Source organism: Undibacterium paludis (assembly GCF_022568815.1).
GTDB lineage: Bacteria > Pseudomonadota > Gammaproteobacteria > Burkholderiales > Burkholderiaceae_D > Undibacterium.
On the sequence record NZ_JAKZHX010000011.1, the window covers coordinates 226,943 to 270,683 of the forward strand.

The 43,741-nt window shown below is 52.3% G+C and carries 47 protein-coding genes (1 of these 47 only partly in view); 33 read left to right on the top strand and 14 right to left on the bottom strand.

From position 1 onward, the window contains the following. On the bottom strand, window positions 1–23 hold the start of the coding sequence (locus tag LZ463_RS19785) for a glutathione peroxidase (RefSeq protein WP_241457719.1). 505 nt of this gene lie to the left of the window's left edge; the window shows 23 of its 528 coding nt (coding positions 1–23); its start codon is at window positions 21–23; the stop codon falls past the left edge of the window. A gap of 374 nt (window positions 24–397) precedes the next feature. Here LZ463_RS19785 and LZ463_RS19790 point away from each other — a divergent pair, with 374 nt between their 5' ends. From LZ463_RS19790 to rfaE2, 15 genes are all read left to right on the top strand, one after another. After that, window positions 398–1,411 (top strand): sulfate ABC transporter substrate-binding protein, encoded by a 1,014-nt coding sequence (locus tag LZ463_RS19790; protein ID WP_277624110.1) that lies wholly within the window; start codon window positions 398–400, stop codon window positions 1,409–1,411. 53 nt (window positions 1,412–1,464) lie between these two features. Next, window positions 1,465–2,037: an NADPH-dependent FMN reductase gene (gene ssuE, locus LZ463_RS19795; RefSeq protein ID WP_241457613.1), complete on the top strand. Its 573-nt coding sequence runs from the start codon at window positions 1,465–1,467 to the stop codon at window positions 2,035–2,037. 94 nt (window positions 2,038–2,131) lie between these two features. Continuing rightward, window positions 2,132–3,133: a sulfonate ABC transporter substrate-binding protein gene (locus LZ463_RS19800; protein ID WP_241457615.1), complete on the top strand. Its 1,002-nt coding sequence runs from the start codon at window positions 2,132–2,134 to the stop codon at window positions 3,131–3,133. A 19-nt stretch (window positions 3,134–3,152) separates the two neighbouring features. Next, entirely contained in the window at window positions 3,153–4,127 is a 975-nt protein-coding gene (locus LZ463_RS19805; protein ID WP_241457617.1) for a sulfonate ABC transporter substrate-binding protein, read from the top strand. 36 nt (window positions 4,128–4,163) lie between these two features. Beyond that, on the top strand, window positions 4,164–5,309 hold the full coding sequence (gene ssuD, locus LZ463_RS19810) for an FMNH2-dependent alkanesulfonate monooxygenase (protein ID WP_241457723.1): 1,146 nt from the start codon (window positions 4,164–4,166) through the stop codon (window positions 5,307–5,309). Window positions 5,310–5,431: 122 nt separating this feature from the next. Continuing rightward, the gene (gene ssuC / locus LZ463_RS19815) at window positions 5,432–6,193 is read left to right on the top strand and encodes an aliphatic sulfonate ABC transporter permease SsuC (RefSeq protein ID WP_241457725.1); all 762 of its coding nucleotides are present in this window, start codon (window positions 5,432–5,434) and stop codon (window positions 6,191–6,193) included. Window positions 6,194–6,216: 23 nt separating this feature from the next. Next, the gene (locus tag LZ463_RS19820; RefSeq protein ID WP_489686135.1) at window positions 6,217–7,101 is read left to right on the top strand and encodes an ATP-binding cassette domain-containing protein; all 885 of its coding nucleotides are present in this window, start codon (window positions 6,217–6,219) and stop codon (window positions 7,099–7,101) included. Window positions 7,102–7,131: 30 nt separating this feature from the next. Continuing rightward, on the top strand, window positions 7,132–7,347 hold the full coding sequence (locus LZ463_RS19825) for a TOBE domain-containing protein (protein WP_110256421.1): 216 nt from the start codon (window positions 7,132–7,134) through the stop codon (window positions 7,345–7,347). Between the two features lie 51 nt (window positions 7,348–7,398). After that, window positions 7,399–8,280: an EAL domain-containing protein gene (locus tag LZ463_RS19830; protein ID WP_241457620.1), complete on the top strand. Its 882-nt coding sequence runs from the start codon at window positions 7,399–7,401 to the stop codon at window positions 8,278–8,280. 226 nt (window positions 8,281–8,506) lie between these two features. Next, window positions 8,507–9,361: a sulfate ABC transporter permease subunit CysT gene (gene cysT, locus LZ463_RS19835; RefSeq protein ID WP_241457622.1), complete on the top strand. Its 855-nt coding sequence runs from the start codon at window positions 8,507–8,509 to the stop codon at window positions 9,359–9,361. After that, window positions 9,361–10,254, top strand: coding sequence for a sulfate ABC transporter permease subunit CysW (gene cysW / locus LZ463_RS19840; RefSeq protein ID WP_241457624.1), 894 nt, complete (start codon window positions 9,361–9,363; stop codon window positions 10,252–10,254). The genes cysT and cysW overlap by 1 nt, the downstream gene beginning before the upstream one ends. A gap of 27 nt (window positions 10,255–10,281) precedes the next feature. After that, entirely contained in the window at window positions 10,282–11,346 is a 1,065-nt protein-coding gene (locus tag LZ463_RS19845; protein WP_241457626.1) for a sulfate/molybdate ABC transporter ATP-binding protein, read from the top strand. A gap of 18 nt (window positions 11,347–11,364) precedes the next feature. Beyond that, a complete protein-coding gene (locus LZ463_RS19850; protein WP_241457628.1) occupies window positions 11,365–12,297 on the top strand; it encodes a CysB family HTH-type transcriptional regulator in 933 nt (310 codons plus the stop codon). Between the two features lie 126 nt (window positions 12,298–12,423). Then, window positions 12,424–13,287 (top strand): ferritin-like domain-containing protein, encoded by an 864-nt coding sequence (locus LZ463_RS19855; protein ID WP_241457630.1) that lies wholly within the window; start codon window positions 12,424–12,426, stop codon window positions 13,285–13,287. Window positions 13,288–13,370: 83 nt separating this feature from the next. Further along, entirely contained in the window at window positions 13,371–13,850 is a 480-nt protein-coding gene (rfaE2, locus tag LZ463_RS19860; RefSeq protein WP_241457632.1) for a D-glycero-beta-D-manno-heptose 1-phosphate adenylyltransferase, read from the top strand. Here the strand turns inward: rfaE2 and LZ463_RS19865 are convergent. The 3 genes from LZ463_RS19865 to LZ463_RS19875 all read right to left on the bottom strand — a co-directional run bounded on the left by LZ463_RS19865 (window position 13,839) and on the right by LZ463_RS19875 (window position 17,717). Next, window positions 13,839–16,334: a sensor domain-containing protein gene (locus LZ463_RS19865; RefSeq protein WP_241457634.1), complete on the bottom strand. Its 2,496-nt coding sequence runs from the start codon at window positions 16,332–16,334 to the stop codon at window positions 13,839–13,841. The genes rfaE2 and LZ463_RS19865 overlap by 12 nt on opposite strands. A 163-nt stretch (window positions 16,335–16,497) precedes the next feature. Beyond that, window positions 16,498–16,968 carry a tRNA (uridine(34)/cytosine(34)/5-carboxymethylaminomethyluridine(34)-2'-O)-methyltransferase TrmL gene (gene trmL, locus LZ463_RS19870; RefSeq protein ID WP_241457635.1) on the bottom strand — a complete coding sequence of 157 codons (471 nt, stop codon included), beginning with the start codon at window positions 16,966–16,968 and terminating at the stop codon, window positions 16,498–16,500. Between the two features lie 8 nt (window positions 16,969–16,976). Beyond that, window positions 16,977–17,717 (bottom strand): ComF family protein, encoded by a 741-nt coding sequence (locus LZ463_RS19875; RefSeq protein ID WP_241457637.1) that lies wholly within the window; start codon window positions 17,715–17,717, stop codon window positions 16,977–16,979. 59 nt (window positions 17,718–17,776) lie between these two features. Here LZ463_RS19875 and LZ463_RS19880 point away from each other — a divergent pair, with 59 nt between their 5' ends. From LZ463_RS19880 to LZ463_RS19910, 7 genes are all read left to right on the top strand, one after another. Further along, complete coding sequence (locus LZ463_RS19880; protein ID WP_241457640.1) at window positions 17,777–18,691, top strand: methyltransferase domain-containing protein; 915 nt, start codon at window positions 17,777–17,779, stop codon at window positions 18,689–18,691. 211 nt (window positions 18,692–18,902) lie between these two features. After that, window positions 18,903–20,090, top strand: coding sequence for a cytochrome c oxidase subunit II (gene coxB, locus LZ463_RS19885; RefSeq protein ID WP_241457642.1), 1,188 nt, complete (start codon window positions 18,903–18,905; stop codon window positions 20,088–20,090). A gap of 24 nt (window positions 20,091–20,114) precedes the next feature. Beyond that, a complete protein-coding gene (gene ctaD, locus LZ463_RS19890; protein ID WP_241457644.1) occupies window positions 20,115–21,710 on the top strand; it encodes a cytochrome c oxidase subunit I in 1,596 nt (531 codons plus the stop codon). A gap of 64 nt (window positions 21,711–21,774) precedes the next feature. Then, window positions 21,775–21,882 carry a cytochrome oxidase small assembly protein gene (locus LZ463_RS19895; protein ID WP_241457646.1) on the top strand — a complete coding sequence of 36 codons (108 nt, stop codon included), beginning with the start codon at window positions 21,775–21,777 and terminating at the stop codon, window positions 21,880–21,882. Between the two features lie 2 nt (window positions 21,883–21,884). Continuing rightward, window positions 21,885–22,475, top strand: a complete 591-nt coding sequence (locus tag LZ463_RS19900) for a cytochrome c oxidase assembly protein (RefSeq protein ID WP_241457648.1) — start codon at window positions 21,885–21,887, stop codon at window positions 22,473–22,475. Then, window positions 22,472–22,687 carry a DUF2970 domain-containing protein gene (locus LZ463_RS19905; RefSeq protein ID WP_241457649.1) on the top strand — a complete coding sequence of 72 codons (216 nt, stop codon included), beginning with the start codon at window positions 22,472–22,474 and terminating at the stop codon, window positions 22,685–22,687. The genes LZ463_RS19900 and LZ463_RS19905 overlap by 4 nt, the downstream gene beginning before the upstream one ends. Before the next feature lie 39 nt (window positions 22,688–22,726). Then, a complete protein-coding gene (locus tag LZ463_RS19910) occupies window positions 22,727–23,587 on the top strand; it encodes a cytochrome c oxidase subunit 3 (RefSeq protein WP_241457651.1) in 861 nt (286 codons plus the stop codon). Between the two features lie 103 nt (window positions 23,588–23,690). Here LZ463_RS19910 and LZ463_RS19915 read toward each other — a convergent pair whose 3' ends face one another. Continuing rightward, entirely contained in the window at window positions 23,691–23,891 is a 201-nt protein-coding gene (locus LZ463_RS19915) for a twin transmembrane helix small protein (RefSeq protein WP_241457653.1), read from the bottom strand. Between the two features lie 60 nt (window positions 23,892–23,951). Between LZ463_RS19915 and LZ463_RS19920 the strand changes: the two genes are divergently transcribed. The 5 genes from LZ463_RS19920 to LZ463_RS19940 are packed head-to-tail and all read left to right on the top strand — an operon-like array spanning window position 23,952 to window position 27,834. Beyond that, window positions 23,952–24,665, top strand: coding sequence for an SURF1 family protein (locus LZ463_RS19920; protein ID WP_241457655.1), 714 nt, complete (start codon window positions 23,952–23,954; stop codon window positions 24,663–24,665). After that, window positions 24,652–25,263 (top strand): SCO family protein, encoded by a 612-nt coding sequence (locus LZ463_RS19925; RefSeq protein ID WP_489686134.1) that lies wholly within the window; start codon window positions 24,652–24,654, stop codon window positions 25,261–25,263. The genes LZ463_RS19920 and LZ463_RS19925 overlap by 14 nt, the downstream gene beginning before the upstream one ends. A 14-nt stretch (window positions 25,264–25,277) precedes the next feature. Continuing rightward, window positions 25,278–26,363, top strand: coding sequence for a COX15/CtaA family protein (locus LZ463_RS19930; RefSeq protein ID WP_241457657.1), 1,086 nt, complete (start codon window positions 25,278–25,280; stop codon window positions 26,361–26,363). Between the two features lie 2 nt (window positions 26,364–26,365). Then, complete coding sequence (gene cyoE / locus LZ463_RS19935) at window positions 26,366–27,256, top strand: heme o synthase (protein ID WP_241457659.1); 891 nt, start codon at window positions 26,366–26,368, stop codon at window positions 27,254–27,256. 29 nt (window positions 27,257–27,285) lie between these two features. Next, window positions 27,286–27,834: an SCO family protein gene (locus LZ463_RS19940; protein WP_489686136.1), complete on the top strand. Its 549-nt coding sequence runs from the start codon at window positions 27,286–27,288 to the stop codon at window positions 27,832–27,834. 103 nt (window positions 27,835–27,937) lie between these two features. On the opposite strand, the gene rpoH is transcribed toward LZ463_RS19940, so the two are convergent. The 4 genes from rpoH to ftsY all read right to left on the bottom strand — a co-directional run bounded on the left by rpoH (window position 27,938) and on the right by ftsY (window position 31,846). Then, the gene (gene rpoH, locus LZ463_RS19945) at window positions 27,938–28,834 is read right to left on the bottom strand and encodes an RNA polymerase sigma factor RpoH (RefSeq protein WP_241457663.1); all 897 of its coding nucleotides are present in this window, start codon (window positions 28,832–28,834) and stop codon (window positions 27,938–27,940) included. A gap of 265 nt (window positions 28,835–29,099) precedes the next feature. Continuing rightward, window positions 29,100–30,014 carry a cell division protein FtsX gene (locus tag LZ463_RS19950; protein ID WP_241457665.1) on the bottom strand — a complete coding sequence of 305 codons (915 nt, stop codon included), beginning with the start codon at window positions 30,012–30,014 and terminating at the stop codon, window positions 29,100–29,102. 50 nt (window positions 30,015–30,064) lie between these two features. Then, entirely contained in the window at window positions 30,065–30,739 is a 675-nt protein-coding gene (locus LZ463_RS19955; protein WP_241457667.1) for a cell division ATP-binding protein FtsE, read from the bottom strand. 33 nt (window positions 30,740–30,772) lie between these two features. After that, on the bottom strand, window positions 30,773–31,846 hold the full coding sequence (gene ftsY / locus LZ463_RS19960; RefSeq protein WP_241457669.1) for a signal recognition particle-docking protein FtsY: 1,074 nt from the start codon (window positions 31,844–31,846) through the stop codon (window positions 30,773–30,775). 109 nt (window positions 31,847–31,955) lie between these two features. Here ftsY and rsmD point away from each other — a divergent pair, with 109 nt between their 5' ends. The 3 genes from rsmD to LZ463_RS19975 all read left to right on the top strand — a co-directional run bounded on the left by rsmD (window position 31,956) and on the right by LZ463_RS19975 (window position 33,498). Further along, a complete protein-coding gene (rsmD, locus tag LZ463_RS19965) occupies window positions 31,956–32,621 on the top strand; it encodes a 16S rRNA (guanine(966)-N(2))-methyltransferase RsmD (protein WP_241457671.1) in 666 nt (221 codons plus the stop codon). Window positions 32,622–32,688: 67 nt separating this feature from the next. Then, window positions 32,689–33,183 (top strand): pantetheine-phosphate adenylyltransferase, encoded by a 495-nt coding sequence (gene coaD / locus LZ463_RS19970; RefSeq protein WP_241457673.1) that lies wholly within the window; start codon window positions 32,689–32,691, stop codon window positions 33,181–33,183. 51 nt (window positions 33,184–33,234) lie between these two features. Continuing rightward, window positions 33,235–33,498 carry a YfhL family 4Fe-4S dicluster ferredoxin gene (locus LZ463_RS19975; protein WP_241457675.1) on the top strand — a complete coding sequence of 88 codons (264 nt, stop codon included), beginning with the start codon at window positions 33,235–33,237 and terminating at the stop codon, window positions 33,496–33,498. 17 nt (window positions 33,499–33,515) lie between these two features. Here the strand turns inward: LZ463_RS19975 and LZ463_RS19980 are convergent, their stop codons facing one another. The 3 genes from LZ463_RS19980 to LZ463_RS19990 all read right to left on the bottom strand — a co-directional run bounded on the left by LZ463_RS19980 (window position 33,516) and on the right by LZ463_RS19990 (window position 36,646). Beyond that, window positions 33,516–34,661: a GGDEF domain-containing protein gene (locus LZ463_RS19980; RefSeq protein ID WP_241457677.1), complete on the bottom strand. Its 1,146-nt coding sequence runs from the start codon at window positions 34,659–34,661 to the stop codon at window positions 33,516–33,518. Window positions 34,662–34,678: 17 nt separating this feature from the next. Further along, complete coding sequence (locus LZ463_RS19985) at window positions 34,679–35,521, bottom strand: MOSC domain-containing protein (protein ID WP_241457679.1); 843 nt, start codon at window positions 35,519–35,521, stop codon at window positions 34,679–34,681. 123 nt (window positions 35,522–35,644) lie between these two features. Beyond that, window positions 35,645–36,646, bottom strand: coding sequence for a GlxA family transcriptional regulator (locus tag LZ463_RS19990; protein ID WP_241457681.1), 1,002 nt, complete (start codon window positions 36,644–36,646; stop codon window positions 35,645–35,647). 118 nt (window positions 36,647–36,764) lie between these two features. Here LZ463_RS19990 and LZ463_RS19995 point away from each other — a divergent pair, with 118 nt between their 5' ends. Next, a complete protein-coding gene (locus LZ463_RS19995) occupies window positions 36,765–37,409 on the top strand; it encodes a cysteine hydrolase family protein (RefSeq protein WP_241457683.1) in 645 nt (214 codons plus the stop codon). Window positions 37,410–37,493: 84 nt separating this feature from the next. On the opposite strand, the gene LZ463_RS20000 is transcribed toward LZ463_RS19995, so the two are convergent. Continuing rightward, on the bottom strand, window positions 37,494–38,081 hold the full coding sequence (locus LZ463_RS20000; RefSeq protein WP_241457685.1) for a Crp/Fnr family transcriptional regulator: 588 nt from the start codon (window positions 38,079–38,081) through the stop codon (window positions 37,494–37,496). A gap of 89 nt (window positions 38,082–38,170) precedes the next feature. Between LZ463_RS20000 and LZ463_RS20005 the strand changes: the two genes are divergently transcribed. After that, a complete protein-coding gene (locus LZ463_RS20005) occupies window positions 38,171–38,932 on the top strand; it encodes an SDR family NAD(P)-dependent oxidoreductase (protein WP_241457687.1) in 762 nt (253 codons plus the stop codon). A 46-nt stretch (window positions 38,933–38,978) separates the two neighbouring features. Here the strand turns inward: LZ463_RS20005 and tmpT are convergent, their stop codons facing one another. Further along, window positions 38,979–39,617 (bottom strand): thiopurine S-methyltransferase, encoded by a 639-nt coding sequence (gene tmpT, locus LZ463_RS20010; protein ID WP_241457689.1) that lies wholly within the window; start codon window positions 39,615–39,617, stop codon window positions 38,979–38,981. 383 nt (window positions 39,618–40,000) lie between these two features. Between tmpT and LZ463_RS20015 the strand changes: the two genes are divergently transcribed. Then, a complete protein-coding gene (locus LZ463_RS20015; protein WP_241457691.1) occupies window positions 40,001–43,687 on the top strand; it encodes an ATP-binding protein in 3,687 nt (1,228 codons plus the stop codon). The last annotated feature ends 54 nt before the right edge of the window (window positions 43,688–43,741 follow it).

Sequence of the window (43,741 nt, forward strand, 5' to 3'; positions counted from 1 at the left end):
GCGCCCATGGAACAACTGATCATACCCAGAAAAACAGCAACTTGAATTGGTGTGCGTCGCAACATGGTGAACTCCTGAAGAAGAGGATGTCATCTTAGCGCAGACTGCGGAAAATATATAGATTATGGATCAGCTTATTGCAGTTTAAAAAAATCCCCAGTACAGAGGCAAGGTAAAACGAAGACGCGCAATCCTTGTCAAGATTTGCAAGCCTGCGGTCTTTCACCTGCCTTTCTCCGGACTTCCGTAGCCCTGTAGTGAATCTTCAAGTCCTGTTTTGCTCCAAAAACGTTTATGCAAAAAACATATATAAAACGGTGAAAGACTTCGTTTTAATTTATAAGACCCCGATTTATTCTGTATTCCTCAGAAAAAATATGACTTTCAGGACCTACAGATGACGATCAAAAAATTCTTACTTGGCACTATCCTTGCTGCGACAGGCAGTATTGGCAGCGTTGCACTGGCAGCTGATGTCAGCTTGCTTAATGTATCTTACGACCCGACCCGCGAGCTGTATCAGGAGGTCAACCAGGCTTTCGCCAAGCAATGGAAGACCAAGACAGGTGACAATGTCACTATCAAGCAGTCACATGGTGGTTCTGGCAAGCAGGCGCGCGCCGTGATTGATGGACTTGATGCTGATGTGGTCACTCTGGCCCTGGCTTATGATACCGATGCCCTGGCAGAAAAAGGCCTCCTGGAGAAAGCCTGGCAAAAACGTTTGCCGCACAATGCGTCGCCTTATTCTTCGACCATCGTCTTCTTGGTGCGCAAGGGTAATCCCAAAGGTATCAAGGATTGGGGTGACATCATCAAACCCGGCGTGTCCGTGATAACACCTAATCCAAAAACTTCAGGCGGTGCACGCTGGAATCACCTGGCAGCCTGGGGTTATGCCCTGAAATTGCCCGGCGGCAGCGAAGCAACAGCCAAGGACTTTTTGGCCAAACTGTACAAGAACGTACCTGTGCTGGATTCTGGCGCGCGAGGCGCCACCACGACTTTTGTCGAACGTGGCATAGGGGATGTCTTGCTGGCCTGGGAAAACGAAGCCTTGCTGGCGATCAAGGAACTCGGTCCGGACAAGGTAGAAATTGTTGCGCCGTCCACCAGCATACTGGCCGAACCTTCCATCGCTGTGGTCGATAAGGTCGTGGACCGTCGCGGCACGCGCAAAGTGGCTGAGGCTTATCTCAACTACCTGTACACCGATGAAGGACAGGATACGATAGCCAAGCATTACTATCGCCCGACCACGGAAAAAGCGTCGAAAAAATATGCGGCGCAATTCCCCAAAGTGAAGCTGTTCACCATCGACGACACTTTTGGCGGCTGGACCAAGGCGCAAAAAGATCACTTTGCCGACGGCGGGATTTTTGACCAGATTTACCAGCCAGGTAAAAAATAGTTTTGCACTGACAACAGGATCGAAGACCGCACATCAGTCAAGGAGGATAATTCATGAGTATCTTGCTGCTATCGGGAAGTCCGTCTTTCCCTTCGCGCTCGGCTCGTCTGCTGCAATTCGTTGGTGAAAAACTCAACGAACTGGGGCAACGCACCAGCAGTCTGCATGTCAGGGATCTGCCGGCACAAGCTCTGCTCCACGCTGATTTCAGCTGTCCTGAACTGGCAACGGCCAAAGCTTCGCTGGCCAAGGCAGATGCGATCGTTATCGCAACCCCTATCTACAAGGCTGCGTATAGTGGTTTGCTGAAAAGTTTTCTCGATATCCTGCCGCAAGAGGGATTGGAGGGCAAGCTGGTCTTGCCCCTGGCAACCGGTGGCAGCCAGTCCCATATGCTGGCCCTTGATTATGGTTTGCGGCCGGTGCTGGCTGCTCTGGCAGCCCGTCATATCCTGCCCAGCATTTATGCCACCGATGCACAGGTGAGCTGGTCAGAACTGCACGGGCTGGAGCTTGACGCTGCAATCCAGAAGCGGGTACAGGACGGTGTGCGCATGCTGCTGGAAAGTCTGTTGATTTCGCATCGCTATGCGCCAGCTTCACAGGTAGTCAGTCTGCCTTGCTGACGCTGCCTGCCAGGTAAGCCAAATATTTACGTCATCTCTGACATGCCGGCACGCCTGGCAGGGGGAAGTCTTGTCCTAAATTTGAAAGTGGAATATGAGTCGCGATAACAACAAGCACACCGTAACGATAAAAAATGAGCTCAAGCGCCGTAGCCTGGCCAGGTTGTCTGCCCTGACGGCAACTGCATTGAGCGTGGTTTTGCCCAAGGCATTTGCCCAGAATAAGCCAGCCAGCAGCCTGCGCATAGGCTTCCAGAAGTACGGCACGCTGACTTTGCTGAAGGGTACCGGTGCGTTGGAGAAACGTCTGGCGCCACTGGGAGTCGAGGTCAGATGGACAGAATTCCCTGCTGGTCCGCAGTTGCTGGAAGGTTTGAATGTAGGCAGCATCGATTTTGGTACGACAGGCGAAGCGCCCCCCATCTTTGCCCAGGCCGCTGGTGCTGACTTGCTGTATGTTGGTAACGAGCCGCCCGCGCCAACGGCTGAAGCCATCATTGTTCCCAAAAATTCAATCCTGAAAACTGCGGCTGATCTCAAGGGTAAAAAAATTGTCCTCAACAAGGGATCGAATGTCCATTACTTGCTGGTTAAGGTACTGGAGAAAGCCGGACTCAACTACAAGGATGTTGAAGTCGTCTTCTTGCCGCCGGCAGATGCTCGCGCCGCCTTCGAGCGCGGTAGTGTTGATGCCTGGGCGATCTGGGATCCTTTTCTTGCCGCCGCAGAAAAGCAGCTTGGCGCCAGGGTACTGGTGGATGGCAAAGGCGCAGTCAGCAATCACCAGTTTTATCTGGCGGCGCGGTCTTATGCTCAAAAACATGCAGACATCTTGCGCATCACGCTGGAAGAACTGGCCAAGGTGGATGAATGGGGCGCAAAGAACCTGAAAGAGGTGACAACGATTCTGGCAGCACAGATCGGGCTGGACAACAGCATAGTCGAACTTTCTACGACGCGCTTTGGCTTTGGCGTGAAACCCCTGACTGAGCAGGTCATCAAGGAACAACAAAGCATTGCTGACACCTTTGCTGAACTGAAATTGATACCCAGGCGTATCAATATCAGGGATGCGGTCCTGTCCATCAAGTCTTGAATTTAGCCACGATTTCATCATGATGACCTACATTGATCTGCGCCGTGCCTTGCTTGTCTTGATCGTGGCAGTCTTGTTGCCTGCGAGCAGTTTTGCTGCACTTGCTGTGACTGATGCACCCAGGGAATTGCGCATAGGTTTCCAGAAAAGTTCAGTCAATCTGAGCCTGCTTAAACACAGGCAGGCATTAGAGCAGCAATTGAAGGGTGTCAAGGTCAGCTGGTTTGAATTTACTGCTGGTCCGCAAATGCTGGAAGCGCTGTCTGTTGGCAGCATCGATTTTGCCACGACTGGTGAACCACCTCCGATCTTTGCCCAGGCGGCTGGCAGCAATCTGGTGTATGTCGGCGCTGAACCGGCCAAGCCCGGCGTCAGTGCCATCCTGGTCAAACCGGACTCAGTCATTCGCACACTGGCAGATTTGAAGGGCAAGAAGATCGCTTTTCAAAAAGGATCAAGCGCCCACTACCATGTCTTGCGTGCCATCCAGCAAGCGGGCTTGCAATGGTCGGATATAACACCTGTCTACCTGGCGCCTGCCGATGCGCGTGCCGCTTTTGAACGTGGCAGTGTCGACGTCTGGGCAATCTGGGACCCGTATTGGGCGGCTATAGAACAAAGTACACAGGTCAGGATATTGGCGACAGGCAAGGGACTGGTCAATAACCTTTCGCACTACCTGTCTGCCCGCAGCTTTGCCGACAAATATCCCAAGGTAATACAACTGCTATTTGAAGAACTGACTCGCAGCGACAGTCTTGTGCAAACCAACCGCAAAGAAGCTGTCGCCATCATCGCTGCCAGTACAGGGCTGGACAAACCGACCATAGCCAGTTTTCTGGAACGCAGGCCACGTTCGCCAGTGGTGTATCTGACCCAGAACATCATTGATGAGCAGCAAAAAGTGGCAGACAACTTTTATCAGCAGAAACTGATACCCAAGGCAGTCAATGTCAGGGATGCGGCCTGGTTGCCGCCGGGCGCAAAACTGTAAGCATGACAGCCAACACAGCAAGGAGCAAAGATGAGTTTGAACATATTCTGGTTTATACCCACCCATGGTGATAGCCGTTATCTTGGCACCACACACGGTGCACGTCAGATCAATCATGATTATCTGCGTCAGATTGCCGTCGCTGCAGATACTCAGGGTTATGATGGTGTCCTGTTACCGACCGGACGCTCTTGCGAAGATGCATGGGTTGTTGCATCCAGCCTGATCAGTGCAACCACGCGTTTGAAATTTCTGGTGGCGATACGTCCCGGCATGAGCAGCCTTGGTCTGTCTGTGCGCATGGCGTCCACCTTTGACCGTCTGTCAAATGGGCGTTTGCTGATCAATATCGTAACCGGTGGCGACCAGGGCGAACTGGAGGCTGATGGCCTGTTTGCCGACCATGAAAAGCGCTACGAAATCACGGAAGAATTCTTGCGTATCTGGCGCGCTTCTTTGGCTGGCGAAGGGGGCGATGCCGGTTATGATTTTGCAGGCCGGCACCTGACCGTCAAGGGTGCCAAAACCCTGTTCCCGTCAGTGCAAAAACCTTATCCGCCCTTGTATTTTGGCGGCTCATCCGAGCCTGCCCATGAACTGGCTGCCGAGCAGGTTGATGTCTACCTGACCTGGGGTGAGCCGCCAGCTGCCGTAGCCGCCAAGATCGCCGACATGCGTGCCCGTGCCGCCAGACACGGGCGGACGTTACGCTTTGGCATACGCCTGCACGTGATCGTCCGAGAAACCAGTGAAGAAGCCTGGCAGGCGGCGGAAGACCTGATACGTTATGTCGATGATGAAGTCATTGCACGTGCCCAAAAAGCATTTGCAAAAATGGATTCAGTTGGCCAGCAACGCATGGTTGCCCTGCACGGCGGCAAGCGCGACAAGCTGGAAGTCTCGCCCAATCTGTGGGCCGGTGTTGGCCTGGTGCGCGGCGGCGCCGGTACTGCCCTGGTAGGGGACCCTGAAACTGTGGCAGCACGCATCAGGGAATATGCTGATCTTGGGATTGATACCTTCATCTTCTCGGGTTATCCGCACCTGGAAGAATCTTACCGTTTTGCCGAACTGGTGTTTCCGCTGATAGGCAAATCTGTTCCTGGTGTCACCAGCAGCCTGACCGGGCCATTTGGTGAAGTCATGGCAAATGGCATCGTGCCCAAGGTGTCACAAAGTTAGGAGACAATATGGGACCGCTCATCACGGAAGTAGCAGAATTTTCTGGTGAATACAGATATGGTTTCTTTCACTACGGCGGTGCAACAGACAGCGTGCAACTTCGTCGCCTGGCGGTTCGCTGGATGAAAAAACTGTTGCCATGGCTGGTGCCTGCCGCACTGATCATTTTTTGGGAAGTAGCCGCACGCGCCGGCTGGTTATCCAGCCGTATTCTGCCAGAGCCCTGGGCTGTCGTGCAGGCATTCTGGCAACTGACGGTGTCAGGCGAAATCTGGACGCATGCAAGGACCAGCCTGTGGCGTGCCACCAGCGGCTTTGCCATCGGTGGTGGTCTTGGTTTGTTACTGGGCTTGCTGACCGGTAGTTTCCGCTTTGCAGAAACCCTGCTCGATACCACTTTGCAGATGGTCAGAAATATTCCGGCCCTGGCTCTGATCCCGCTGGTGATCCTGTGGTTTGGTATTGATGAGTCGGCAAAATTGTTTCTGGTTTCGGTGGGTGTATTTTTCCCGGTCTATCTGAACACCTTCCATGGCATACGCACTGTGGACAAGAGCTTGATAGAGATGGCGCAAAGCTATGGCCTGTCTGGCTGGTCCCTGTATCGCAATGTGATCTTGCCCGGTGCCTTGCCATCGATACTGGTCGGCGTACGTTTTTCACTGGGTCTGGTCTGGGTCTTGCTGATCGTGGCTGAGACCATTTCTGCCCAGGCGGGTATCGGTTATATGACCATGAACGCACGTGAATTCCTGCAAACCGATGTGGTGCTGGTCGGCATATTGTTATATGCCTTGTTGGGGAAACTCGCAGATGTTCTGTCGCGCGGGCTTGAACATTATTGCCTGCGCTGGCATCCGTCTTATCAGAGGAGGGCTGGGTGATGCGTCAATTTCCGGAATTCAACATGGGCACCATTGCAGAAATTGTTGCCTTGCGTGAAGAACTTGATGGTGGCTGGGCGCAGGAGGAGGGGGAAAATGCATCTGCAGGAACAGTGAGGCCTGACCATGGCGTTGCACTTGATCTGCTCAGCATCAAAAAATCCTACCAGGGGCGTCAGGTATTGCAGTCGCTCGATTTGCAGATTGAGGCTGGCGAATTTGTTGCAGTCATCGGTCGTAGTGGTTGCGGTAAAAGTACCTTGCTTCGCCTGATTGCAGGCCTGGAGCAATCCGACGGTGGTCGTCTGGAGTTTTCCGGCAGCCAGTCCGGATTAAAACCCGACATACGGGTGATGTTTCAGGATTCGCGTCTGTTGCCGTGGAAAACGGTACTTGACAATGTAGCCCTGGGCCTGGGGCGCAAACGTGACAAGGCGCTTCATGCACTGTATCAGGTTGCTCTGACGGAGCGTGCTGACGAGTGGCCATCTGTTCTTTCAGGTGGCCAGCGTCAACGCGTTGCGCTGGCAAGGGCGCTGGTGCACGAGCCGCAGCTGTTATTGCTTGACGAGCCCTTGGGTGCGCTTGATGCATTGACACGCATAGAAATGCAAGCCCTGATCGAAGACCTCTGGCAGCGACGGGGTTTTACCGCTGTCTTGGTCACGCATGACGTGCAAGAGGCTATTGCCCTGGCCGACAGGGTGATACTGATAGAGGAGGGCCAGGTCACACTGGATGTCAGGGTAGATTTGCCGCGACCACGTGCGCGTGGCAATCCCAGATTTGCAGAGCTGGAAGAGCAGATTTTACACAGAGTATTACAAAAGCCATCGCCCGTCCCTGATACCGAATTTGGTGATCTGTCACTGCTGCGTACTGTGCATCAGGTGACATGGGCGATATAAATTTTTACTACCCAGTTTTAAGGAAGCATCATGAGCATACAAGCAATCAATGTCCGTAATCAATTTCGCGGAAAAATCAAAGCCATCATCGAAGGTTCTGTTGTTTCAGAAGTCGATGTTGAAACGCCGGCAGGCATCGTTACATCGGTGATTACCACGCGCTCCATCAAGGACCTGAATCTGGTGATAGGTTCGGAAGTCGTTGCACTGGTGAAGGCGACAGAAGTCTCGATTGCCAAGCTGTGAGAACAAGCTGTAAGCACCCGAATTTCAAATCAGGAACAAAGCGAGGCAGACATGCACTCTAACGCATTGCAAAATTACCTGAGTCGCTTGCAAAGTGCGCTGGCCACCACCAACCTGTGGCTCGATGAACAGGGGCGCGCCCGTGGGCGTTACTTCAATTCGACGCTGACCAGTGCCTTCCAGGCGATACGTTCGGGCGACGAAGGTCGCGTCGTTGCCTATGAAGCCTATGCACGCAGCTATGCCAGCGATGACCAGGGCCTGAATATCTGGAAGTTGCTGGAAAACGCCGCCAACGACGATGAGTCAGTGGAGCTGGATCGCCTGTGCCGGCTCTTGCATACCCTGAATTTTTACCGCCAGCCTGAGAGTGCAAATCTCGATTTGTACCTCAGCGTGCACAGCCGCTTGCTGGCCGCGGTGGAGGGCAATCATGGCATGGCATTCCGGCGTATCCTGGATGTGCTGAAGCTGCCTCACGCACATGTGGTATTGCAACTGCCCCTGATTACACCGAGCCAGCGCTGGGTACTGACACATGTGGCAGAAAATTACCGGCGCAACGGCTTCCGTATAGGCTTGCATGCGGCCAGCCTGGAGCAGGCTGGTGATTTGCTCGATCGCATAAGGCCCGATTCGATCAAGGTCGATATCAGCCTGGCCAACGATGCACAGGCACAGACACACGTACTGGAACAGGCGGACCGTGGCAACTGCAACATCATTTTCCGTCGTATAGAAAACCGGAAGCGCTTGCAGGCTTTACAAGACGCGAACCAGACGGCCAGCCCCTATCTGGTGCAGGGATTTTTATTTGATTTACCCAAGTCTACCCTGCTGACGCAGGATGAAAGCCGCCTGGTATTCAATTACACCGATGACCAGGTGCCAGAGCCTGTGGCGCCTTTACAGCTGGGGTCGTATGCCATTTGAAGCCTGAAGACTGTTTCAGGCATCTCCATCGGGGCTTTCATGCCTCACCCGCAAGGCCATTCATCATTTGATGTCTGGTCTTGTTGTCCTTTATATGATTAAAGACAGACTAACGTCGCACTATATACGGAAAACGCATTTAGGAATAAGAAAAAATTCGTTTTCCATATAACCAAATACTGCCAAGATTACTCGTCAATAGTCGAATACGTAATAAAGGCATAGTATGGTATGGTTTTTTGATAATAATGCGCGAGCTAAACGGGTCATCCCAGGGTTCCACCTGTCATTGGGCTTTACCCTGTTCTATCTGGGGCTGATCGTCTTGATACCCTTGTCGGCGGTATTTCTGAAGACCTTCACCATGACCTGGGAAGCGTTCTGGAATACCGTGACCTCGGACAGGGTGCTTGCTTCCTACAAACTCAGCTTTGGTGCTTCTTTGCTGGGCGCTTTGATCAATGTGGTGTTTGGCGGTATCGTCGCCTGGGTGCTGGTGCGCTACAAATTTCCAGGCAAAAAGCTGATCGACGCGCTGGTGGATCTGCCGTTTGCCTTGCCAACGGCGGTTGCCGGTATCACGCTGGCGACGTTGTATGCGCCCAATGGCTGGATAGGCAAATTGCTGGAGCCACTCGGTATCAAGGTGGCCTATACCCCGCTTGGCGTGCTGGTTGCCCTGACCTTTATCGGCCTGCCTTTTGTCGTCCGCACCGTGCAACCGGTGCTGGAAGAAGCTGAAAAAGAACTCGAAGAGGCCGCTGCAAGCCTGGGTGCCAGTCACTGGCAGACATTCACCCGTGTCATCCTGCCCAATATCTTCCCTGCTCTGCTGACTGGTTTCGCCTTGGCTTTTGCCCGTGCCACTGGTGAATATGGTTCAGTCATTTTCATCGCCGGCAATATGCCCATGGTGTCTGAAATTACACCGCTGTTCATGATTACCAAGCTGGAACAATATGACTATGCCGGTGCGACGGCCATTGCTGTCGTGATGTTATTGCTGTCCTTTAGCTTGCTGCTGGCGATCAATGCCCTGCAAGCCTGGACACGCAGCAAGCAAAATGCGGGGAGAGAATAATGACCACGGCAACCCTGGATTTACCTGTCAATTCACGCAGGCATGAGCCGGCAATCACGCCGGCCGCAACAGTCGAACCTTTATGGGTGCGCATTGTCCTGGGCTTGATTGCATTGACTTTCCTGACGCTGTTTTTATTTGTGCCGCTGGCAGCTGTTTTTGCCGAGGCCTTGAAAAAAGGCTGGGAAGTTTATCTGTCTGCCATCACCGAACCAGATGCCTGGTCAGCCATCAAGCTGACCCTGATTGCTGCCGGCATAGCCGTGCCGCTGAACCTGGTATTTGGTGTGGCTGCTGCGTGGACCATCGCCAAATTTGAATTCCGTGGCAAAAATGTCTTGCTGACACTGATCGATTTGCCGTTTTCAGTGTCGCCGGTAATTTCTGGCCTGATCTATGTCTTGCTGTTTGGAGCACAGGGCTGGTTTGGTGAATGGCTGCGCGCACACGACATCAAGATTTTGTTTGCCGTACCAGGCATTGTACTGGCAACGATTTTTGTCACCTTCCCATTCGTTGCACGTGAACTGATACCGCTGATGCAGGCACAGGGCAGTGAAGAAGAAGAGGCTGCCCTGGTACTTGGCGCATCGGGCTGGAAAACCTTCTGGCACGTAACCCTGCCCAATATCAAATGGGGTTTGTTGTATGGCGTGATTTTGTGTAATGCGCGTGCCATGGGCGAGTTTGGTGCAGTGTCAGTTGTGTCCGGTCATATCCGTGGCGAGACCAACACCATGCCCTTGCAGGTCGAGATTTTGTACAACGAATACAACTTTACCGCGGCCTTTGCGGTGGCCTCCCTGTTGACCTTGCTGGCTTTGCTGACACTGGCACTGAAGACCCTGGTTGAATGGCGCACGCGTGAAACCCGTCAGCCAGTAGAAGAATAAAAGTCAGAAGAAATAAAGGAATACATCATGAGTATCGCCGTCAATCAATTACAAAAGAAGTTTGGTAGTTTCACTGCACTCGACAATGTCTCGCTCGATTTTCCGAATGGCGAACTGACTGCCCTGCTGGGACCATCCGGCTGTGGCAAGACAACCTTGCTGCGCATTATTGCCGGCCTGGAATATGCTGACAGCGGTCAGGTATTGCTGGACGGGCAGGACGCCTCGGCCCAGCATGTGCGTGAACGCCAGGTCGGCTTCGTGTTCCAGCACTATGCCTTGTTCAAGCATATGACCATATTTGAAAACATCGCTTTTGGCTTGCGCGTCAAACCGCGTCATCTGCGGCCGTCAGAGAATGAGATCAAAGAGAAAGTCACCAAATTGCTGGAACTGGTGCAACTCGACTGGCTGGCTGATCGTTATCCGCCACAGCTGTCGGGTGGCCAGCGCCAGCGTATCGCCCTGGCGCGTGCCCTGGCAGTGGAGCCGCGTGTGCTTTTGCTTGATGAACCATTTGGCGCGCTCGATGCCAAGGTCCGCAAGGAGCTGCGCCGCTGGTTGCGTCGTCTGCACGATGAACTGCATGTGACCAGTATTTTTGTTACCCACGACCAGGAAGAAGCGCTTGAAGTCGCAGACAAGATCGTTTTGATGAACCATGGCAAGGTTGAACAGGTCGGGGCACCGGCCGAGGTTTACCATCATCCGAAAACCCCCTTTGTGTATGGCTTTCTCGGCAACGTCAATCTGTTCCGTGGCCGTGTCCATGAAGGTGTGCTCGATGCAGATGGTGTGCGTTTTGATGCCCCCGGTCATGCAGAAACCCGCGACGCTGTTGGTACCGGTTATGTCAGGCCGCATGAACTGGAAATTGATCGTTATTCACCAGGCGCCAGCGGCTTGAATGTGCAACTGCGTCGTGTCCACAGCATAGGCCCGCTGGCGCAACTGGAGCTGGAACGTGATGACAATGGTGAACTGGTGGAAGCCATGATCTCTACCGAACGCTATGAATACTTAAAACTCAAAATTGGTGAAACCCTGGTAGTACGCCCCAAGCGTCTGCATGTGTTTGTCGACAATCAATAAACAAGAATAAGGTGCCCTATGAATTTCCAACAATTACGCTCTATCCGTGAAGCTTCGCGCCGTGGTTACAACCTCACCGAAGTAGCCAATGTCTTGTTTACTTCCCAGCCTGGCGTCAGTCGCCAGATCCGTGAACTGGAAGAAGAACTCGGTGTCGATATTTTCGAGCGCAACGGCAAACGCCTGACCGGCCTGACTGAGCCAGGCAAGGATATCCTGCCCATCATAGAACGCCTGCTGCTGGAAGCAGAAAACCTGCGTCAGGCTGGTGAAGACTATTCTGACCAGTCCAAAGGCACACTGACGATAGCCACCACCCATACCCAGGCGCGTTATGTCCTGCCCAAGGTGGTACAAGGTTTCCGTCAGGCTTTTCCTGAAGTGCGTATTGCCCTGCAACAGAGTTCGCCTGAGCATATAGCGGAGTGGGTCCTGTCCGGCAAGGCAGATATCGGCATCGCGACCGAAGGCTTGTCGCAATTCAAGGACCTGGCGTCGTTCGCCTGCTATGAATGGAATCACGTTGTTGTCGTGCCGGAAGGGCATCCTTTGCTCAACAAGCCGGAGCTGACACTGGAAGACTTGTCGAATTACCCGCTGATTACTTATGACGTTGGTTTTACTGGTCGGGGCCATATTGATGACGCCTTCCGCCTGGCGGGTTTGCGTACCGATATTGTACTGACGGCCATGGACTCTGATGTGATCCAGCAATATGTTGCATTGGGGCTGGGTGTCGGTCTGGTAGCTTCAATGGCGATAGAAGTACAACGTGCACATGGCTTGCGGACAATTTCCGCCGGCCACCTGTTTGCTCCCAACGTCACCCGTCTGGCAGTACGTCGCGGTGCTTACCTGCGTGCCTATACTTACGAGTTCATACAACAGTTTGCCCCTAACCTGGACAGGGAAGAAGTCAGGCAGGCGATCAGTGAAGGTGAAAATAGCTGAAAAGAAACATGTTGCGCAAATGCCTGATTTTTAAGCAAATCAGGCGGTGTCGTGAAGACGTCATATCTCTCTGGTAAAATTAGGCAAACTATTCTAATTTAGGCAAATTTTTATCAGAGGTTGATCATGCTTTACCCTGAGTTATTCAAGTCCCTGGAGCAAGTGCGCTGGAATATGGAGTCAGATATCCCCTGGGATAAGTATGACGCCAGCAAACTGACACCAGAACAGGCGCAAACCATCAAGATGAATGCCATCACCGAATGGTCTGCTCTGCCTGCGACAGAAATGTTCTTGCGTGACAACCGTGGCGACAGTGATTTTTCTGCTTTCATGTCCATCTGGTTTTTTGAAGAGCAAAAGCACTCGCTGGTCCTGATGGAATACCTGCGCCGTTTTCATCCTGAACTGGTGCCGACCGAAAAAGAATTGGACAATGTACGTTTCGAGTTCGACCCTGCACCACCACTGGAAACCCTGATGCTGCATTTTTGCGGCGAGATACGCCTGAATCACTGGTATCGTTGTGCTTCTGACTGGCATACCGAGCCTGTTATCAAACATATTTACAAGATCATCAGCCAGGATGAAGCGCGTCATGGTGGCGCCTATCTGCGTTACATGAAAAAATCGCTGGCTGAAGTTGGTGATGTGGCGCGCGCTGCATTTTCAAAAATTGGCGTATTGATGGCGTCAGCCCGTCGCACCGAAAAGCCCCTGCATCCGACCAATCTGCATGTGAACCAGGCGCTGTTCCCGAACGACACCATACAGTCACGTCTGCCTGATCCGGACTGGCTGGAACGCTGGCTCGACGGCCAGATCAAGTTTGATGGCGTATGGGAAAAGAAAGTCGTTGACCGCATCCTGCACAATATGTCCCTGTTGTTTGAACGTACTTTCGAGACGGTGCAAGACTTGAATCGCTACCGCAAGGAAGTGGCGCAAAGACTGGTCATCCTGCCCGGCAGTTTGCCAAGTGCAGCATGAACATGGTCTGAAACTGTACAATCGCCGCTATTAATTAGCGGCTTTTTTATTTATACAATCAAAACCACTCACAAAGTTTCCCCATGCCAGAATTCGAAAAAAAACTCACAACCCGCGAACAATTGGCGGAACGTGCACGTGCTTTACCAAAACCCGTTGTCATGACCAATGGTGTATTCGACATCCTGCATCGTGGCCACGTCAGTTACCTGGCTGATGCGCGGGCGCTTGGCGCTTCGCTGGTTGTGGCGGTGAATACGGATGCATCAGTCAAACGCCTGGGTAAGGGGGATGACAGGCCCATCAATATCTGTGCTGACCGCATGGCGGTGCTGGCTGCGCTGGAATCCGTCAGCCTGGTGGTTGAATTCGATGAAGATACCGCCTTGCAGGCCGTGCTGGTCGCTCACCCTGACCTGTATGTCAAAGGCGGGGACTATGATATGACAACAATACCTGAGGGCCAGGCCGTGCTGGCCTATGGTGGTAGTGTGGCGGCGATAGATTTTGAACATGACCGTTCCACCAGCAAGCTGCTGGCCAAGGTCAGGTCAGCCGGGTAAGCTTGCCTGCTGTTGCAGCAGCAATTCAAAATCCTGGGGTGGCAACGGTTTGGAGAATAGATAGCCCTGTGCAAAGTCGCAGCCAGCCTGTTGCAACAACTCATTTTGCCTTACGGTTTCCACACCTTCTGCCACGACTTTCAGATCGAGTTTATGCGCCATCATGATAATGGCTTCGGACAAGGCGATGTCACTGGCATCGGATGCCAGGTTGCGGATGAACGACTGGTCTATCTTCAGGTAATCAATGTCGAATTTTTTCAAATAGGATAAAGAAGAATAACCTGTGCCAAAATCATCAAGCGCCACCTGTATGCCGGCATCGCGGAATTGCAGTAGCTTGCTGCTTATTTTCTGGCTGGCGTCAAGCAGCAGACCCTCGGTAATTTCCACCGTGATGGCCTGGCCCGGCAGGTTTCGCAGGGACAGTTCACGTATCCAGTTCAGGTAACGTTCCTGGTCGCCCTGGAATTCCATCGGTGACTGGTTGACTGTGATCTGGAAATCCGCATGATATGCGTCGCGCCACTTTTTCACCCAATATAAGGCCTGGCGAAATACCAGATCTCCAATGGCGACAATCAAGCCACTGGTTTCTGCAATTGGGATGAATTCCATGGGGCTGATGAAGCCCAGCTGTGCATGTGGCCAGCGTACCAGTGCTTCGGCCTTTTGAATCTTGCCTGTCCGCATGTCGACAATAGGCTGGAAATAGACTTGCAACTGATTTTCACTGAGGGCGGAACGCAGGTCATTGGTCATGCGCATGCGCGCCAGGGCCGCTGTCTGCAAGTCCGGGGTAAAGTAGCTGAAACGGTTCCTGCCTTGGCCCTTGGCTGCATACATGGCCTGGTCGGCGTGTTTGATCAGGTCGTCGAGATTATCTGCATCGCGAGGGTAAAGCGTAATGCCGACACTGGCTGACAGATAGATTTCTTCATCAGCGATCAGAAAGGGCGTGGACATACTGCGTATGATGTTTTGCGCGATGGTCTCAGTGCGGTTTTCATCATGCATTTCTGGTAATGAGACGGTGAATTCATCACCGCCCAGACGCGCCACGGTATCACTCTCCCTGACACAGGCGCGCAGTCTTTGTGCGGCTTCTATCAGCAGGGCGTCACCGGTGGCATGACCCAGCGTGTCGTTGACTTCCTTGAAAAAGTCGAGGTCGATGAACAGCACAGCCAATGACAGTTGATGGCGCTTGCTGAGTTTGATATCGTGATCGAGCCTGTCGTAGAACATACGACGGTTGGGCAAGCCTGTCAGGGTGTCAATATTGGCCTGCTGCCAGATCAGGGCTTCGGCCCGTTTTTTTTCCGTCACGTCGAGTACAGTACCCAACATGCGCAGTGGCTTTCCATCCTTGTCCCATTCAACGATAGCACCAACTGATAATATCCAACCCCATTCCCCATTGGCTTTTTTCTGACGGAATTCAACACGATACTCATCATTCAAGCCTTGCCGGTGTTCCCTGAAGGCGCGGGCTGCAATCGGGTAATCTTCCGGGTGCAGGCGCGCCACCCAGTTTGCCCGGTTTTCCTGGAAGTGTTCGTGTGCATAACCGAGCATTTTTGCATATTCGGGACTGACAATGGCATCCCCGGTTTGCAGATTCATGTCGTACAGGCCCTGATGTGTCGCCGACAAGGCCATGCGCAGGCGTTCTTCGCTTTCGCGCAGGGCGACTTCAGCCTGTTTTCTTTCCGAGATATCGGTATGGGTGCCTACCACGCGCAGTGGCCGGCCCTGTTCATCACGTTGTATGACAGTACCACGTGTCAGTATCCATTTCCAGTGCCCGTCCTTGCATTGCACCCGATGTTCATTGATATAGATGGGCGTCAGTCCGTCGAAATGTGCCTGTCTGTCCATGTGCATCTGCTGCAGGTCTTCGGGATGTGTGCGTTTATCCAGCTCTTCGGCCAAATCAGCGATATCGTCCTTGCCATAGCCGTAAATTTCCCTCAGACGGTCCGACAGGATTTCTACTCCGGTCTGTGGATTCCAGTCCCAGACACCGTCACCGGAGCTTTCCAGCGCCAGTTGCCATCGCTCTTCGTTCAGGTGAAGTTGCTGCGCGTCGCGCTTGTGCTGGCTGATGTCAGTAACCATGGCATAGCAGCCAAGGACAGTCCTGTCTTCTGCAAATACCGGCTGAATCTGTGCAGCGATATCGCGGGCACCGCCAAATTGATACGGGATCGTTGCTTCGTAGGCGATTGTCTCGCCACTCAAGGCGGTGTCTACGATGGGACGCACCTGTTGAAACGCGGTTTCACCTATGACCTCCCACATATGCTTGCCAATGATCTCTCGTCTGCTGATGCCAAACCAGTCCAGGTAGGTTTGATTGATGAATTGATAGCGATAGTCACAATCTACATAGGAAACGCAGACGGGCAGGGCATCAATCAGATGCCGCAACTGTCCGGCATCATCCCCAAAAGTGATTTTTGTCGTTTTATTTGTAAGCACGTACCGACCCTGAGCTTGGCAAATTGGTCCGGAATGGGCATAGACAGGCTGTTTTGCCTGTTCGTATTTGTCCCCTGTTTTTCCATGCTAAAGGATTTTCAGTCAAGTTGCGCAAATTTCCACATGCCTGTGGCAATTTATTTCTGCCACCGGATTAAGAAAATCAACTGCCACCGGCATAACCGTTTTGTCGCCAGGCTTCATAGACTACAACGGCCACGGTATTTGACAGGTTAAGGCTGCGGTTATCAGGGCGCATGGGCAGGCGGATTCGTTGACTGGCCGGAAATGATTCGCGCAACTCTGGGGCCAGCCCACGTGTTTCGGCCCCAAAAATGAAGTAGTCGCCCGGCCGGAAGCTGCAATTGGCAAATGGACTTGAGCCATGGGTGGTCATGGCAAACATGCGTGCCCGGTCGGGTTGTTCGCTGCCGCAAAAGGCGTCCCAGCTTTTATGTACTTTCATGCTTGCATAGTCATGATAATCAAGCCCGGCACGCTTCATCTTGCTGTCATCAAGCGGGAAGCCAAGCGGCTCGATCAAATGCAATTGCACGCCGGTATTGGCACACAGGCGGATGATATTGCCGGTATTTGGCGGGATTTCCGGTTCGACCAGTACAACATGAAACATTGCATTCCTTAGCTGAGATGAGGGAGTGTTCTTGCAAACACATAAGCGCTGACTTTGGCAGCACCAAAACGTTTGAGCATTGTAGCGATTTCATGCATGGTCATGCCAGTGGTCATGACGTCGTCAACTACGCCTATGTGCATGCCCCGGATTTTATCTGTCATGTCTGCAGCCAGGCAAAATGCCTGCTTTACATTGGCGGCGCGGGCAGCGTTTGGCAGGCTGCTTTGCATGGCAGTGTCGCGACTGCGCTGCAACACATGTAATCCCAAAGGTATGCCCAGTTGTTTTGATAGTGGCCGGGCAATTTCCTGCGCCTGGTTGAAACCACGCTCTGCCAGACGTCTGCGGCCTAGCGGTACGGCACACAGCAGTTGCGGGAGTTCGAATTCCCTTTGTTGCAGTATGCTTTCTCTTAACATGCTGGCGAACCAGGGGGCCAACGCCAGGTCGTGGCCAAATTTCAGGGCCAGCACCAGTTGATCTTGTGGGGCAGCGTAGTCGCAAACGGTAATGGTTTGTGAAAAAGCGGGCGGATTACTGAGGCAGTCGCCGCAGCGCGATGTGCTGGCGTGCGGTGGCAAGGGCAGGGCGCATTGGCTGCAACGTGGCAAAGTCTGGGTAAAATAGCCGAGACGGCATGCTTCACAGATGACCTCCCGGCTGTCGGCGCGGCAAAGCGCACACGGGCAGGGTATCAGGGCGGCGATTGTGTTCTGCCACGCAAGCTTGAGTTTGTCTGTGATCATGGAGGTAAGCGTGTAAACTGCCAGCTTATCAAAAAAAGCCAGATTCAACATTTCCAGCCATGCTTAGTGCCCCAATCAATTTGCAACTGGTACGCCAGTTATTTGCCCAGCCTGAAAAAATCCAGCCCTCTGATTTTTTCAGACGCGAGATCGCTACCCGCATGCGTGAAAAACTGGAATTAGTAAAAATACAACCATCAGCGTTGCTTGATGCTGGCTGTGGCGAGCTCGATGATCTTGCTGAATTGCAAAAAATATATCCTCAGACGCAGGTTTTTGGCGTAGATGCTTCCCTGGCCATGTTGCAGGCTGGCAAAAAAAAGCAGCTCGCGGCGATGAGCACCATGGGGCGCTTACTGTCCAAATGGACACCAGCGGTATTGCGTCAGGAAGTTGGTCAGTACTTGCTTACAGGTGACTTTGCGCGTTTGCCGATGGCAAATGCAACAGTCGACCTGATTTGGTCCAACCTGGCTTTGCACTGGCATCCGCAGCCCGATCTGGTGTTTGCCGAATGGCGACGGGTTTTGCGCACGGAAGGTTTGCTGATGTTTTCCTGCCTGGGGCCAGACAGTTTGACAGAACTGCGCGAGGCCTTTGCCAAAGTCGACGACTTACCGCATACCTTGCCTTTCGTCGATATGCATGATTTTGGCGACATGCTGGTCAATGCCGGTTTTTCGACGCCTGTCATGGACATGGAGAAAATCACGCTGACCTATGGGGATGCCGGTAAGTTATTACAGGATGTACGTGCGCTGGGAGGTAATCCACTAATGACAAGACGTCAAGGTTTGTTTGGTCGTCAAGCCTATAAAGGTCTGGTTGCGGCGCTGGAACAGCGTCGCGACAGCCGGGGGCGTATCAATTTGACACTGGAAGTGGTGTACGGCCATGCTTTCCGGCCAGTCAGCCGGAAAACGGCGGCTGGCGAAGCCATAGTGCGTTTTGACTTACCCAAAAAATCCCCTTAATCCGTATCAAAAAAACGGTAAAAAGTCGCAATTTCATAGATAAATCTTTGTGACATTTGCGCCAGATCAGGGATTTGGCAAGTGTATTCTGCTTGATAAGGGCCTGCTTTACGCCTTATACTCTCGCAGTTGTGGAAGTTGCCGGTACGCATTGAGCTTTTTATGCCCGGCGCTCTGTTAAAAGAATTCTAATCGGGTTTTGGGGAAATTCATGAAACATGCTAAGCGATTCAATTCGTTCATGCTGGGTGCCTCGCTTTTGGCGGCAAGTTTGCCGTCCTGGGCGGTGGTGAATGGTCCGGCGGTAGATATGAAGGGCGGTCCGGCGGTCAAGCAGTTAAATCTGCAGCAACCTGTTACGCAAATTGCGGAGCAAATCTATTCCATTCATAACCTGATGCTGGTTATCTGTCTGGCGATTTTTGTGGCAGTTTTTGGTGTGATGTTCTACTCTATTCTGAAACATCGCAAATCAGTCGGCCATAAAGCTGCTACCTTCCACGAAAGCACAGCGGTCGAAATTGCCTGGACTGTAGTGCCTTTCATTATCGTTATTGTCATGGCCTTGCCCGCAACCAAAACGGTTGTCGCGATGAAAGATACTTCCAATGCTGACCTTACCATCAAGGTTACTGGCATGCAATGGAAATGGGGCTATGATTACCTCAAGGGTGAGGGTGAAGGCATTTCCTTCCTGTCTACCCTGGCTACTCCCCGTACACAAGTTGGTGCACCTGGCGTAGAGCCGACTGAAAAACGTGGTGACAATTATCTGATCGAAGTTGACAACGAAGTTGTTGTGCCCGTCAACAAGAAGGTCCGCATGATTACTACCGCCAATGACGTTATCCATTCATGGACCATCCCTGCTTTCGGTGTGAAACAGGATGCGATTCCCGGTTTTGTCCGTGACACCTGGTTCAAGGCAGAGAAAATTGGTACTTACCGTGGTCAGTGCGTCGAGCTGTGCGGCAAGGAACATGCTTTCATGCCTATCGTTGTCAACGTTGTTTCTGAGGCTGACTACACAAAATGGGTTGATGGCAAGAAAAAAGAAATGGCTGCCAAGGCTGATGACCCAAGCAAAGTATGGACTGTTGACGAGCTGAAACAGCGTGGTGAAAAAGTGTATGCCGCCAACTGCGTAGCCTGCCACCAGGCTACTGGTAAAGGTGTTCCAGGTGCTTTCCCTGCCCTTGACGGTTCTGCTGTTGTGGCTGGTCCCAAAGCTGGCCAACTGGCTATCGTCATGAATGGTAAAGCAGGTATGCCAGCCTGGAAGGGCAGCTTGTCGGATACAGAAATTGCCGCGGTGATTACTTATACCCGTAACAACTGGTCCAATAAGGCAGCAGAAAACATTGTCCAACCGGCTGAAGTTCTGGCTGCGCGTAAGTAATAAACAGGAAGAACAGGAGAAAAGATGAGCACTACTACAGCTGATCACGCTCACGATCACTCTCACGACCACGCGCATGACCATCCCCATGGTTTCCAGCGCTGGTTATTTGCAACCAACCATAAAGATATCGGTAGTTTGTATCTGTGGTTCGCTTTCACGATGTTGCTGGCCGGTGGCGTCATGGCCCTTGGCATCCGCAGTGAATTGTTCCAGCCTGGCCTGCAACTCATGCAGCCGGAGTTCTTTAACCAGTTGACCACCATGCATGGTCTGGTCATGGTTTTTGGTGCGATCATGCCGGCTTTCGTTGGTTTCGCCAACTGGATGATCCCGCTGCAGATCGGCGCGTCTGATATGGCATTTGCCCGTATGAACAACTTCTCGTTCTGGCTGATGCCTCCTGCAGCTCTGCTGTTGATGGGTTCTTTCTTTGTTCCTGGCGGTGCAACGGCTGCTGGCTGGACACTGTATGCTCCATTGTCCACACAAATGGGCCCAGGCATGGACATGGCGATTTTTGCTGTCCACATCATGGGTGCGTCTTCCATCATGGGCTCCATCAACATCATCACGACCATCCTGAACATGCGCGCGCCCGGCATGACACTGATGAAGATGCCGATGTTCTGCTGGACCTGGCTGATTACTGCCTACCTGCTGATCGCCGTTATGCCGGTTCTGGCTGGTGCGATCACCATGACGCTGACTGACCGTCATTTCGGTACATCCTTCTTCAATGCTGCAGGCGGCGGTGACCCTGTCATGTACCAACACATTTTCTGGTTCTTCGGACATCCAGAGGTGTACATCATGATTTTGCCAGCCTTCGGTATCGTGTCCCAGATCGTTCCGGCATTTGCCCGTAAGCCTTTGTTTGGTTATGCATCGATGGTGTACGCAACAGCATCCATCGCGATCCTGTCCTTCATCGTCTGGGCGCATCATATGTTTACAACCGGTATGCCAGTGACGGCACAGTTGTTCTTCATGTATGCCACCATGCTGATCTCGGTACCTACTGGTGTGAAAGTGTTTAACTGGGTAGCAACAATGTGGAAAGGCTCGATGACTTTCGAGACCCCTATGTTGTTTGCAGTCGGCTTTATCTTCGTGTTCACCATGGGTGGTTTCACAGGGTTGATCCTGGCGGTGACTCCTATTGACATCCAGTTGCAGGATACCTACTACGTGGTTGCTCACTTCCACTATGTATTGGTGGCCGGTTCCCTGTTTGCCCTGTTCGCCGGTTACTACTACTGGGGTCCAAAATGGACAGGTTTCATGTACAACGAAACACGCGGCAAAATCCACTTCTGGGGTTCGCTGATTTTGTTCAACGTGACCTTCTTCCCTATGCACTTCCTGGGTCTGGCCGGCATGCCACGTCGTTATGCAGACTACCCTGCGCAGTTTACTGATTTCAATCAGATTGCAACGATTGGTGCATTTGGTTTTGGTTTGATGCAGGTGTATTTCATCCTGGCTGTTGTTATTCCATCCATCAAAGGTGGCAAGCCTGCCCCAGCCAAACCATGGGATGGTGCTGAAGGTCTGGAGTGGACAGTGCCTAGCCCTGCGCCTTTCCATACTTTCGAAGAACCACCAGAATTCAAGTAATCAAGTGAAGTATTACTGGTGCTGTACTGCTGTCGCAAGCAGTGCAGCACTGGCGGGATAAAAAATGACGAACGATAAAAAACCGAATAACCTCAAGACTGCCATCATTTTGTTTTCTATCGCTCTGGTATTTTTTGTTGGTGTATTCGTCAAGCAAACCTGGTTGCGCTGATCATGTCCGAGGATGAAACCGGCGCAGGCAGCAAGGGCAACAAGCTGAATGCGCAGATGCTGGGCAAGTTGCTGGTTGTTGCGGCTTTGATGTTTGGTTTTGGCTATGCACTGGTGCCGATCTACAAGCAGATATGCGAATTGACCGGGGTCAATATCCTGACACCCAAAGATATTTCAGTAAAAGAAATATCCAATTCGCAGATCGACAGAAGTCGTGAAGTAACCATAGAGTTTGATGCAAACACTCAGGGACCATGGCGCTTCAGGCCTACCGTGGCAAGCATGAAAGTGCATCCCGGTGAGATGACGCAGGTTGTCTATGAAGTAGTGAACAAGCAGTCCTACAAGATGGATGCGCAGGCGATACCCAGCTACGCACCACAGCAGGCCGCCAATTACTTCAAGAAGATGGAATGTTTTTGCTTCAAGCAACAGACACTGGGGCCGAATGAGGCGCGGCAAATGCCTGTGGTGTTTTATATAGACCCGGCCCTGCCGAAGGAAGTCAAGACGATTACCTTGTCCTATACTTTCTTTGAAGTCGGTGTTAAACCGCAGGCTGTCAGCAGCGAAGGACAAGGGCGCTCATGAGTGATTTGAAGGAAGCAAGCAAACGTAAGGCTTCGTTTCTTGCAACAATGAAAGCCGTATTCTGGTCGTTTTTGGGGATACGCAAGAAAAATGACTATGAACAGGATGCAGCACAGTTGAATCCTGTCCATGTGATTATTGCTGGCATCATAGGGGCACTGATATTTATCTCGGTGCTGATCATGATAGTCAAACATGTAGTCGCAAAATAACAATTCAAGTAGTAAATTAAATTGCATCGGGAGATGGAAATGAGTTCTCAACACGCTAATGCGCCGTATTATTTTGTGCCTGGTCCATCCAAATGGCCTGTGCTGGGCGGCACCACTTTATTGCTGACCATGATCGGTGCTTCGGCCTGGGTAAATGGTCTGGCTTGGGGTTCTTACCTGAATTTCGCCGGCATCATCCTGACCCTGGTGGTTCTGTATAACTGGTTTGGTGACGCCATCGCTGAATCCGAAGGCGGTAAATACAGCGCGCGTATCGACGTATCTTATCGCTGGAGCATGAGCTGGTTCATTTTCTCTGAAGTGATGTTCTTCGCGGCTTTCTTTGGCGCCCTGTTCTATGCCCGTACTATTTCCATGCCTTGGCTGGCTGATCTGGACCACAAAGTCCTGTGGCCTGATTTCGCTGCAAACTGGGGTAATGTAGGTCCGGCCGGAACAGTTGAAGCCTTCAAGACCATGGGGCCTTTCCCTATCCCCACCATCAACACAGCGTTGTTGCTGACTTCCGGTGTGACCCTGACTATTGCTCACCACGCCTTGCGTGAAGGTCAGCGTGCCAAGACTGCATTCTGGCTGTTTGCCACTGTTTTGCTGGGTGCAGTGTTCATGGGTTTCCAGGCTTATGAATACATCCATGCTTATCATGAGCTGAACCTGAAACTGACTTCCGGCATCTATGGTTCCACTTTCTTCATGTTGACCGGTTTCCATGGTTTCCACGTGACCATGGGTGCGATCATGTTGTCCGTCGTTCTGTACCGTGTGATGAAGGGCCACTTCACGCCTGAGCATCACTTTGCGTTCGAAGGCGCTGCCTGGTACTGGCACTTTGTTGACGTGGTTTGGCTGGGTCTGTACGTTGTTGTTTACTGGATGTAATAGCAATATCCGGTAAAACAAAAAAGCCGCACGGTTAGTGCGGCTTTTTTACATATATCAGATTGCCGGTGGGGGAAGTGCCTGTCCAGTTAACTGACAGACTTTACCTGATACCGGTTGGCTGTATCAGTCCGTAATGGTTGGCCAGCAGGATCAGCAGGAACAGGGTGATGGAAAAACCAACCCGGAAAGCCAATGCCTTGACCGTGCGATTACTTTTTCCCTTGTCTTTCATCAGATAGACCAAGGCAGACCCCAGGCTGAAAAGGATAAGGAAAAAAGCGATGGCGACAAGAATTTTCATACTCGTTTATTTTTCTGCTTTTGATTGTTAGATTTCGCATTGTAATACCTTACACACCGAATGCCTATTTCCTTCCGATTTCGCCTTATCCCCTTTATCGCAAGCCTGCTGCTGGTCAGTCTGGGTGTTGCGTTGGCACAATGGCAAACCCGCAGGGCGGAAGAAAAGGAAATAATTGCCGCGCAGCTGGCTGAGCGCATGCATTTACCAGTGCAGCAATTGAAGCCAGATAGTGCGGCTGGTGAAATAAAGGCTTTTCGCAAACTCAAAGTACGAGGGCAATTCATTGCCGAATGGCCGCTGTATCTTGATAATCGCCCCTTGCAGGGTAGGGCTGGTCTGTATGTATTGATGCCCTTCAAGCTGGAGGGTAGCAACAAATATGTCCTGGTTGCCCGAGGCTGGCAGCCGCGCGACGCGCATGACAGGTTGCATGTGACAGCCATCTCGGCGGCGGCAGGTGAAGTCATGCTGGAAGGCCTGGTCCGGGATAAACTGGACCGTGTCATGCAACTGGGGCAGCCCGAAACTGTCAAACCGGGTAGCCTGTTGCAGAATCTTGATATAGACATGTTAATCAAACAGACGGGCTGGGATTTTTATCCCTTTGTACTGGAGCAGACATCAGCTGCTGATGATGGTTTGTCCCGGGACTGGCCCTTGCCATCGGCTGGCGCCGACAAGCACAGGGGTTATGCCTTTCAATGGTATGCGCTGGCCGTGATGGCTTTCTTATTTTTTGTTGTTACTGGATTTCGTCGTGGAAAAAACTGACAAACAGACCTCGCGTGGGCGCTGGAAATTGCTGCTGGTGCTGGCAGTGTGTGCTGCCCCCATGATTTTTTCTTACCTTGCCTATTACGTCATCAAGCCTGCCGGACGGACCAACTATGGCACCATACTTGATCCGCGCGACTATCCCATGCCCAAGCTTGCCGGTCGCCTTTTAGGGGCTGCACCGACCGACCCGACTGTCGGTCTGGATGCATATAAGGGTAAATGGCTGATGGTACAGATCGATAGTGGTGCTTGCGAGCGAGACTGCCAGAAGAGGATGTATGACATACGTCAGTTGCGTGTTGCGCAAGGCAAAGAAATGGACAGGATAGAGCGGGTCTGGCTGATTACCGATGATGTCCCCATCGATACCGCTTTGATACGTCAGTATGACGGCGCACGCATGCTGAAAGTGGACCCTGCCGTATTGAAAACCTGGCTACCTGTCGACAAAGAGAACAATACCCAGATCAGTGACCATATCTATCTGATCGATCCGCTCGGCAACCTGATGATGCGTTACCAGAAAAATGCTGACGCCAACAAAATCAAGAAAGACCTCAGCAAACTATTGCGTGCGTCTGCGATAGGCTAAGGACAGGTTAAATCATGTGGTTACAGCTAAGCCTGACAGCAATGATGGTTGCCCTGATCCCGGCAACCATCATCTGGTTTTCCAGGGAAAAGAATAAATACCGCAAATTGATTGCGGTCACTGTCACGTTGACATTTGAGCTGATCATGTTCGGCGCTTTCACGCGCCTGACAGACTCCGGCTTGGGCTGCCCTGACTGGCCGGGTTGTTATGGTCAGGCCAACCCCTTGCAGTCACATGCTGCTATCAAGGCGGCAGAAATTGTCATGCCTGGCGGCCCGGTTACCCTGCAAAAAGCCTGGATAGAAATGGTTCATCGTTACCTGGCAATGAGTGTAGGTTTGCTGATCGTGGCCCAAATGCTCATTGCCTGGGTGCATCGTAAGCAATTGCGCACCAGTCCCTGGCTGTCGACTTTCCTTTTTTTCTTTGTTTGCCTGCAAGGTGCATTTGGCGCCTGGACGGTAACCCTGAAACTGCAACCTGTCATAGTGACTACTCACTTGATACTGGGGATGGGTTTGCTGGCCCTGCTCAGTGCCAGCCTGGAGCAGCAAGGCAGTTCGCAACCACGGGCACCTGTTTTGTCCGCCGATGCACATCGCCTGCTCTGGCCTGCCGGTCTGGCCCTGGTTTTGCTGTTCATGCAAATAGCGCTTGGCGGCTGGGTGAGTACCAACTATGCTGCATTAGCATGCCATGATTATCCGCTCTGTGATGGCAAGCTTGTTCCGGCAATGGATTTTGAGCATGGCTTTAGCCTCTGGCGTCAGCTGGGTCAGACTGTGGATGGCAAATACCTGCCATTTCATGCGCTGGTCGCCATACATTGGGTGCACAGGAATTTTGCCATCCTGGTGGTGCTTGCCTGCCTCTGGGCAGGCTGGTGTGCCAACCGTACCAGGGGGCTGGAAAAGCTGGGGAGACATCTCATGCTAGCCGTATTGGCACAGTTTATCATCGGTGTTTCCACCGTATTTTTTTCCTGGCCGCTGCTGCTGGCAGTTTTGCATAATGGCATGGCTGCCACGCTCGTGCTCTTGCTGACCATGTTAAACTACAGGGTAAGGCATGTGAGCCTTGCCGCTGCCAAAGAATGATCATGACCACATTAAGTTTGCCTTCCAACCGACTTGCTCAATACTGGGCATTGACCAAGCCCCGCGTTACCCAGCTCGCCGTTTTTTGTGCCGTCATCGGCATGTTCCTGGCGACACCTGACCTGCCTGACTGGCGTGTTGTGGTTGCCGCTACCATCGGTATCTGGCTGCTGGCCGGCGCCGCTTTTGCTGTCAATTGCCTGGTAGAGAAAGAAATCGATTCACGCATGGCCAGGACTGCGCGCCGCGCAACTGCCCAGGGTGAAATCACTATTCCCCAAACCCTGGTGTTTTCCGGTGTCATTGGTGGCATGGGCATGTGGGTGCTGTATACCATGGTCAACCCTTTGACCATGTGGCTGACCTTCGTCACCTTTGTTGGTTATGCCGTGATTTACACGATTATCCTGAAACCGGCGACACCACAAAATATTGTCATTGGCGGCTTGTCCGGCGCCATGCCGCCGGCCCTAGGCTGGGCTGCTGTAGCCAATGATGTGCCCATGCAGGCCTGGTTGCTGGTACTGATCATCTTTGTCTGGACGCCACCGCATTTCTGGGCGCTGGCCATGTACCGGCGCGATGATTATGCGCGTTCCGGCCTGCCCATGTTGCCTATTACCCATGGCCTGGAATTTACCCGCTTCCATGTCTGGCTCTACACCATTGCCCTGTTTGCCACCACCATGCTGCCGTATGCCGTGCACATGAGCGGCCTGATCTACCTGGTCAGTGCCATTGTGCTTGGTCTGATTTTCCTCTGGTATGCATGGCGTATCTACAAGCACTATGACGATATGCTGGCGCGCAAGACTTTCACTTATTCCATCATTTATCTGTCCTTGCTGTTTGCCGCCTTGTTGGTGGATCACTATATCAAGCTCACCTTATGAAAATACTGAAGAGCCTGGCTGGCATCCTGATGACGCTGGTCTTGTCCGCCTGCATGCAAGGGGCTGAAAAATTCAATAACACGGACCTGACTGGCCTCGATTACGCCAAGGATTTTGCCCTGACCGACCATAATGGCAAGGCACGTACCCTGGCAGACTTCAAGGGCAAGGCAGTTGTGATTTTCTTTGGCTATACGCAATGCCCGGATGTTTGCCCGACCACCATGGTGGAAATGGCAAATGTGATGAAACTCCTGGGCAGTGATGCGGACAAGGTACAAGTCTTGTTTGTTACGCTTGATCCGGAACGTGATACCCAGACTTTGCTGGCCAGCTACGTGCCCAATTTTGACAAGCGCTTTCTTGGCCTATATGGCGATGCCGCTGCAACTGCCAAGGTTGCCAAGGACTTCAAGGTGTTTTATCAAAAGGTGGAAGGCAAGACACCAGGCAGCTATACCATGGACCATACGGCAGGCAGCTATGTGTTTGATCCCCAGGGGCGGATTCGTTTATTCTTGCGCCACGGCCAGGGGCCAGAGCCGGTTGCTCATGATTTGAAAATGCTGCTCAAGTAAGCCCTGATCAGGATTAAGCCTGGGCATTGATCGGTGACTGACAGAAAAGTGATAGAAAAACAAAAGGCACTCCGAGGAGTGCCTTTTTCAATGCATGGCCTGCTTATGCAAAGTTGCTCAGGCTACCCTTCATTTTCTTCAGGGCTGCACTTTCGATCTGGCGTATGCGTTCGGCAGATACACCGTATTCATCTGCCAGTTCATGCAGGGTTGCGCCTGTACCGTCATCATTTTTCAACCAGCGCTCTTCGATGATATGGCGTGAACGCGCATCCAGTTTGGACAGGGCAGATTCCAGGCCTTCGCTTTGCATGCGGTCATACTGGCGGCTTTCCAATACACGGGTAGGTTCGTCAGACTCTGTCTTCAGATAAGCGATGGGTGCAAACTTTTCATCATCGTCATCTGTCGGTGCGTCCAGAGCGATATCGTGACCGGACAAACGCATTTCCATCTCAATGACTTCTTCGCGTTTTACATCGAGTGTTGACGCCAGGGCGTCAATCTGCTTGGGCGACATCGCGTCCAGGCCTTCTTTGTGACTGCGCAGATTGAAGAACAGCTTGCGTTGTGCCTTGGTCGTGGCAACTTTTACCAGACGCCAGTTTTTCAGGATGTACTCATGCATCTCGGCCTTGATCCAGTGCATGGCATAGGATACCAGGCGCACACCCTGGTCAGGGTCAAAACGCTTGACGGCTTTCATCAGGCCGATATTGCCTTCCTGAATCAGGTCAGCATGGGGCAAACCATAGCCGAGATAACCACGGGCGATGGAGACAACCAGACGCAGGTGCGACATAACCAGTTGCTGCGCAGCAGCCAGATCATTGTCATTACGCAATTTTTTTGCATAGTCTACCTCTTCCTCATGCGAGAGCATGGGCAGACGATTGACTGCAGAGATATAGGCATCAATGTTTCCAAGACTGCCACTAAAGCCAAGGGCCAGTGCAGTGCTGTCAGAAGCGGGGATCAATTGTGTCGATGTTGTTGCCATTTTTCCTCCTTATTGCGGCCACCTTGGAGTAATGCACCCCATATGGCACTTTCAAGTTCCTATATTAGCACTCTCTTGAGAAGAGTGCTAATACTCAGATACTATAAGCTTCATCAAAATAATCTATTGAAAAACTAGCCATCATTTACAGCAATAATAATTACTTAGATGCCAGCCTGCGTGGAAAGTTGCAGTTAATTACAATAATTTTGTCAGGACTTAGCCTGTGATCAGATGTAATAGGATGTAACAACGGGGTTGCTGCCTAGCTGGCGCGCGCCAGTTGTCGTCTCACCGAAAGGAAGACGCCTATCAGGCCCAGTACCATACTAACCGCCAGCAAGATCAGGCTCTGTACGATACCTAACGGTAGCAGATGAAATTCTGATGCATACAATTTGGCAAATTCAGCAATAGCCTTGTTCAGTGGGTGCAGGGAGGCAGCGATCATACCCAGTGCCATGCCCCCGGCCAGCAAGCCCAGCAAGGCGCCGGTATAGTAATAGGGTTTGTGGATAAAACTGTTGGTCGCGCCAAGCAGCCGGGTGACTGAGATCTCGGCCTGATGAGAGATGACCTGCAGGCGCGTGGCATTGAACACCACCACGATGACGACCACGGCCAGGGTTGCTGCCAGCAGCATCAGGCCCAATTGCATGATCTGCATCAGCGCCGCCAGGCGTTTGACCCAGGCAGAGTCAAGCTGCACGATATCGACATCTGGCATCTGCCTGATGTTTTCAACCAGGTCATCGATCTTGCCGGCGTCCGCATTGGACATGGACAGGATATAGGCATCCGGCAGAGGGTTGCCACCAAGCGTTGATAAAACTTCAGTCAGATTGGATGATTGCTCCAGACTGGCCAGCGCCTTGTCTTTGGGAATAAAGCTCAGGTTGGCCGTGATGCCTTTTTCTTTCAGCAGCTTTTTGATCGGTATCGACAGGGCCGTTGCGTTAGCGCGCGCAGTTTCCGGGCTGACAAAGATACTGATTTCCGGCTCTATAGACAGCTGTGAAGAGACGGGGCGGATATTTTCTATCAGGGTCAGGCCGGCAATCGGCAGGGCTAGTGCGATGGCGACCACCAGTACATTGAATAGAAAATTACCAGGACTGGCGCGCAAGTGGCCAAAAGCACTTTTCATGGCGAACAAATGTTGACGGAACCAGATGGTCATGAATTCTTCCTTGTTGTTCTGTGCAGATAGACGGGCAAAGTACGGGCAAATCAGGCAGCCAGCGATGATTTCCAGCTGGTAACCACCTGTCCCTGGCTCAGGTAGATAACGCGGCTGGCCTGGTCGAGAAACTGTTCATCATGGCTGGAGATGATGCAGGTGACGCCTGCACTCTGGAAAGCCTTTAGTGTTGTCAACACCTTGTTGGCATTGTCCCGGTCAAGAAAAGCGGTTGGCTCGTCGGCCAGGATGATTTGCGGGCGGTTGACGATGGCACGGGCAATTGCCACCCGCTGTTGCTCACCACCGGACAGGGCCAGCGGCAGGGAGTCTGCCTTGTCGGGCAGGCCGACTTTATCGAGGGCAATACGGGCACGTTCCTCAGCCTTGCCATGTGATGCGCCAGTGACAATCAGCGGCAACATGACATTTGCCAGCACGGTACGGTCGGTCAATAATTTCTGGTCTTGCAATATCAAGCCGAGCTTGCGGCGTAGATAAGGCAGGCTGCCGGACTTAAGCTTGCTGATGTCCTGCCCGTTGACCCTGACCTGACCAGAGCTGGGCTTTTCTATGCCCGCGATCATCTTCAGCAGGGTAGACTTGCCCGCACCGGAGGGGCCAGCCAAAAAGATCAGTTCACCGCTGGCTATCGACAGGGATACATCCCTGAGCGCATAGGTATCTTGAGAATACTGCTTGCTGACGTGTTCAAATTCTATCATGGTCGCAATATGGCTGATTTTGGGGGAGGCAATTCAGCTTAACAGGGCGTCAACGAATTCCTGTGCGTTGAAAGGCTGCAAATCCTCAATTTGTTCACCGATGCCGATGAAGTACACCGGTACCGGGCGGTTTTTTGCGATGGCGGCCAGTACCCCGCCTTTGGCCGTGCCATCGAGTTTGGTAATCACCAGGCCGGTCAGCTGCAGGGCATCATCAAAAGTCTTGACCTGGGCCAGAGCATTCTGACCGGTATTGCCATCGATGATCAGCAAGACCTCTTGCGGTGCACCATCCATACCCTTGGCGATCACACGTTTGATCTTTTTCAGTTCTTCCATCAGATGCAACTGGGTGGGCAGGCGGCCAGCCGTATCCACCATCACCACATCCGTACCACGTGCACGGGCTGAGGCCACGGCATCAAAGGCCACGGCGGCCGGGTCACCGGATTCCTGGGCGATCACCGTGACATTATTGCGCTCGCCCCAGATTGCCAGCTGCTCACGCGCAGCCGCACGGAAGGTATCGCCTGCGGCCAGCAAGACAGATTGCTGGTGACTTTGCATATGTTTGGCCAGCTTGCCTATGGTGGTGGTTTTGCCGGCGCCATTGACCCCGGTAATCATCATCACCAAAGGTTGATAGCGGCCAAGCTCCAACGGTTTTTGCAATGGTGTGAGCAATTCCAGCAACAGGGCTTTCAGCGCAGCCTTGACCTGTTCCGCCTCGGTCAGTTTTTCTTCCTTGACCTTTTTCTTCAGGCCATCAAGCAAAAATTGCGTCGCTTCCACGCCGGCGTCTGAAGTCAGCAGGGCGGCTTCAAGCTCTTCATACAAATCGTCATCAATGCGAGCGCCGACAAAGAGGGTGGTAAGATTCGAGGAAGTCTTGGCCAAACCCGCCTTCAACCTGCTCAGCCATGAGCGCTTTTGCTCGGGTTCAGGTGCCGGCTGTGTCTGGGGCGCAACGGGCTTGCTTGCTGGCTGGCTTGACGCCGGTGGAGCATCAGCTGTTGTGGATGTTGCTTCTATGATAGCTGCCGGCGCAATCTGGGAGACCGGCACCTGCGCTTCTTCTTTGGGTTTCTTTTTGAAAAAACTAAACATCGGGATATTTGGGGAGTGCGGGCGGCAAGAAAAGCCTGCCCTAGTATTAGAATGCTGCCATTTTAACAGACAGCGCACTGTAAACCGATTTAGCCGTAGCTGACATGCAATGAAAACAAATAGTAAAAAACCGACAACAATAAAACGCAGTAATCACCAGGTTCGTATCATCGGCGGGCAATGGAAGCGCAGCCTGCTAAGCGTGGTTGAGGCAGAAGGCTTGCGTCCTACGCCGGACCGCGTCAGGGAAACGGCATTTAACTGGCTCAGTCATTTATTCGATAACAACTGGGACAAACTGGTCTGTCTCGACCTGTTTGCCGGCACCGGCGCCCTGGGATTTGAAGCAGCCAGTCGTGGTGCTGCCCAGGTAACGATGGTGGAAGCGCATACCCCGGCCTACAAGCAACTGGAGCAGGTAAAGGACAAATTGCAAGCCAGTCAGTGCGATCTGCTCAGGGCAGACGCCCTCAAGGTGCTTGATGGCATGATAAACAGGCAACAAAAGCAGGATTTGATCTTTCTTGATCCGCCTTTTGGCCAGGACTGGTTGTCCCGTATCCTGCCCTTATGCGCCCAAGTGCTGAGTGACAGGGGCTGTCTTTATGTAGAAGCGGAGTTTTCGTTGGCAGAAGCAGAGGGCGATGCCATGGACAAATTACATAAATTATTAAGTGGATGGCAACTTGTGCGGGCAGATAAGGCTGGCAGCGTTTACTTCCATATACTGCAACGCAACATTTTGCCGCATGGCGCGCACGAAAATCAGGCATAATGCCTGCTCAACTTAGTGCATATCCTTATGCAAGTCTTGATGCATGGTGCAAAAAAAGGGAGTGAAGATGGTTACAGCCGTTTATCCGGGAACATTTGATCCGCTGACACGTGGTCACGAAGATCTGGTGCGTCGCGCATCCGGGCTTTTTGATACCCTGGTGGTCGGCGTAGCGGATAGCAAGAGCAAGAAACCCTTTTTCTCCCTTGATGAACGCCTGACCATTGCCAACGAAGTGCTCGGGCATTACCCGAATGTCAGGGTAGAAAGCTTCTCTGGTTTGCTCAAGGATTTTGTGCGCAAGAATGATGCGCGTGTCATCGTGCGTGGCCTGCGTGCGGTATCAGATTTTGAATATGAATTCCAGATGGCAGGCATGAACCGCTATCTCCTGCCTGACGTTGAAACCCTGTTCCTGACACCATCTGACCAGTACCAGTTTATTTCAGGTACCATAGTCCGCGAAATCGCCATGTTCGGTGGTGATGTGTCCAAATTTGTATTTCCCTCGGTTGACCGCTGGCTCAAGAAAAAAGTGGCGGCCCAGGCAGAAAGTAATTAAGTTGCATGTATACAGCCCGGTAGGGGCTGGATGAAAGTGAAGTGAGCTGGTATGGCCCTGATGATTACGGACGATTGCATCAATTGTGATGTTTGCGAACCCGAATGCCCCAACGATGCCATTTACATGGGGCCGGAAATCTATGAAATAGACCCCAATAAATGCACGGAATGTGTCGGTCACTATACGGAGCCGCAATGCCAGCAGGTCTGTCCGGTAAGCTGCATCCCCTTCAATCCTGCATGGCGAGAAACTCCGGCGCAGTTGCAGGCCAAATATGAGTTGTTGCAGGCTGCGCAAAAGCCTGCGCAATAAATCAGGATAGCGAACCGCTAAAAACAGCGTACCTGGTTGCGTCCGGCATTTTTGGCCTGATACAAAGCCCTGTCCGCACGCAAGACCAGGTCACGTGCGACGCTGGGAGCATCTTCATAATTGGTGTTGCCGTCTATGGTGGTCAGGCCTATGGAAATGGTGGCCTGGCAACTGCCTGATTCACTGAGTACAAATTCACTGTCGGCGATACTCTTGCGTATGCGTTCTGCCACGGTGATCGCGTCATGCAGATTGGTGTTGACCAGTACCACGACAAACTCTTCACCACCAAAGCGCCCCAGGGTATCGCTGAGACGCAGCTCTGCCTTGATGCGGCTGGCAACTTCTTTCAGTACATCGTCACCACCCTGATGGCCGTAACGATCATTGATCTGCTTGAAGAAATCGATGTCCAGGTACATGCAGGCTATGCTGTATCTTTGCCTGCGCGCCCTGGCAATTTCTTCCAGCATGCGTTGTTCTACGTAGCGGCGATTGCTGACATTCGTTAGCGGATCTGTCAGGCCTATATACGTCAGGCGCTCATTGTTGATGACGTTTTCCAGGCAGATAGCGATGATGGAGCCAAGTCGCTCTATGAAATCTGTCGCCATGTTGGGCTGGAAACGGTCTGCCTTGAAGCTGCCAAGATTGAGGCAGCCTATCAGCCTGCCCTGCCTGTGCATGGGAATGATGGCGATACTGGCTGGCTTTTTGCTAAAGGTGCTGAAATAAGAACCGTAAGCCAGGCTCTGGTACAAACCCAGTTGCGGCTTGCGCAAGGCGCTCTGCGGTTGAGACAGTTCGACTTCGTGCCGCAAGAAAATCAGGTGGGGGAATTCCTGCAAGTCTATCTTCAGGTCACTGAGCATGTGCTGCAGGTCACCGAACTTATCAAACAAGACCAGTGATACCACGTCCAGTTCAGACGTGATGGCCAGTGCACTGAAAATATTGGTGATCAATTCACGAAAGCTGTTGGCGCTGATAATCTTCAGGTCAAAACTCTGGTGGCGTGCCATGATGCTCTGGTTGCGATGGGCCAGTTCCAGCAGGCTGTCGAGCCGGTCGCGCAGTATCTGGTTTTCACGCTGTAAGTCAAGCAGCGCAGACTGTGCTGCGTCCAGTTCTTCATCTGCTGGTACCGGAATCATGCTTTCCATCGTGTTTGCCAGGGGTCTTAAAATGCAATGTTCATGTTGACTGCATCGCCGACATGCAATATCCGGTCCAGACCCTGTTCAACGATGAGGTTCATACCAAAGGTAATGCCGCCGTCGACCAGCGGGTTGGCTCTGTAGGTGGCAAGTATGTCCAGCGGGTCCGGGCCAAATTCACCGGTGTCCTGGTCGATTGAAGGCATGGGACAACGTGGACAAGGCTTAACCGGGCGCAATTGTATATCTTCGCCTATGTCAAAGCTTTCAGCATAATCCTCTTCGAAAGCCTCCACGCCATCGAGCACGATATTCGGGCGGAACCGGTTCATCGGCAAGGCAGCCCGGCCCTGCTGTTGCAGGCGCTGGTTCAGGTCGTCCAGGGCGGCACTGGCCGTCAGCAAAATGGGATAGCCGTCAGAAAATCGTGTTGCGACAAGTTTGTCCCCCGTCCATTTCTGGTTGGCAAAGCGTTGGGTTTGCGTACTGCTGCGCACCAGTCGGCAAGGGGTGGCAAGGGCAAGGCTGAACCAGTCAGCGGCGACATCGCCACAATCAATGGCGCTGAAGCTTTCTTCCCAGATTGTTACTGTTGTTGATCCTGCATCGGACTGGGCTTGCAGCAGCAGCTTGGGCATGCCCGGCGCATGGACGACCACGCCGTCGTCAGTGATTTCGGGACGTATCCTGGCCATTGCCGGATGCTCCCTCTGTGTCAGGAACAGACCCTGAGGGGTGACCAGCATCCATTCCCTGTCATGTATGCCTGCCGAACACAGGCCGGTTTCTGTCAGCGTCGCGCTGTCCAGACTGATGCCGGCGCAGGACTTGATCGGGTAAATGGTCAGGGCAATGACATTAGGCATGATGGCAAGACTTCCGTGTAAAGGATGCGATATGAGTATTTTAATGGCTAACAAGCATTCATGCGGGCAATTCGCCAGATATTTGAGGTCAGGGCAAATGCCGGGTTTGCCGCGTTCTGGCAATCAGTTGTTGCCCTGGAAATTACGCCTGTATGCTGAAGGGGAGATGGCGAACTCCCTGGCAAAGTAACGGCGCAATAACAGGCCGGAACCAAAACCGCTGTCGATGGCAATATCATCAATGGCCCGCTTGCTGGTTTCCAGCTGGCGCTGGGCCTGGGCCAGTCGCTGATTCAGCAGCCATTTGCCAACAGTGGTGCCAGTCTGCTGCTGGAAGTGGCGGGTAAAGCTGCGCCTGCTCATCAAGGCCATCTGCGCCAGTTGATCCAGGCTCTGATTCTCTGCCAGATGCGCCAGCATCCATTCTAATACCTTGTTGAGGCGGGTATCGGTGGCCAATACCGGCAAGGGCTGCTCTATGTATTGTGCCTGACCTCCCTGCCGGTGTGGCGCCACTACCAGGCGTCTGGCCACATGGGCGGCGCTATCGGCACCATAAGTGGTGCGCAGGACGTGCAGGCAACAATCTATGCCAGCCGCTGTACCGGCCGAGGTAATCACGTCGCCATGATCGACATACAGGACATTCGGGTCCAGCGTGATCTGCGGATAGCGTTCCGAAAAAGCTCTGGACAGGGCCCAGTGCGTCGTCGCACTGCGTCCATCAAGTAAGCCTGCCTGAGCCAGTACAAAAGCGCCCAGGCATAGTCCTATGATACGGGCGCCGCGCTGGTGGGCTTTTTGTATTGCCTTGAGCAGGGCAGGGGAGGCAGGTCGCAAATCATCATGCCAGGAGGGGATCACCAGCATGTCAGCCCTGGCAAGGTTTGCCAGACCATGACGTACGTGGATGTCAAAGCCGGCATTGGTGCGCACTCCACGACGTTCTTTCCCGCTGTGATCAAGACAGACATCCAGCTTGAATGCGGGCAGACTCAGGCTGCCATGATGTTCACCGAACACCATGCAAGGCACGGACAGATGAAAAGGGCTGATGCCATCAAAGGCCAGTACGGCAACATGGATGGCTTGTTCAGGATGCGGGGGGCGTGATTTATCAGGCATGGCCCGATTGTATCTAATTATGGCAATCGGGTCACTTCTTGTCAGAGCCAATGTGGCAGAAAATGATGTCCATGAACAGCGCTGCTGCTTCCCTCACCTGACCATAAAGGAAACCATCATGTCTACAGCAAACAAACCCACAATCAAACGCGCACTGATCGTCGTCGACGTCCAAAACGAATATTTCACCGGCGACCTGCTGATTGAATACCCCGACCCGAAAGTATCTCTGCGCAATATAGGCCGGGCCATGGATGCGGCAACTGCTGCCGGTATCCCGGTATTGAAAGTACAGCATTCTGCGCCAGAGACCGCCCCCATCTTCGCACGTGGATCGCACAACTGGCAATTGCATGAAGTCGTTGCCAGCCGTCCCGCCAGCCATCATATTGAAAAGAAAATGGCCAGCGTGTTTACCGGCACCGATGCAGCCACCTGGCTGAAACTGCATGACATCAATACCATCACCATCGTTGGCTACATGACCCATAACTGCAACGCCAGTACCATTTTCGAAGCAGCCCACAATGGTTATGAAGTGGAAGTGTTGCATGATGCGAGCGGTTCACTGCCCTATGAAAATGCCGCAGGCTATGCCAGTGCAGAAGAAATACATCGCGCCTTTTCCGTGGTCTTCCATTCCAACTTCGCGGCCGTCAGCACCACCGATGGCTGGATAGAGGCAGTACAGGCCGGCGTGGCAATCGAGAAGGGTAATGTCTATGCGTCGAACCTGGCTGGCCGTGCGCATCAGGCAGCTTGAAAAGCTGATGCAGCCATGGTCACAGTGGTCCCGTCAACGGGACTGCTGTTATCCCAAAACAAAAAGATCAATAAATGATGCAAATCAGGCGACCATGCTGCGCCTGATAATCCGGTTCAAACCCACTGGCGTCACTCCCAGGTAACTGGCCAAGTCTTTTTGTGAGACGCGGTTGACCAAGTCAGGTTCTTCACTGAGCACGGCGTGGTAACGTTGTGCTGCTGACAGAGTCAGTAATTCGCGTTCACGTTTTTCCTTGCGGGCGGCAAATGCCTGGAAGCCGCGACGCAGGGCTTTTTCCCAGACGGGATGTTGCTCCGCTTGTTGCAGCAAGGCTTTGAATGGCAGACGCTCCAGCACGGTGTCTGTTACCGTTTGCACAGCGAAACTTGTTCTGCCACGATCCTCCAGGGCAGCCATGCTGGCAAAAATATGGTTTTCGCTGCTGAAAGATTTGATCCATTCCTTGCCATCTTCTTGCACATATAACAATTTGACACAGCCTCTGACGACAACATACAGATAAGGATGGATTTCGTCATGATGAAATACCCAGTCCTGTGCTTTCAGAGTCATGGTCCGTATATCGGCAGCTACCTGCGTCCAGCCTGGCAGTGCCTCTCCAGCGAGAGTCGACAATATATGCTGACTGCGAAAAGTGGAAGTGTCCATGAGTGAATTAACCAGGGTTAATGCGCGATGCCTGCCCGGATTATACAGTTGGTCTGGTTTCAATTGATGAGTGAGAACGGATCATGCAGATGAAGCTGGAACAACAGACATTTTTAATTACCGGCGCCAGTGCTGGCATAGGACAGGCGCTGGCCCTGGCTCTGGCGCAGCAGGGGGCTCGCGTTTATGCCTGGGGGCGTAATGCAGCAAGCTTGCGTGCATTGGCGGCGAGCCATGCCAATATACAGACGCAGGTAGTCGATTTGACCCAGTTGGCGCAACTCAGGCTGGCTGTGAATACACTGCTGGCCAGTACATCGATAGATTGCCTCATCAATAATGCCGGCATACAGCATGCAAAACAATTGCAGGACGAAACATATGGCTTGCAGGATATTGTGGATGAAGTCAGTGTCAATCTGATTGCGCCGACAGAACTCACACGTCTGCTGTTGCCACATCTGCACAGCAGACCACAGGCAAGGGTCTTGATGATATCTTCCGGCCTGGCCCTGTTGCCCAAGGCTGAGTCGGCGGTGTATTGTGCCACCAAGGCAGCCATACATTCCCTGAGTGAGGGTTTGCAACTGCAATTAAAGGGCAGCAAGGTGACAGTAACAGAATGCATTTTGCCACTGGTCGATACCCGCATGACGGCGGGACGCGGCAGCGGCAAAATCACACCCGGACAGGTCGCCGATGAAATCATCAGCGAATTGCGTCGTCCCGCCCGCCCCATACTATATGTTGGTAAAACCAGGCTGCTACCCATACTGCTGCGGTTTGCACCCTTTGTCGTGAGACGCCTGCTACAAACACCAATTGCAGGCCCGCACAGTCAGAGTCAATGAGGTAGTGACGAGGAGCATGCCCTGTCCTGACATCAGTGTTTGCGTTTCAGTATTTGCTTAGTACCCAGATATTCTCGTGAGCCGGGCACTTTCCTTTCAATCCACCAGGAACATCAATCCTTGCCAGCAGGGTCAGCGCATATAGCTTGCCGTAGTGCTGCCGCACTTCTTCATCGCTGATGGAGAAAGGCGGACCATCCTGCAAGCTTTGGTCGTATTCAAAACAGATCAACAACTGCTGGGCCAGGTCGCTGATGGCGGCCAGATGAGCGCTGTAACGCAACCTTGTTTCTTGAGGCAGCGCGACCAGCGCTGCCCTGTCGTAAATTGCGTCAATCTGGCCCAGCGCTTCACCCGTCAAATCAAAAATGTCACCGACAAATATGTCCAGGTTTTTAGCACTGTAATGTCTCAATTCTCCGACAGTCGATATGTCCGGCGTCAGATTCAATTCTGCGAACAATTGCTCAATGGCGATCTCACTCAACTCTGCTCCGGCCACACGATAGCCTTGCGATAACAGCCAATGTATATCGAGTGATTTGCCGCATAAAGGCAAAAATATCCGGCTGCCCTGCGCCAGAGTCAATGCCTCTATGTATTTCAATAGCAAGGGATTGACCGTGCTTTCATGAAAGCCGATTTCATTTGCTGCCCATTTCCTGTGCCAAAAACTTGCGTCCATCTATATTATCCTTCTGGTAATTTTTTTGGCCCGCCTTTCCTGCGCCGTAGCCACACGAGCCATATAATAAGCAGTTTTTGATCAGGTGGAGCATGCATAGTTTGCATTGCATTCGTGCGTGTTGTGCAATGTCTGCCTGGATGAGCAAGTCAGCGGGATACCGGCCTGAAGTGATACTCTTATCACGTATAATCGAAAAATTCGCAACAACAATTTTGCTCAACAGTATTCGTATGCAGTCATTACGTCGTCTTCCTGTTACTGTATTTTTTTATGAATCGTTGGCGGAAAAAGGACCAGTACCAGGCATTGGTCGTCACGACGGACAGACACGGGGCAAGAATGGGCTGTAACAGATGATTGCAACATTGGACCCGCATACTATGCCAGCTTCACGACTTGAGATCCGTTTGCTGGGGATATTTGAACTGAGACAGGATGGGCAGGACTTCACCAGCAAGATCAAATATCGCAAGGCAGTCTACCTGCTGGCCTACCTGATCGTTGCAAATGGCCGCTGGATATCGAGAGAACATTTGGCAGGTTTATTGTGGCCAGATTTGCACAATGCTGCCGGATTGACCAATTTACGCCAGGTGCTCAATAACCTGGGCAAGGTGATCAATACGGCAGCGAATGCCAGCATCATTCAGAGCCGTCGCGATAGCATCGCCTATACCCCCAATGAAAGAGTCAGTGTAGACATCAGTCTCTTGCTCAACGACAGGCATGTTGACGACGCTTCAGAAGAATTTCATGGCTGGCTGGCAAACAGTTTTGAAGCACACCTGTATCAGCTTTACCATGATTTCCTGGAAACGATGGAACACCATAGCGGTACCGAACTGCAGGCATGGATACTTTCAGTGCGTAAGCAAGCCCGCGAGCGGTGGCGCGAGCTCGCCTTGAGGTTGTGTATTAATAAGGAAGTGGCAGGCCGGGTTGCTTCAGCCACGGCGATTGCAACACAGCTTTGGGAGCAGGATCCGCTCAATGAGCACATCGCTGCTAAGTTGATCAGCCTACTTCTTGCTTGTGGTGATTTCAAACGTGCCAATTTCGTACTCAACGCACTTGACCAGGGTTTGCTTTCTGCTTTTGGAACACGCGCCTCTGCTGCTACACGCAAGCTACTTGAGCAAAAGGACCTGACTGTCATTGTCAACCAGCCTCAGGAGCACGTTCAGCCTGTGGCGACACCAAAGGCGATGGAGATGCGCTACATCAGCCTGATGTATGTGGAATTTGACCTGACCAGTGAGAACAGGGGACAAGGGATGGATTGTCTGTCGCTCCTGGATGAATTGCTGACTGGGGCTAAAAAGAAAATAGAATTGTGGGCCGGTAACTGCAATGAGATATTCGGGCAGGGGTTTCATGCCAGTTTTGGATTGTATGACGAGCCGGAACAGGCTGCCCTGAGAAGCATTTATGCAGCGCAAGAAGTCCTGCTCAGCGAGCAGTCCAGGCGGTATTTGCGTATAGGCGTGTGTGCCGGTCACGTACAGCGCTCAATTGAAGAGTTGCGTTTTCTTGGTGCCTTGCCAAGGCTAGCACAAGAAATATGCTGGTCTGCAGATGTCGGACAACTTGTGTTCGACCAGATGGTAGCGGAGCAGATCAGGGAAAAAATTGCCATTGAAAAACTTCCGTTACAACAAAACGAGAGGTATGCAAAGGGCTTGAGCAGATTTATAGTGAGTAATCAGGTCGTCGGTACAAGTGGTGTGCAGGTCTTGCCGCTGATAGGCAGGAGCGAAGAGATGCAGGTGCTGATGCAGCATTGGCATCTGGCTGATCATGGACAAGCGCAGTGGCTGGTATTGAGGGGTAATGCTGGCATGGGAAAAACCAGGCTGGCGACAGAGTTGGCAAGCCAATTGCAGACGATGGCGAAACGCGTTATTTCCGTCCATTGCTCACTGGAGTATCAGCATCAGTCCATGGCTCCAATACGCTATGCGCTCAGTGACCTGTTTGGCCTGGCCACTCCCGATGACAGCGAGAAGATCAGAGAAAAAATCGTTGTCTATCTGCGCGATAATCTGTCAGACAGCATGCTGGAAGAAGCACATCTGCACGCTCTGGTTGTCCTTTTTGAGCAGAAGAACATGTCGGAAGTTGATCACAAGAACCAATTGTTTGCGGCGGTTGCTGCGCTGTTCGATCTGCTATGCCATACTCAAAGCTGCCTGATCCTGATTGACGATATGCACTGGTCTGATTTCGCCACGCGTGAATTTGTGGCGAGATATGCCGGCAGTCTTGAGAGGCAGAGACTGCTCTTACTGGTAACTACCCGGCCGGATGCACCACTGGAATACGCAGGTGCGTCACCGCTAATTGCTGAATTATCTGCTCTACCTCTGGTCACGGCCGAGCAAATGGTGGCAGCTTGCGACAGTCGACATTTGCTTTCCAGAGAAGAGCATCTGCGTATCGCGCGTGATTGTGGTGGTATTCCACTCTTTCTTGAAAGGCTCACACGCAGCTTGGCAGAAGATGGTCGACATCACCTGGTTCCCGTGAAGGAATTGTTGCAAAGCGAACTGGACAAATTAGGCCCATACAAATATGTCCTGCAGTTTGCGTCAGCACTGGGATACAGTTTTGATGCACGTCTCCTGACCATCTTGTTGCCTGACGCTGATATTGACGGTACCTTGCAACTTGCAATCACATACAGGCTGGTAAAGGCGGCTAAAAAGCCAGGTTACTACAGTTTTTTGCATGCATTAATTGCTGACACGGCGTATCAGAGTTTTCCAGAAGCGCAACGACGTCAGGCGCATCAACAAATTGCCCAGGTCTTATTGCTCGAACCTGTAGTATCCAGCAGTGACATAGCGCGACATTTTGACGTAGCTCAATGTTGGGCCGAGGCGCTTGACTGGTGGACATTGAGCGGGCAGCAAGCCATGGCAGGCGAGTTTGCCATGGACGCCTTGCAGCACTTCAAGAATGCACTGGCAATTGCTGAACATCCTCAGCATGGGCTTGTAGATAAAGTGATTTCCCTGCGTTTATCTGTTGGTAGTGCTGCCTTGCTTTGTCAGGGTTATGGCTCTGAATTGGGATTTAAGCAATTTCGTGCCGTGTTCGACAGCCTTGATATGTTGCCATCTCCTGATCCCGAGCAGAAAGAAGCCTTGTTTCGCGCATTGAGCGGCATGTATATGGGGGGAAGTTCACAAGGCAGGAGTGATGGGCTGGGATTTGCAAGACGATTGGAGGAATTGGCTGACACGCCGGCAAAACGTCTGATGGCTTGTTTTGCGTTGGGGAACTCCCTGTTCTGGCGCGGCCTTTTTACCGAAGCCTTGCAATACCAGCAGGAAGGTGTCGCCATATCGAGGGAACTAAGTCTGGAACAAAGACAGCGTTATTGGGGAGAAGACCTGGAGATACTGATTCGTGCCTTCCTAAGCTGGAACTTATGGTTTCTTGCTCACGAAGAGGCCATGGTCATTGCAGATGAAAGCCTTGCATTGGCCCGTGAACGCAAAAAAAGCCATGCACTTTGCTTTATGTTGACATTCAATGCGGCTTTGCATTGGACAAAGGGGCAAGTTGATCAGGTGATGGTCTGTTCCGGGGAAGGTGTGGCGCTGGGGACGCAGTTCGGTTTCCCCTTGTGGCAAAGTATGAACAGCCTGTTTTATCTGTCAGCACAGGCCAGCAGAAATGACTTGCAGGATGCTGCACCGGCGTTACAGGCGGCCGATGCCTTGCACGGCGCTTACAGGGCGGGAACGACCACAGCCAGTTGGGTACTGGCCAGTACGTTGGTCAGCCTGAATCGCTGGAGTGAAGCAAAATCACTGCTATTACAGACCCTGGCCGATATTGACAGGTATGAAGATTACTACTGTCATTCAGACTTGTTGCGGCTGCAAGGCCTGTGTCAAATACATGAAGGTGAACTTGAGCTGGCCCGTCAAACCCTGCAACACGCCTTGCAGATGGCTGAAACGCAGGGAGCTCTGGGATTGATACCGCGAATACGGCAAAGCCTGAATGAATTGAAAACTGACGCATCAGTGCAGATAGCGTGTAGCATTCCACAATGAATGGGAATGCTACAGCTGATGCACGGTCAAGCTGTCATGAACCTAGCCAGATAG

What these genes read in the sequence shown, in the direction of transcription:
- LZ463_RS19790 (WP_277624110.1), top strand. Translation starts at nt 398, where the DNA reads ATGACGATCAAAAAATTCTTACTTGGCACTATCCTTGCTGCGACAGGC.
- ssuE (WP_241457613.1), top strand. Translation starts at nt 1,465, where the DNA reads ATGAGTATCTTGCTGCTATCGGGAAGTCCGTCTTTCCCTTCGCGCTCG.
- LZ463_RS19800 (WP_241457615.1), top strand. Translation starts at nt 2,132, where the DNA reads ATGAGTCGCGATAACAACAAGCACACCGTAACGATAAAAAATGAGCTC.
- LZ463_RS19805 (WP_241457617.1), top strand. Translation starts at nt 3,153, where the DNA reads ATGATGACCTACATTGATCTGCGCCGTGCCTTGCTTGTCTTGATCGTG.
- ssuC (WP_241457725.1), top strand. Translation starts at nt 5,432, where the DNA reads ATGAAAAAACTGTTGCCATGGCTGGTGCCTGCCGCACTGATCATTTTT.
- LZ463_RS19820 (WP_489686135.1), top strand. Translation starts at nt 6,217, where the DNA reads ATGGGCACCATTGCAGAAATTGTTGCCTTGCGTGAAGAACTTGATGGT.
- LZ463_RS19825 (WP_110256421.1), top strand. Translation starts at nt 7,132, where the DNA reads ATGAGCATACAAGCAATCAATGTCCGTAATCAATTTCGCGGAAAAATC.
- LZ463_RS19830 (WP_241457620.1), top strand. Translation starts at nt 7,399, where the DNA reads ATGCACTCTAACGCATTGCAAAATTACCTGAGTCGCTTGCAAAGTGCG.
- cysT (WP_241457622.1), top strand. Translation starts at nt 8,507, where the DNA reads ATGGTATGGTTTTTTGATAATAATGCGCGAGCTAAACGGGTCATCCCA.
- cysW (WP_241457624.1), top strand. Translation starts at nt 9,361, where the DNA reads ATGACCACGGCAACCCTGGATTTACCTGTCAATTCACGCAGGCATGAG.
- LZ463_RS19845 (WP_241457626.1), top strand. Translation starts at nt 10,282, where the DNA reads ATGAGTATCGCCGTCAATCAATTACAAAAGAAGTTTGGTAGTTTCACT.
- LZ463_RS19850 (WP_241457628.1), top strand. Translation starts at nt 11,365, where the DNA reads ATGAATTTCCAACAATTACGCTCTATCCGTGAAGCTTCGCGCCGTGGT.
- LZ463_RS19855 (WP_241457630.1), top strand. Translation starts at nt 12,424, where the DNA reads ATGCTTTACCCTGAGTTATTCAAGTCCCTGGAGCAAGTGCGCTGGAAT.
- rfaE2 (WP_241457632.1), top strand. Translation starts at nt 13,371, where the DNA reads ATGCCAGAATTCGAAAAAAAACTCACAACCCGCGAACAATTGGCGGAA.
- trmL (WP_241457635.1), bottom strand. Translation starts at nt 16,968, where the DNA reads ATGTTTCATGTTGTACTGGTCGAACCGGAAATCCCGCCAAATACCGGC.
- LZ463_RS19875 (WP_241457637.1), bottom strand. Translation starts at nt 17,717, where the DNA reads ATGATCACAGACAAACTCAAGCTTGCGTGGCAGAACACAATCGCCGCC.
- LZ463_RS19880 (WP_241457640.1), top strand. Translation starts at nt 17,777, where the DNA reads ATGCTTAGTGCCCCAATCAATTTGCAACTGGTACGCCAGTTATTTGCC.
- coxB (WP_241457642.1), top strand. Translation starts at nt 18,903, where the DNA reads ATGAAACATGCTAAGCGATTCAATTCGTTCATGCTGGGTGCCTCGCTT.
- ctaD (WP_241457644.1), top strand. Translation starts at nt 20,115, where the DNA reads ATGAGCACTACTACAGCTGATCACGCTCACGATCACTCTCACGACCAC.
- LZ463_RS19895 (WP_241457646.1), top strand. Translation starts at nt 21,775, where the DNA reads ATGACGAACGATAAAAAACCGAATAACCTCAAGACTGCCATCATTTTG.
- LZ463_RS19900 (WP_241457648.1), top strand. Translation starts at nt 21,885, where the DNA reads ATGTCCGAGGATGAAACCGGCGCAGGCAGCAAGGGCAACAAGCTGAAT.
- LZ463_RS19905 (WP_241457649.1), top strand. Translation starts at nt 22,472, where the DNA reads ATGAGTGATTTGAAGGAAGCAAGCAAACGTAAGGCTTCGTTTCTTGCA.
- LZ463_RS19910 (WP_241457651.1), top strand. Translation starts at nt 22,727, where the DNA reads ATGAGTTCTCAACACGCTAATGCGCCGTATTATTTTGTGCCTGGTCCA.
- LZ463_RS19915 (WP_241457653.1), bottom strand. Translation starts at nt 23,891, where the DNA reads ATGAAAATTCTTGTCGCCATCGCTTTTTTCCTTATCCTTTTCAGCCTG.
- LZ463_RS19920 (WP_241457655.1), top strand. Translation starts at nt 23,952, where the DNA reads ATGCCTATTTCCTTCCGATTTCGCCTTATCCCCTTTATCGCAAGCCTG.
- LZ463_RS19930 (WP_241457657.1), top strand. Translation starts at nt 25,278, where the DNA reads ATGTGGTTACAGCTAAGCCTGACAGCAATGATGGTTGCCCTGATCCCG.
- cyoE (WP_241457659.1), top strand. Translation starts at nt 26,366, where the DNA reads ATGACCACATTAAGTTTGCCTTCCAACCGACTTGCTCAATACTGGGCA.
- LZ463_RS19940 (WP_489686136.1), top strand. Translation starts at nt 27,286, where the DNA reads ATGACGCTGGTCTTGTCCGCCTGCATGCAAGGGGCTGAAAAATTCAAT.
- rpoH (WP_241457663.1), bottom strand. Translation starts at nt 28,834, where the DNA reads ATGGCAACAACATCGACACAATTGATCCCCGCTTCTGACAGCACTGCA.
- LZ463_RS19950 (WP_241457665.1), bottom strand. Translation starts at nt 30,014, where the DNA reads ATGACCATCTGGTTCCGTCAACATTTGTTCGCCATGAAAAGTGCTTTT.
- LZ463_RS19955 (WP_241457667.1), bottom strand. Translation starts at nt 30,739, where the DNA reads ATGATAGAATTTGAACACGTCAGCAAGCAGTATTCTCAAGATACCTAT.
- ftsY (WP_241457669.1), bottom strand. Translation starts at nt 31,846, where the DNA reads ATGTTTAGTTTTTTCAAAAAGAAACCCAAAGAAGAAGCGCAGGTGCCG.
- rsmD (WP_241457671.1), top strand. Translation starts at nt 31,956, where the DNA reads ATGAAAACAAATAGTAAAAAACCGACAACAATAAAACGCAGTAATCAC.
- coaD (WP_241457673.1), top strand. Translation starts at nt 32,689, where the DNA reads ATGGTTACAGCCGTTTATCCGGGAACATTTGATCCGCTGACACGTGGT.
- LZ463_RS19975 (WP_241457675.1), top strand. Translation starts at nt 33,235, where the DNA reads ATGGCCCTGATGATTACGGACGATTGCATCAATTGTGATGTTTGCGAA.
- LZ463_RS19980 (WP_241457677.1), bottom strand. Translation starts at nt 34,661, where the DNA reads ATGGAAAGCATGATTCCGGTACCAGCAGATGAAGAACTGGACGCAGCA.
- LZ463_RS19985 (WP_241457679.1), bottom strand. Translation starts at nt 35,521, where the DNA reads ATGCCTAATGTCATTGCCCTGACCATTTACCCGATCAAGTCCTGCGCC.
- LZ463_RS19990 (WP_241457681.1), bottom strand. Translation starts at nt 36,646, where the DNA reads ATGCCTGATAAATCACGCCCCCCGCATCCTGAACAAGCCATCCATGTT.
- LZ463_RS19995 (WP_241457683.1), top strand. Translation starts at nt 36,765, where the DNA reads ATGTCTACAGCAAACAAACCCACAATCAAACGCGCACTGATCGTCGTC.
- LZ463_RS20000 (WP_241457685.1), bottom strand. Translation starts at nt 38,081, where the DNA reads ATGGACACTTCCACTTTTCGCAGTCAGCATATATTGTCGACTCTCGCT.
- LZ463_RS20005 (WP_241457687.1), top strand. Translation starts at nt 38,171, where the DNA reads ATGAAGCTGGAACAACAGACATTTTTAATTACCGGCGCCAGTGCTGGC.
- tmpT (WP_241457689.1), bottom strand. Translation starts at nt 39,617, where the DNA reads ATGGACGCAAGTTTTTGGCACAGGAAATGGGCAGCAAATGAAATCGGC.
- LZ463_RS20015 (WP_241457691.1), top strand. Translation starts at nt 40,001, where the DNA reads ATGCCAGCTTCACGACTTGAGATCCGTTTGCTGGGGATATTTGAACTG.